This window comes from Amycolatopsis lurida (assembly GCF_900105055.1).
GTDB classification, from domain to species: Bacteria; Actinomycetota; Actinomycetes; order Mycobacteriales; family Pseudonocardiaceae; genus Amycolatopsis; species Amycolatopsis lurida.
Genome location: NZ_FNTA01000004.1, coordinates 6,714,863 through 6,772,533 on the forward strand (window position 1 = coordinate 6,714,863; position 57,671 = coordinate 6,772,533).

General features: G+C 69.6%; 51 protein-coding genes (2 of these 51 running past the window's edge). 22 read left to right on the top strand and 29 right to left on the bottom strand.

The window, feature by feature from the left end; all coding sequences use genetic code 11:
* Window positions 1–254, bottom strand: the 5' portion of a protein-coding gene (locus BLW75_RS36905) for a MarR family winged helix-turn-helix transcriptional regulator (protein ID WP_034311200.1). The gene continues 133 nt to the left of window position 1, outside the view; 254 of the gene's 387 nt are visible here — the first part of the coding sequence; the start codon lies at window positions 252–254; the stop codon falls past the left edge of the window.
* An 86-nt stretch (window positions 255–340) separates the two neighbouring features.
* On the opposite strand from BLW75_RS36905, the gene BLW75_RS36910 reads away from it, so the two are divergent.
* A complete protein-coding gene (locus BLW75_RS36910) occupies window positions 341–1,798 on the top strand; it encodes an MFS transporter (RefSeq protein ID WP_034310992.1) in 1,458 nt (485 codons plus the stop codon).
* A gap of 52 nt (window positions 1,799–1,850) precedes the next feature.
* Here the strand turns inward: BLW75_RS36910 and BLW75_RS36915 are convergent, their stop codons facing one another.
* On the bottom strand, window positions 1,851–3,101 hold the full coding sequence (locus BLW75_RS36915) for a cytochrome P450 (protein WP_034310994.1): 1,251 nt from the start codon (window positions 3,099–3,101) through the stop codon (window positions 1,851–1,853).
* Between the two features lie 48 nt (window positions 3,102–3,149).
* On the opposite strand from BLW75_RS36915, the gene BLW75_RS36920 reads away from it, so the two are divergent.
* Entirely contained in the window at window positions 3,150–3,881 is a 732-nt protein-coding gene (locus tag BLW75_RS36920) for an alpha/beta fold hydrolase (RefSeq protein ID WP_034310997.1), read from the top strand.
* On the opposite strand, the gene pdxR is transcribed toward BLW75_RS36920, so the two are convergent.
* From pdxR to BLW75_RS36940, 3 genes are all read right to left on the bottom strand, one after another.
* Window positions 3,878–5,314: a MocR-like pyridoxine biosynthesis transcription factor PdxR gene (gene pdxR, locus BLW75_RS36925; RefSeq protein WP_034311000.1), complete on the bottom strand. Its 1,437-nt coding sequence runs from the start codon at window positions 5,312–5,314 to the stop codon at window positions 3,878–3,880. The two genes, BLW75_RS36920 and pdxR, sit on opposite strands and share 4 nt — an antisense overlap.
* Window positions 5,315–5,326: 12 nt before the next feature.
* Window positions 5,327–8,935 (bottom strand): methionine synthase, encoded by a 3,609-nt coding sequence (gene metH, locus BLW75_RS36930; protein WP_034311003.1) that lies wholly within the window; start codon window positions 8,933–8,935, stop codon window positions 5,327–5,329.
* Window positions 8,936–9,480: 545 nt separating this feature from the next.
* Complete coding sequence (locus BLW75_RS36940) at window positions 9,481–10,158, bottom strand: peptidylprolyl isomerase (RefSeq protein ID WP_034311006.1); 678 nt, start codon at window positions 10,156–10,158, stop codon at window positions 9,481–9,483.
* 381 nt (window positions 10,159–10,539) lie between these two features.
* On the opposite strand from BLW75_RS36940, the gene BLW75_RS36945 reads away from it, so the two are divergent.
* On the top strand, window positions 10,540–11,142 hold the full coding sequence (locus BLW75_RS36945; RefSeq protein ID WP_034311008.1) for a hypothetical protein: 603 nt from the start codon (window positions 10,540–10,542) through the stop codon (window positions 11,140–11,142).
* Between the two features lie 12 nt (window positions 11,143–11,154).
* On the opposite strand, the gene BLW75_RS36950 is transcribed toward BLW75_RS36945, so the two are convergent.
* A complete protein-coding gene (locus BLW75_RS36950) occupies window positions 11,155–11,424 on the bottom strand; it encodes a DUF2631 domain-containing protein (protein WP_034311011.1) in 270 nt (89 codons plus the stop codon).
* A gap of 95 nt (window positions 11,425–11,519) precedes the next feature.
* On the opposite strand from BLW75_RS36950, the gene dxr reads away from it, so the two are divergent.
* The 6 genes from dxr to map all read left to right on the top strand — a co-directional run bounded on the left by dxr (window position 11,520) and on the right by map (window position 18,987).
* The gene (dxr, locus tag BLW75_RS36955) at window positions 11,520–12,725 is read left to right on the top strand and encodes a 1-deoxy-D-xylulose-5-phosphate reductoisomerase (protein ID WP_034311013.1); all 1,206 of its coding nucleotides are present in this window, start codon (window positions 11,520–11,522) and stop codon (window positions 12,723–12,725) included.
* 3 nt (window positions 12,726–12,728) lie between these two features.
* Window positions 12,729–13,970 (top strand): M50 family metallopeptidase, encoded by a 1,242-nt coding sequence (locus tag BLW75_RS36960; RefSeq protein ID WP_034311015.1) that lies wholly within the window; start codon window positions 12,729–12,731, stop codon window positions 13,968–13,970.
* A gap of 118 nt (window positions 13,971–14,088) precedes the next feature.
* Window positions 14,089–15,240 (top strand): flavodoxin-dependent (E)-4-hydroxy-3-methylbut-2-enyl-diphosphate synthase, encoded by a 1,152-nt coding sequence (gene ispG, locus BLW75_RS36965; protein WP_167373562.1) that lies wholly within the window; start codon window positions 14,089–14,091, stop codon window positions 15,238–15,240.
* Between the two features lie 155 nt (window positions 15,241–15,395).
* Entirely contained in the window at window positions 15,396–16,250 is an 855-nt protein-coding gene (locus BLW75_RS36970) for a GNAT family N-acetyltransferase (RefSeq protein ID WP_034311020.1), read from the top strand.
* Window positions 16,251–16,300: 50 nt separating this feature from the next.
* Window positions 16,301–18,106 (top strand): penicillin-binding transpeptidase domain-containing protein, encoded by a 1,806-nt coding sequence (locus BLW75_RS36975; RefSeq protein ID WP_034311022.1) that lies wholly within the window; start codon window positions 16,301–16,303, stop codon window positions 18,104–18,106.
* Window positions 18,107–18,129: 23 nt separating this feature from the next.
* Window positions 18,130–18,987: a type I methionyl aminopeptidase gene (gene map / locus BLW75_RS36980; protein WP_034311024.1), complete on the top strand. Its 858-nt coding sequence runs from the start codon at window positions 18,130–18,132 to the stop codon at window positions 18,985–18,987.
* 60 nt (window positions 18,988–19,047) lie between these two features.
* On the opposite strand, the gene BLW75_RS36985 is transcribed toward map, so the two are convergent.
* Complete coding sequence (locus BLW75_RS36985; protein ID WP_034311026.1) at window positions 19,048–19,737, bottom strand: FadR/GntR family transcriptional regulator; 690 nt, start codon at window positions 19,735–19,737, stop codon at window positions 19,048–19,050.
* A 48-nt stretch (window positions 19,738–19,785) separates the two neighbouring features.
* Here BLW75_RS36985 and BLW75_RS36990 point away from each other — a divergent pair, with 48 nt between their 5' ends.
* Window positions 19,786–21,033 (top strand): CynX/NimT family MFS transporter, encoded by a 1,248-nt coding sequence (locus tag BLW75_RS36990; protein ID WP_034311028.1) that lies wholly within the window; start codon window positions 19,786–19,788, stop codon window positions 21,031–21,033.
* A gap of 92 nt (window positions 21,034–21,125) precedes the next feature.
* Window positions 21,126–21,602, top strand: a complete 477-nt coding sequence (locus BLW75_RS36995; protein ID WP_091599153.1) for a hypothetical protein — start codon at window positions 21,126–21,128, stop codon at window positions 21,600–21,602.
* 8 nt (window positions 21,603–21,610) lie between these two features.
* Here BLW75_RS36995 and BLW75_RS37000 read toward each other — a convergent pair whose 3' ends face one another.
* Both BLW75_RS37000 and BLW75_RS37005 read right to left on the bottom strand, forming a co-directional pair.
* On the bottom strand, window positions 21,611–23,005 hold the full coding sequence (locus BLW75_RS37000) for a mycothione reductase (protein WP_034311033.1): 1,395 nt from the start codon (window positions 23,003–23,005) through the stop codon (window positions 21,611–21,613).
* A 76-nt stretch (window positions 23,006–23,081) separates the two neighbouring features.
* Window positions 23,082–23,846, bottom strand: coding sequence for a M15 family metallopeptidase (locus BLW75_RS37005; RefSeq protein ID WP_241783543.1), 765 nt, complete (start codon window positions 23,844–23,846; stop codon window positions 23,082–23,084).
* A 256-nt stretch (window positions 23,847–24,102) separates the two neighbouring features.
* On the opposite strand from BLW75_RS37005, the gene BLW75_RS37010 reads away from it, so the two are divergent.
* Entirely contained in the window at window positions 24,103–24,936 is an 834-nt protein-coding gene (locus tag BLW75_RS37010) for a S1 family peptidase (RefSeq protein ID WP_034311205.1), read from the top strand.
* 33 nt (window positions 24,937–24,969) lie between these two features.
* Window positions 24,970–25,452, top strand: coding sequence for a GNAT family N-acetyltransferase (locus tag BLW75_RS37015; protein WP_034311035.1), 483 nt, complete (start codon window positions 24,970–24,972; stop codon window positions 25,450–25,452).
* Here BLW75_RS37015 and BLW75_RS37020 read toward each other — a convergent pair.
* From BLW75_RS37020 to BLW75_RS37035, 4 genes are all read right to left on the bottom strand, one after another.
* On the bottom strand, window positions 25,418–26,605 hold the full coding sequence (locus BLW75_RS37020; protein ID WP_034311037.1) for an 8-amino-7-oxononanoate synthase: 1,188 nt from the start codon (window positions 26,603–26,605) through the stop codon (window positions 25,418–25,420). The genes BLW75_RS37015 and BLW75_RS37020 overlap by 35 nt on opposite strands.
* Before the next feature lie 142 nt (window positions 26,606–26,747).
* Window positions 26,748–28,256: a DEAD/DEAH box helicase gene (locus tag BLW75_RS37025; RefSeq protein ID WP_034311040.1), complete on the bottom strand. Its 1,509-nt coding sequence runs from the start codon at window positions 28,254–28,256 to the stop codon at window positions 26,748–26,750.
* Window positions 28,257–28,597: 341 nt separating this feature from the next.
* Entirely contained in the window at window positions 28,598–29,539 is a 942-nt protein-coding gene (locus tag BLW75_RS37030) for a serine protein kinase RIO (protein ID WP_034311042.1), read from the bottom strand.
* Between the two features lie 266 nt (window positions 29,540–29,805).
* The gene (locus tag BLW75_RS37035; protein WP_034311208.1) at window positions 29,806–32,631 is read right to left on the bottom strand and encodes an ATP-binding protein; all 2,826 of its coding nucleotides are present in this window, start codon (window positions 32,629–32,631) and stop codon (window positions 29,806–29,808) included.
* A gap of 310 nt (window positions 32,632–32,941) precedes the next feature.
* Here BLW75_RS37035 and BLW75_RS37040 point away from each other — a divergent pair, with 310 nt between their 5' ends.
* The 3 genes from BLW75_RS37040 to BLW75_RS37050 all read left to right on the top strand — a co-directional run bounded on the left by BLW75_RS37040 (window position 32,942) and on the right by BLW75_RS37050 (window position 37,249).
* A complete protein-coding gene (locus BLW75_RS37040) occupies window positions 32,942–34,105 on the top strand; it encodes a S8 family peptidase (protein ID WP_034311043.1) in 1,164 nt (387 codons plus the stop codon).
* Complete coding sequence (locus BLW75_RS37045; protein WP_034311045.1) at window positions 34,105–35,652, top strand: S8 family serine peptidase; 1,548 nt, start codon at window positions 34,105–34,107, stop codon at window positions 35,650–35,652. Before BLW75_RS37040 ends, BLW75_RS37045 begins: the two co-directional genes overlap by 1 nt.
* A gap of 73 nt (window positions 35,653–35,725) precedes the next feature.
* Entirely contained in the window at window positions 35,726–37,249 is a 1,524-nt protein-coding gene (locus BLW75_RS37050; protein WP_034311048.1) for a phytoene desaturase family protein, read from the top strand.
* Window positions 37,250–37,301: 52 nt separating this feature from the next.
* On the opposite strand, the gene BLW75_RS37055 is transcribed toward BLW75_RS37050, so the two are convergent.
* Together BLW75_RS37055 and yaaA are read right to left on the bottom strand one after the other, a co-directional pair.
* Window positions 37,302–38,753, bottom strand: coding sequence for a trypsin-like serine protease (locus tag BLW75_RS37055; protein ID WP_034311050.1), 1,452 nt, complete (start codon window positions 38,751–38,753; stop codon window positions 37,302–37,304).
* A gap of 87 nt (window positions 38,754–38,840) precedes the next feature.
* Complete coding sequence (yaaA, locus tag BLW75_RS37060) at window positions 38,841–39,596, bottom strand: peroxide stress protein YaaA (protein ID WP_034311210.1); 756 nt, start codon at window positions 39,594–39,596, stop codon at window positions 38,841–38,843.
* A 59-nt stretch (window positions 39,597–39,655) separates the two neighbouring features.
* On the opposite strand from yaaA, the gene BLW75_RS37065 reads away from it, so the two are divergent.
* Window positions 39,656–40,624 (top strand): GNAT family N-acetyltransferase, encoded by a 969-nt coding sequence (locus BLW75_RS37065; protein WP_034311053.1) that lies wholly within the window; start codon window positions 39,656–39,658, stop codon window positions 40,622–40,624.
* Window positions 40,625–40,698: 74 nt separating this feature from the next.
* The gene (locus BLW75_RS37070) at window positions 40,699–41,634 is read left to right on the top strand and encodes a hypothetical protein (RefSeq protein WP_034311056.1); all 936 of its coding nucleotides are present in this window, start codon (window positions 40,699–40,701) and stop codon (window positions 41,632–41,634) included.
* Window positions 41,635–41,668: 34 nt separating this feature from the next.
* Here BLW75_RS37070 and BLW75_RS37075 read toward each other — a convergent pair whose 3' ends face one another.
* Both BLW75_RS37075 and BLW75_RS37080 read right to left on the bottom strand, forming a co-directional pair.
* Complete coding sequence (locus tag BLW75_RS37075; protein WP_034311058.1) at window positions 41,669–42,583, bottom strand: 2-hydroxyacid dehydrogenase; 915 nt, start codon at window positions 42,581–42,583, stop codon at window positions 41,669–41,671.
* 28 nt (window positions 42,584–42,611) lie between these two features.
* Complete coding sequence (locus BLW75_RS37080) at window positions 42,612–42,968, bottom strand: VOC family protein (protein ID WP_034311061.1); 357 nt, start codon at window positions 42,966–42,968, stop codon at window positions 42,612–42,614.
* A gap of 126 nt (window positions 42,969–43,094) precedes the next feature.
* On the opposite strand from BLW75_RS37080, the gene BLW75_RS37085 reads away from it, so the two are divergent.
* On the top strand, window positions 43,095–44,843 hold the full coding sequence (locus tag BLW75_RS37085; RefSeq protein WP_034311063.1) for a proline--tRNA ligase: 1,749 nt from the start codon (window positions 43,095–43,097) through the stop codon (window positions 44,841–44,843).
* Entirely contained in the window at window positions 44,843–45,778 is a 936-nt protein-coding gene (locus BLW75_RS37090) for a DUF8017 domain-containing protein (protein WP_034311065.1), read from the top strand. The genes BLW75_RS37085 and BLW75_RS37090 overlap by 1 nt, the downstream gene beginning before the upstream one ends.
* On the opposite strand, the gene BLW75_RS37095 is transcribed toward BLW75_RS37090, so the two are convergent.
* The 4 genes from BLW75_RS37095 to BLW75_RS37110 all read right to left on the bottom strand — a co-directional run bounded on the left by BLW75_RS37095 (window position 45,715) and on the right by BLW75_RS37110 (window position 50,414).
* Window positions 45,715–47,889, bottom strand: coding sequence for a bifunctional lysylphosphatidylglycerol flippase/synthetase MprF (locus BLW75_RS37095; protein WP_091599156.1), 2,175 nt, complete (start codon window positions 47,887–47,889; stop codon window positions 45,715–45,717). The two genes, BLW75_RS37090 and BLW75_RS37095, sit on opposite strands and share 64 nt — an antisense overlap.
* A gap of 71 nt (window positions 47,890–47,960) precedes the next feature.
* Entirely contained in the window at window positions 47,961–48,812 is an 852-nt protein-coding gene (locus BLW75_RS37100) for a DUF8017 domain-containing protein (protein WP_034311068.1), read from the bottom strand.
* On the bottom strand, window positions 48,809–49,717 hold the full coding sequence (locus BLW75_RS37105; protein WP_034311071.1) for a DUF8017 domain-containing protein: 909 nt from the start codon (window positions 49,715–49,717) through the stop codon (window positions 48,809–48,811). Before BLW75_RS37105 ends, BLW75_RS37100 begins: the two co-directional genes overlap by 4 nt.
* A 10-nt stretch (window positions 49,718–49,727) precedes the next feature.
* Window positions 49,728–50,414: an HAD hydrolase-like protein gene (locus BLW75_RS37110; protein WP_091599159.1), complete on the bottom strand. Its 687-nt coding sequence runs from the start codon at window positions 50,412–50,414 to the stop codon at window positions 49,728–49,730.
* Window positions 50,415–50,541: 127 nt separating this feature from the next.
* On the opposite strand from BLW75_RS37110, the gene BLW75_RS37115 reads away from it, so the two are divergent.
* Window positions 50,542–51,540: a YhgE/Pip domain-containing protein gene (locus tag BLW75_RS37115; protein ID WP_034311075.1), complete on the top strand. Its 999-nt coding sequence runs from the start codon at window positions 50,542–50,544 to the stop codon at window positions 51,538–51,540.
* Here the strand turns inward: BLW75_RS37115 and BLW75_RS37120 are convergent.
* The 3 genes from BLW75_RS37120 to BLW75_RS37130 are packed head-to-tail and all read right to left on the bottom strand — an operon-like array spanning window position 51,478 to window position 53,277.
* Window positions 51,478–51,888: a secondary thiamine-phosphate synthase enzyme YjbQ gene (locus BLW75_RS37120; RefSeq protein WP_034311078.1), complete on the bottom strand. Its 411-nt coding sequence runs from the start codon at window positions 51,886–51,888 to the stop codon at window positions 51,478–51,480. The genes BLW75_RS37115 and BLW75_RS37120 overlap by 63 nt on opposite strands.
* 5 nt (window positions 51,889–51,893) lie before the next feature.
* Entirely contained in the window at window positions 51,894–52,703 is an 810-nt protein-coding gene (locus BLW75_RS37125) for a DUF3626 domain-containing protein (RefSeq protein ID WP_241783547.1), read from the bottom strand.
* Between the two features lie 10 nt (window positions 52,704–52,713).
* Window positions 52,714–53,277, bottom strand: coding sequence for a helix-turn-helix domain-containing protein (locus tag BLW75_RS37130; protein WP_034311080.1), 564 nt, complete (start codon window positions 53,275–53,277; stop codon window positions 52,714–52,716).
* Window positions 53,278–53,308: 31 nt separating this feature from the next.
* Here BLW75_RS37130 and BLW75_RS37135 point away from each other — a divergent pair, with 31 nt between their 5' ends.
* Window positions 53,309–53,839, top strand: coding sequence for a GNAT family N-acetyltransferase (locus BLW75_RS37135; protein WP_034311083.1), 531 nt, complete (start codon window positions 53,309–53,311; stop codon window positions 53,837–53,839).
* Window positions 53,840–53,930: 91 nt separating this feature from the next.
* On the opposite strand, the gene BLW75_RS37140 is transcribed toward BLW75_RS37135, so the two are convergent.
* The 5 genes in view from BLW75_RS37140 to BLW75_RS37160 are tightly spaced (at most 47 nt apart) and all read right to left on the bottom strand, a layout consistent with a single transcriptional unit that may run on beyond the window.
* On the bottom strand, window positions 53,931–54,575 hold the full coding sequence (locus BLW75_RS37140; protein ID WP_034311085.1) for a response regulator transcription factor: 645 nt from the start codon (window positions 54,573–54,575) through the stop codon (window positions 53,931–53,933).
* Between the two features lie 8 nt (window positions 54,576–54,583).
* On the bottom strand, window positions 54,584–55,846 hold the full coding sequence (locus BLW75_RS37145; protein ID WP_034311088.1) for a sensor histidine kinase: 1,263 nt from the start codon (window positions 55,844–55,846) through the stop codon (window positions 54,584–54,586).
* A 47-nt stretch (window positions 55,847–55,893) separates the two neighbouring features.
* Window positions 55,894–56,097 (bottom strand): hypothetical protein, encoded by a 204-nt coding sequence (locus tag BLW75_RS37150; RefSeq protein WP_034311216.1) that lies wholly within the window; start codon window positions 56,095–56,097, stop codon window positions 55,894–55,896.
* Window positions 56,098–56,107: 10 nt separating this feature from the next.
* A complete protein-coding gene (locus tag BLW75_RS37155) occupies window positions 56,108–57,223 on the bottom strand; it encodes a fatty acid desaturase family protein (RefSeq protein WP_034311090.1) in 1,116 nt (371 codons plus the stop codon).
* A gap of 13 nt (window positions 57,224–57,236) precedes the next feature.
* Window positions 57,237–57,671 carry the 3' end of a ferredoxin reductase gene (locus tag BLW75_RS37160; protein ID WP_034311093.1) on the bottom strand. The gene runs 657 nt beyond the window's last position, so only the last 435 of its 1,092 coding nucleotides appear in the window; its start codon lies beyond the right edge, outside the window; the stop codon is at window positions 57,237–57,239.

The window sequence follows — 57,671 nt, forward strand, 5'->3', positions numbered from 1 at the left end:
ACGAGTCCTTCGCGCTCGAGGCGGGCGACGAGTCGCGAGGTGGCGCTCTGGCTCAGGTGGACGACCTCGGTCAGATCGGCCGCGCGGCATTTGCCGACCACGCAGTTCACCAGTCGTTCCAGGGCTTCGAACTCGGTGACGCCGAGGCCGTGGCGCTCCTGGAGGCGGCACTCGAGCCGCCCGAAGACCGCCGCGTGCCGGGCGGACAGTTCATGCCACTCCCGCAACAGGTCTTGTTCGGCGACGTCGCTCACGCGGTCCAAGATAGCATGCACGTGAATTTTATGCAAAGTCATTAAATGCACTTGCATTAGATGCGCGTGCATGTACTGTACGGATCATGAGTTCTTCCGTGCAGCTGTCCACCAGCTCGACAAGGTGGGACGCGCGCCTCTGGGGTGTCCTGGTCACTGTGTCCGTCGTCGTGGGCCTCGACGCGCTCGACGTGTCGATGGTCGCCGTCGCCCTCCCGTCCATCCAGGCCGAACTCGGCCTCTCCACCGGTGCCCTGCAATGGATCATCAGCGCCTACGTGCTCGGCTACGGCGGCCTGCTGCTCCTCGGCGGGCGCACCGCCGACCTGCTCGGCAGGCGCCGCGTCTTCCTCGTCGCCGTCGCGGTCTTCGCGCTCGCCTCCCTGCTCGGCGGTCTCGTCGACGACGGCGCGCTGCTGATCGCCACCCGCTTCATCAAGGGGCTGGCCGCCGCGTTCACCGCACCGGCCGCGTTGTCCATCATCACCACGACCTTCCACGAAGGCCCCGCCCGCAACCGGGCGATCAGCATCTTCGCCGTCTTCGGCGCCAGCGGTTACTCCGCGGGCCTCGTCTTCTCCGGCCTGCTCACCGAGGTGGGCTGGCGCTGGACGTTCCTGCTGCCGGTGCCGATCGCGCTCGCCGCGCTGGTCGCCGCGATCAAGCTGATCCCGTCCTACTCGCCGCAGACCGGTGGCGGCTACGACTTCCCGGGCGCGATCACCGGTGCCGCCGGTTCGCTCCTGCTGGTCTTCGCCGTGGTCGAGGCGCCGGAAATCGGCTGGGCCGCACCGCGGACGCTGATCTCGTTCGCCCTCGCGCTCGCCCTGCTCGCCACCTTCGTGTTCATCGAGAAGCGCAGCAAGCACCCGCTGCTCCGCCTCGGCATCCTGCGTTCCGGCCCGCTGGCCCGCGCCAACCTCGGCGGCGCGACGTTCTTCGGCGCCTACATCGGTTTCCAGTTCGTCGTCATGCTGTACCTGCAGACCGTGCTGGGCTGGTCCGCGCTCCAGACCGCGCTCGGTTTCCTGCCCGCCGCGCTGATCGTGGCCTTCGGTTCGCCCAGGATCGAGCCGCTGATCGACCGGCTCGGCACCCCGCGCACGATCCTCGCCGGTGTCGTCGCCCACGTCATCGGGTACGCGCTGTTCCTGCGCATCGACGAGAGTTCCAGCTACGCCGGTTCGGTGCTGCCGAGCATGATCCTGCTGGGCATCGGCTTCATGCTGGCGTTCTCCTCGCTGAACATCCAGGCGACCAACGGCATCTCCGACGACGAGCAGGGGCTCGCCGGCGGGCTGCTGAACACGTCGATCCAGGTCGGCGGCGCGATCGGCCTCGCCGTGGTGACCGCGGTCCTGACCGGCAACTCCGGTGGTGCCACCGGACCGGCCGCGCTGCTGAACGGGCTGGCGCCCGCGCTCACCGTGGTCACCGGCATCGCCGTGATCAGTGTCCTGGTGGCGCTCTCCGGAATCGTCGGCCTGCGCAAGGCCGAAGCCCGCTCCACCGTCGCCGAACCGGAGTTCGCCGCGGCCGAATGACCAGGGGGTGATGGGCCCCTTCCCGCGCTCGGGGGCGGGAAGGGGCTCGTCGCTACCAGCGGATCGGCAGCGATTTCAGCCCGTTCTGGAAGTTCGACCGCAAGCGCACCGGTTCCCCGGCGGGTTCGACCTCGCCGAGCAGGTCCAGTACCGCTTCGAACATCGCGCGCAGCTGCACCCTGGCGAGCTGGGCGCCGAGGCAGAAATGCGGGCCGTGCCCGAAGGTCAGGTGATCGTTGGGCGTGCGGCCGATGTCGAAGCGGTCCGGATCCTCGAAAACGGTCTCGTCGCGGTTCGCGGCGGAGAACCAGACGACCACCTTCTCGCCGGCGCGGATGTCCACATCGGACAGAATGACGTCCTCGGTCGCGGTCCGGCGGAAGTGCATCACCGGACACCACCAGCGCCGCATCTCTTCCACCGCACCGGGAAGCAGGGAACGGTCGGCGAGCAGCCGCCGGTACTGATCCGGATGCGACAACAGCGCCAGCATGCCGCCGGGGATGCCGTTGCGCAACGTTTCGTTGCCCGCCACGGAAAACAGCCAGAACAGGTTCTCGAACTCGGCGATCGAGACCCGGCCACCGTCTTCCACGTGACCCATCAGGTTGCTCATCACGTCATCGCCGGGATGCCGGCGTTTGTGCTCGCCGAGCGCGGTGGCGTACGCGTAGAGATCCGGCATCCCCGCGCGGGTACGCGGATCGGGCATCGACCCGTCCGGCCCCGGAACCGGCCGGACCGCCAGCGCCGCCCGCGCGAGATCGGTGACCTCGTCCGCCTCGACGGTCGCGCTCACCGCGTAGTCGGCGTCCTGATAGCCGATCACGCGATTGCTCCAGTCGTACATCAGCCGCCGGTCCTGTTCGGGTATCCCGAAGACCTCGGCGAGTGTCAGTAGCGGGAGATCGGCGGCGACCGCGGCGAAGTCGCACTCGCCGTCCGCGCGGACCCCGGCGATCAGTTCCCGCGCCCAGCCCTGGATCCGCTCGGTCAGCCTGCCGACCGCGCGCGGCGTGAACGCCTTGGTGAGCAGGCCCCGCAGCCGGGCGTGCTCGGGCGGATCCATGTTGAGCATCATCCGGCGGACGTACCCGAGGTCCTGCTCGGTCGCCGGGTCCCGGATCTGCGTCCCGCCCAGCCGCGACGAGAACAGCTTCGGGTTCTTCAGCACGTGTTTGACGTCGGAATGCCGCAGCACGGCCCAGAAATCGTCGACGCGCACGACCGGTGACCCCCGGCGCAGCGACGCGAGGTGCTCGTACGGCACGCCCCGGGTGTATACGTCCGGATCGGTGATCACGGCGTCGACACTAGCCCGCGGAAGGGGGACTGCGGAAAGATCCGTCCGGTGGACACGCTGAAGATGCGCACCGCCGGAACCGAAGGCCCCGCCGTGCTCCTGCTGCACGGCCTCGGCGCGACAGGAGCGGTCTGGGAGGGCCTCATGGCGCAGCCGGGATATCGCTGGCTGGCGCCGGATCTGCCTGGTCACGGGGGATCGCCCCGGTTGCCGCACTACTCGTTCGGCGGACTGGCCGCGGCGGTCGCCGACGCGCTCCCGGAGCGCGGTCCGGTACTGGTGGTCGGCCATTCGCTGGGCGGTGTGGTCGGGCTCGCGCTGGCCTCCGGCTGGTTCGGGGTGAAGGTCGCCGGGTTGCTCGCGGTCGGCGTCAAGGTCGAATGGAGCGAAGCCGACCTGGCGCGGGCGGCCGCCATGGCCGCCAAGCCGCCGCGAGTGTTCCCATCCCGTGAGGACGCCGAACGCGGCTTCCTCAAGATCGCCGGCCTGGTCGGCATCGCCGACGCGGATCCCGACGGGGTGGTCGAGACCGAAGGTGGCTGGCGGTTGGCACTGGACCCTCGCGCGTTCGCCGTAGGGGCTCCGGACATGCGCGGACTGCTCGGCGCGGCACGCTGCCCGGTCGTCCTCGCGGCGGGTGAGCACGACTCCATGAGCCGCCCCGAGCAGCTTCGCGCACTCAGCTCTTTCACCGTCGAGTTCCCCGGACTGGGCCACAACGCGCACGTCGAAGACCCGTCCGCGCTCCTGCCCTTCCCCCGGCAGTTCGTCGGTCGCTAACGCCGGAGCTCGCCAAGGACCGCGATGCCCTCGGCGATGTCGCTCGCCGGGCTCGCCCCGTAACCGAGGACGAGCCCCGGATTCATCGGGCGCTGACAGTGCCACGACAGCGGCTGCACCTTCACACCCTGCTCCAGCGCGGCGGCGGCGAAATCGAGGTCGGAGAACTCCGCGTCGAAGGTGATCGTCAGGTGCAGCCCGGCGGCGGCGCCGTGCACCACGGCGTCCGGGAGATGAGTTCGGAGCGCGTCGATCATCGCGTCCCGGCGGCGGCGATGCCGTTTGCGCACGAACCGCAGCTGCCGCTCCATCTCGCCGGACTCCATCAGATGCGCGAGCACCAGCTGCGGGAGGACGGCGTTGCCCAGGTCGGCGAACCGTTTGGCCGCGACCACCTCGTCCCGGTACCGCGACGGAACCAGCATCCAGCCCACTCGGAGCGCGGGCGCGAGCCACTTCGACACGCTGCCCGCGTAGCAGACCTGCTCGGCGAGCATGGAGCGCAACGCGGGGACGGGCGGACGGTCGTAGCGGTGCTCGGCGTCGTAGTCGTCCTCGATGATCAGCCCGCCGTCCGCGGCCCAGCGCATGAGCTCGCGACGGCGTTCCCCGCCGAGCACGACACCGGTCGGGAACTGGTGCGCGGGCGTGAGCAGCACGGCGGGCGCGCCGCTGCGCACGAGCTCGGCGACGTCGACTCCCTCGTCGTCGACGCGGATCGGCGGCGTCGCCAGCCGCCGGTCGTGCAGATGCTGCCGCGCGCCCAGCGAACTCGGATCCTCGACCGCGATCTCGGAGATCCCGGTGTCGCACAGCACCTGGGCCAGCAGGCCGAGGCCCTGCGCGACACCGGCGACGATCAGCACGTCGTCGGCGTCGGCGGTGATGCCCCGGGTGCGGGCGATCCAGTGCGCGATCGCGAGCCGCAACGCGGGCGCGCCTCGCGGGTCGCCGTAGCCGAAATCCGCCGCCGAGAGGTTGTTGAGCACGGTGCGTTCGGCGCGGAGCCAGGCCGTTCGCGGGAACGCCGTCAGATCCGGCACGCCGGGGGACAGGTCGATCCTCGCCGGAGTCGACCGCAGCGAGTCGAAGACGCCGATTCCCGGCGCGGGCCGGAAGATCGTGCCCGCGGACGGGGGACCGGGCGTCGTCTGCTCCTTCGTCCGGGCCGGCGCCGCGACGACCACCGTGCCCGCGCGGCCACGTCCGGCGACATGACCGTCCTCGACGAGCCGCTGGTAGGCCTCGGTGACCACACCGCGGGAGACCCGCAGGTCCGCGGCCAGCGCCCTGGTCGCGGGCAGCCTGCTGCCGACCGGCAGGCGGCCGTCGGAGATGGCGTGCCGCAACCGCGACGCCAGCCAGTCCGACCGGCGCCCCGGTGGTGCGTCCCCGATGTCCAGCTGCAGGAAGTCCGAGCCTTCGGCAGTCACCTGATCATTGTGTCATTCGGGCTCGTAGGCGAGGTTCGGTCGCAGCCACTGCTCCATAGTGGACAGTTCTAGGCCTCGGCGGGCGGCGTAGTCCTCGACCTGGTCCTTGCCGAGCCGTCCGACGGTGAAGTACCTCGAATCGGGGTGGGCGAAGATCAGCCCGCTGACGCTCGCCGCCGGCGTCATCGCGAACGACTCGGTCAACCCCATCCCGAGCCGGTCGGAATCGAGCAGTTCGAACAGCTCCTGCTTCTCGCTGTGATCCGGGCTGGCCGGGTAACCCAGCGCCGGGCGGATGCCGCGGAACCTTTCGGCGTGCAGATCCTCCAGCTTCGGATCGGCGTCCGGCTCGAACCAGTCCCGTCGCGCCTTGAGGTGAAGGTACTCGGCGAACGCCTCGGCGAGCCGGTCCGCGAGCGCCTTCACCATGATGGCGCGGTAGTCGTCCTGCTTCGCCTCGAACTCGGCCGCGAAGTCCTCGGCACCGAGGATGGTGACCGCGAAGCCGCCGAGATGGTCGCCCGCGCCGGCCGGGGCGATGTAGTCCGCCAGGCAGCGGTTGGGCCGCGACAGCGGTTTCTTGGTCTGCTGGCGCAGCATCGGGAACTTGACGCCCGACTCGAGGATGATGTCGTCGCCCTCGGAGTGCGCCGGCCAGAACGCGTACGCGCCCTTCGCCTGGAACCGCTCCTCGGCGATGATCTGGTCCATCAGGGTGTTCGCGTCGTCGAACAGCTCCCTGGCCACCGGGTTGTTCAGGATCGCCGGGTACTTGCCCTTCAGCTCCCACGCCAGGAACAGGAAGGTCCAGTCGATCATCTCGCGCAGCTCGGTGAGCGACGGCGAGAAGTACCGGACGCCGGTGAACGCGGGCGTCGGGATGTCGTCGAAGGACACCTTCTCCGGGTTGGCCCTCGCCTCCTCGACCGTCAGCAACGGCGTCCGCTGCTTGTTCGCGTGCTGCACGCGCAGCTCTTCCTGATCCTCGCGGTTCTTCTTGTCGAGGACCTCGGCACGGTCCGCGTCGAGCAGGTCACCGACGACGCCGACGACGCGGGAGGCGTCCAGGACGTGCACGGTCGTGTGCTCGTACGCGGGCGCGATGCGGACCGCGGTGTGCTGGCGCGACGTGGTCGCGCCGCCGATCAGCAGCGGCAGCTTCAGCCCGCGCCGCTCCATCTCGGCGGCGACGTTGACCATCTCGTCCAGTGACGGCGTGATCAGGCCCGAGAGCCCGATGGCGTCGGCGCCTTCCGAGACGGCGGTGTCCAGGATGACCGAAGCCGGGACCATCACGCCGAGGTCGATCACCTCGTAGTTGTTGCAGCCCAGTACGACGCCGACGATGTTCTTGCCGATGTCGTGCACGTCGCCCTTGACCGTCGCCAGGACGACCTTTCCGTTGCCCTGGCGGGTTTCGATCCGGCCTTCGAGGCGAGCCTTCTCCTTCTCGGCCTCCATGAACGGTTCGAGGTAGGCCACCGACCGCTTCATCACGCGCGCGCTCTTGACCACCTGCGGCAGGAACATCTTTCCGGAGCCGAACAGGTCGCCGACGATCTTCATGCCGTCCATGAGGGGGCCTTCGATGACCTCCAGCGGCTTCGGCAGCTTCTGGCGCGCTTCCTCGGTGTCCTCTTCGATGTAGTCGACGATGCCGTGCACCAGCGCGTGGCTGAGCCGTGCCTCGACGGTGTTGTCGCGCCAGGAAAGGTCGACCGTGCGCTGGGTTCCCTTGCCGTTGACCGTTTCCGCGAACGTGACCAGCCTGTCGGTGGCGTCCTCGCGGCGGTCGAAGAGCACGTCCTCGACCAGCTCCAGCAGGTCCTTGGGGATGTCTTCGTAGACCGCGAGCTGCCCGGCGTTGACGATGCCCATGTCCAGCCCGGCGCGCACCGCGTGCAGCAGGAAGGCCGAGTGCATCGCCTCGCGCACGACGTTGTTGCCGCGGAAGGAGAAGGAGAGGTTCGAGATACCACCGCTGATGTGCACGCCGGGGCAGCGTTCCTTGATCCGCGGCAGCGCGTCGATGAACGCCTTGGCGTACCCGTTGTGCTCGGAGATGCCGGTCGCGACCGCGAGCACGTTCGGGTCGAAGATGATGTCCTCGGCGACGAAACCCGCCTGCTGGGTCAGCAGATCGTAGGCGCGGGCGCAGATCTCGACCTTCCGGTCGGCGGTGTCGGCCTGGCCCTGTTCGTCGAAGGCCATCACGACCACGCCCGCGCCGTAGTCGCGGATGCGCCGGGCCTGCTGGAGGAACTGCTCCTCGCCCTCCTTGAGGCTGATGGAGTTGACGACTCCCTTGCCCTGCACGCACTTCAGCCCGGCTTCGAGGACCGTCCAGCGCGAGCTGTCGATCATGATCGGCAGCCGGGCGACCTCGGGTTCGGTGGCGATGAGGTTCAGGAACGTCGTCATCGCCTTTTCGCTGTCGAGCAGGTCGGCGTCCATGTTGACGTCCAGCAGGTTCGCCCCGCCGCGGACCTGCTCCAGCGCGACGTCGACGGCGGCCTGGTGGTCGTCGGCCTCGATCAGCTTGCGGAACTTGGCGGATCCGGTGACGTTGGTCCGCTCGCCGATCATGACGAACCCGGTGTCCTTGCCGATTTCGAACGGCTCGAGCCCGCTGAACCGGGTGTGCGGCTTCGGCGCCGGGACGTTCCGCGGCGTCATCCCGCGGACGGCGTCCGCGATCTCCTTGATGTGCGCGGGGGTCGTACCGCAGCAGCCGCCGACGACGTTGACCATGCCGGCCGTGGCGAAGTCGCCGAGCAGCCCGCCGGTCTCTTCGGGCGTCTGGTCGTACCCGCCGAACGCGTTCGGCAGGCCGGCGTTGGGGTGACAGGCGGTGTACGTGCCCGCGAGACGGGAGAGTTCGGCGATATGCGGGCGCATCTCCTCCGCGCCCAGCGAACAGTTGACGCCGACGAGCAGCGGATCCGCGTGCTCGATGGAGCTCCAGAACGCTTCGACCGTCTGCCCGGACAGCGTCCGGCCGCTGAGGTCGACGATCGTCACCGAGATCCACAGCGGCAGATGCGGTGCGACGTCGCGCGCGGCGGCGATCGCGGCCTTGCAGTTGAGCGTGTCGAAGATCGTCTCGACGAGCAGCAGGTCCACGCCGCCCTCGGCGAGCGCCTTGATCTGGTCGGCGTACGCGGCGTACACCTCGTCGAAGGTGACCGCGCGGAACGCGGGGTCCTCGACCTTGGGTGACAGCGACAACGTGACGTTCAGCGGCCCGACCGATCCGGCGACGAACTTCCCGCCCGCCGCGTCCGCCGCCTCGCGGGCGATCTGGGCGCCGCGGAGGTTCATCTCGTACGCGAGGTGCTCGAGCCCGTAGTCCGCCTGGCCGATGGTGGTGGCGGTGAACGTGTTCGTCGTGGTGATGTCCGCGCCGGCGTCCAGATACTGGCGGTGGATGTCGAGTACGACGTCCGGCCTGGTGATGTTCAGCAGGTCGGGGTCGCCAGTGATGTCACGGGGGTGGTCCTGGAACCGCTCGGTGCGGTAGTCCTCGGGCTTGAGGCCGGCGTTCTGGAGCATCGACCCCCACGCCCCGTCAAGCACGACGATGCGCTCATCCAGCAGCTTTCGCAGGGCGGTCGTTTTCATCCAGCGCTCCTCCCATGTCGTGGGAGGCGCCCTTGCGGTGAAGTCCGGGGCCGAGCGTGGCGGACCCGGCGGTCCGTTGCAGCGCCTCTCGACCTTGGCGTCCAGACTACCGGATCAGGACAAGCGCACTTCGCCTGAATTGCTCTCCCGCTGGCCGGCGCGGGTTCGGCATTCCCGCATTGTGGGATAGGGCGTGGTCACGATCCTGCGGCCGACGTCGATCGCGGGTGAGCATCCGGGACGTGAGGCTTCCGTTGGCAGGGGCGGATTCCGGCAGGAGGCCGATGTTCTTTCGCGGTGAGGCGAACCGCGGCGCGATCACGCGTTCATGCTGAACGTGACGCCGACTCGTCCTTCCGGAACGTCGCCGTGGTCGGGGATCCACTGGCCGGCGGGTGAAGCTGACCGGCAGCCGCGGAAGGCCGCCAAGGCCACGGAACAGGCGGCGTCGATCAAATCCCCATGCCGCCGCTGAAGTGCTCGGACCGCTTTCTCCGTCCGCCGCCTGCCGAACCAGGTCACGAATGTCTCGTTCCCTGAACGGCTCAGAAACCGACGGTCGCCTTCTGGATCTTCACCGGCTTCGCGGGCAGCCCGTCGGCAGGGCCGTTGGGATCCGTCGGGATGATGCCGTTCGCCACGATCCGGTCGAGAACCTCCATGCCCCGCACGACCTTGCCCATCACCGAGTAGTTCTTCGGGATGTTCGCGAACGAGTGCACGATGAAGAACTCGCTGCCGTTGGTGCCGGGGCCTTGGTTGCCCATGGCGATGGTGCCGCGTTCGTAGGTCTCGGTGCCGTCGACCTCGTCCGGGAACTTGTAGCCCGGCCCGCCCTTCTCGGCTTCGTAGATGTCGCCGCACTGAAGGACGCCGAGGCGCGACGAGTTCGTCAGGCGCCAGCACTGGCTGCGGTCGTAAAAGCGCTGCAGCGCCAGGTTGGCCAGATTGTGGACAGCGCACGGTGCGGCGCCCGCGCGGTTCAGCCGGACGGTCACCGGGCCGTAGTTGAAGCGGAAGGTGACGTCGACGGTGCCGCGGGTCAGCGCGAAGGGGAGCGGGCGCAGCACTGGCCGGGCCGCGGGGTTTTCGGGCGTCGGCGTGAACTCGCAGCGCACGATCGGCAAGGACGCCGAAGACGCGGGCGCGGCGGTGGCCACGCCGGGCAGCACGACGGCGGCGAGAGCGGAAATGACAGCGGTGACACCCCAGCGCAGCTTCATGTGGGGGAACCTAACCCAAAAGGGTGGTCGTGGGGTAGCGCTTCACAGGAGCGCGCTCTCCTGCTTCGGTCGAGCGACCGCGAGTTCGGTCCGTGAAGGCCTCCTTGCCTGAAGGTAGTGAAGGAGGCCTTCACTACCTCGGTGATCACCACAGCCATCTCAGGTGGATCAGCGGCTCTAGGGGCGCCGCGCGAAGGTCCTTGCTCGGCTGAGGAACTCGACTGCCGGCTCCATGAAGTCCTTTCCTTGCGCCTGACGCAAGGAAAGGTGCCTTCATGTACGTCGGGCGGGTGAGGGTGGCGGCGAGACATCGGTCCAGGTGGTCGTGAGTGGCGATTCGGGTTAGAACACGAATCGCCACTCACGACCACCTGGAGCCGCATGTTCACCGCCGCGTACCTCGTCCTTTCCCTCGTCCTGCTTCCACCCACCGAGATCCGGCCAGACCAGGTCGAACACGTCTCCTTGCCGTGCGTCCAGACGGGCGCGTCCGCCGACGACGCGGACACGGCGGGAGCGCTCAATCAGCAACTCGCCACCAAGATGCGCGGCTACATGAACCCCTACAACACTTCGTGCGCCAGAGTGATCGTCGAGACGGTCCAGAGATCGGGGCTCAACGATCGCGCGGCGGCCATCGCGATCGCCACGGTGATCGTCGAATCGAGTATCGCCAACCTCGACGGCGGCCTCGGCGACTCGGTCGGGCTCTTCCAGCAGCGCGCGAGCTGGGGGAGTTTCGAACAGCGGACCGACCCGGTCTGGGCGACCGGCAGGTTCCTCGCCGTGATGCGGCAGTTCTATCCGAACGACTCGTGGAACAACGTCGCCATCGGGGAGGTCGCCGCGGTCGTCCAGCGGCCTGCGGCGAAGTACCGGCATCGCTACGGGGTCGAGGCCGGCGACGCGGTCAAGATCGTCAACGAGCTGTGGACCCAGAACGGCAAATGGCCCCCGTCCTCGAAGGAGAGCGGGGGCCGATGAGCCGTGCGGGAGCTACTTGCGCCAGGCCGTGCGCTGCTTGCGGATGTCCAGCACGAGGCCGAACACGAGCAGCAGGGAGAGGCCGATCAGCCACAGGTTCTCGGTCCAGCCGTGGTGGTTGCCGTACAGCATCACCAGCAGGATGATCGCGCTCAGCCAGCCCGCGATCCGCGTCGCCTTCGGGAAGGAACCGTGCCAGCCCCACTCGGCCGACGGCTCGTCGCGGGGGTCAACGGTGTCGACGCCCACCCGGCCGCGCTTTTCGACCGCCTTGCTCGCCACGATCAACTCCTCAAAACCCGATGGTTCGCTTGCCCGCGAATGATCCCACACCTGGCTGCACGCGCCCGACGGGGCCCGCGCGACAATGGCACCCGATGACTACCTCGCGAAGTGTGCTCGTGCTCGGTTCGACCGGATCGGTCGGCGCCCAGGCCCTCGACGTCGCGGCCCGCAACCCGGAGCTGTTCCGGGTCGCCGGGATCGCCGCGGGCGGCTCCGACCCCGCCGCGCTGGCCGCGCAGGCCCTGGCGCACCAGGTCGACGCCGTGGCGATCAGCAGGCCGACGGCCGTGGAAGACCTGCAGCTCGCGCTGTACGCCGAGGCACAGAAGCGCGGCTACAACCGCGGCGACTTCAAGCTGCCGCGGATTTTCGCCGGGGCCGACGCGGTCGTCGAGATGATCGACGCCACCCCGGTCGACGTCGTGCTCAACGCGCTCCCCGGCTCACAGGGGCTCCCGCCGACCCTGCGCGCGCTCGCCACCGGCGCCACGCTCGCGCTGGCCAACAAGGAATCGCTGATCGCGGGCGGGCCGCTCGTGCTGGCCGCGGCCGAACCCGGCCAGCTGGTCCCGGTCGATTCCGAGCACTCCGCGATCGCGCAGGCCCTGCGCGCCGGCCGCGAGTCCGAGGTCGCCCGGCTGGTGCTCACCGCGTCGGGCGGGCCGTTCCGCGGCCGCAAACGCGAGGAACTCGCCGACGTCACCGTCGAGCAGGCGATGGCGCATCCGACCTGGTCGATGGGCCCGCTCATCACGATCAACTCGTCCACTTTGGTCAACAAGGGGCTGGAGCTGATCGAGGCGAAGCTCCTGTTCGACATCGAGACCGACCGCATCGACGTGGTCGTCCACCCGCAGTCGATCATCCACTCGATGGTGACCTTCGTCGACGGCTCGACGATCGCCCAGGCCAGCCCGCCCGACATGCGGCTGCCGATCGCGCTGGCCCTGCACTGGCCGGATCGCGTCCCCGGCGCCGCGGCCGCGTGCGTCTGGGACAAGCCCGCGAGCTGGACCTTCGAGCCGCTGGACAACGAGGCGTTCCCGGCCGTCGAGCTGGCGAGGCACGCCGGAACCGTCGGTGGCTGCGTCCCGGCGGTCTACAACGCGGCGAACGAGGAACTGGTGGCCGCTTTCCTGGCACAGAACACCGGCTTCACCTCGATTGTGGACACTATTGCCCAGGTGGTGGAAGCCGCCGACGAATGGCGTCGTGAACCTCGCGACGTTGATGACGTACTAGCTGCCGAGCGCTGGGCTCGCGCGCGTGCCGGTGCGCTGATCGGTAAGGGGAAGTAGCGCGTGGTCTTCATTCTCGGGATCGTGCTGTTCGCGCTGGGCATCTGCCTGTCCGTCGCGCTGCACGAGGCCGGCCACATGTGGGCGGCCAAGGCCTTCGGCATGAAGGTCCGGCGCTACTTCATCGGCTTCGGGCCGACGATCTTCTCCTTCCGTCGCGGTGAGACCGAGTACGGCATGAAGTGGATCCCGCTCGGCGGGTTCTGCGACATCGCCGGCATGACCGCGCTCGACGAGGTCACTCCGGAAGAGTCGAAGCGCGCGATGTGGCGCTTCAAGACCTGGAAGCGCACCGTCGTCATGTCGGCGGGTTCGGCGATGCACTTCATCCTCGGTTTCGTCATCCTGTACCTGATGGCCGTCACCATGGGCCTGCCGAATCCCGCCGCGCAGGCCGCGCCCACCGAGGCCGTGATCAGCGCCACGTCGTGCGCTCGCCCGGCCACCACCGTGGAGCAGCTGAGCGACACGGCCTGCCCGCCCGGCGCCCCCGCCCCCGCGAAGACCGCCGGTCTCCAGGCCGGCGACAAGGTGGTCTCCGTCGCCGGCAAGCCGATCAAGACCTGGCGTGAGATGCTCGCGGCCGTCCAGGTCGCCAGTGGGCCGACGCCGTTCGTGGTCGAACGGAACGGACAGCGGCTGAACCTGACCGTCGACGTGCCGCGGGTGCAGCGGCTGGTCGCCGACGGTTCCGGCAACACCACGGTCAAGGACGTCGGCATGATCGGCGCCTCGCCGATCCAGAACACCGCGCCGCCGATGCTGAGCTACGGCCCCGTCGACGCGGTCGGGGCGACGTTCTCCTTCACCGGCACGATGTTCTCCGAGACCGCCAAACGGCTGATCGAGTTCCCGTCGCGGATCCCGGCGGTCGTGGACTCCATCTTCGGCGGCGAGCGCGACCCGAACACCCCGGTCAGCGTGGTGGGCGCCAGCCGCATCGGTGGCGAGGCCGCCGAGCGCGGTCTGTGGGAGATCTTCGTGCTCCTGCTGGCGAGCCTGAACTTCTTCATCGGTGTGTTCAACCTGCTGCCGCTGCTCCCGCTCGACGGCGGGCATATCGCGGTCGTCTGGTACGAGCGGGTCCGGGATTGGTTCCGGAAACTGCGCGGCAAGGCGGCGGGTGGTCCGGTCGACTACACGAAGCTTTCCGCGGTCACGATGGTGCTCGTCTTCATCGGCGGCGCGGTGACTCTGCTCACCGTCACCGCCGACATCGTGAACCCGGTCAAGCTGTTCCAGTGACGGGGAAGGACGGCGACGGAGCGCGCTGTCAGCACCGTTGGGCTGCCCAGGTAATACTGCTCACCGTGACGGCTGACGTCGTGTATGTCCGCCGATCGGGGTAGGTACGCTTGAAGGCGTGACTGTCGCTCTTGGTATGCCAGCGCTTCCTCCTCCCGTCCTCTCCGAGCGTCGCAAGACCCGACAGCTGCAGGTCGGGCCGGTCGGCGTCGGCAGCGAGCACCCGATCTCGGTGCAGTCGATGACCACCACGCTCACCTCCGACGTCAACGCGACCCTGCAGCAGATCGCCGAGCTGACCGCTGCGGGCTGTGACATCGTGCGCGTCGCGTGCCCGTCGGCGGACGACGCCGAGGCGCTGCCCGCTATCGCGAAGAAGTCGCAGATCCCGGTGATCGCCGACATCCACTTCCAGCCGAAGTACGTCTTCGCCGCGATCGAGGCCGGCTGCGCGGCGGTCCGGGTGAACCCGGGCAACATCCGCAAGTTCGACGACCAGGTCAAGGAGATCGCGCGGGCCGCGAAGGACCACGGCACCCCGATCCGGATCGGCGTCAACGCGGGTTCGCTGGACAAGCGGATCATGGACAAGTACGGCAAGGCGACCCCGGAGGCGCTGGCCGAGTCGGCGCTGTGGGAGGCGTCGCTGTTCGCCGAGCACGACTTCTACGACGTGAAGATCTCCGTGAAGCACAACGACCCGGTGGTCATGGTGCGCGCGTACGAGATCCTCGCCGAGCAGTGCGACTACCCGCTGCACCTCGGCGTCACCGAGGCGGGCCCGGCGTTCCAAGGAACCATCAAGTCGGCCGTGGCCTTCGGCGCGCTGCTGCGCCAGGGCATCGGCGACACCATCCGCGTTTCGCTGTCCGCGCCGCCGGTGGAAGAGGTCAAGGTCGGGATCCAGATCCTGCAGTCGCTGAACCTCAAGGAGCGCAAGCTCGAGATCGTCTCCTGCCCCTCGTGTGGCCGCGCGCAGGTGGACGTCTACACGCTCGCCGAGCAGGTCACCGCCGGCCTGGAGGGCATGGAGGTCCCGCTGCGCGTCGCGGTCATGGGCTGCGTCGTCAACGGACCGGGTGAGGCTCGCGAGGCCGACCTCGGTGTCGCTTCGGGTAACGGCAAGGGCCAGATCTTCGTCAAGGGCGAGGTCATCAAGACCGTGCCCGAACACGCGATCGTCGAGACGCTGATCGAAGAGGCGATGCGGATCGCCGAGGAGTCGGGCCAGACGATCGGCGAGGGCGAACCCACCGTAACCGTGGGCTGACTGGTCGAGACCAGTGCAGTGAAAGGCCCCTTCATCGCGAAATTCGCGATGAAGGGGCCTTTCACTGCACTCGGCGGCCCCGACCTGCCGAAGTTCTCTCAGCGTGTCGTGAAGCTTGCGTTCCGTTTACGCCGCCGATCTGGCACCCTGGAGTGGTGTTGCGGCTTGCAGGTGCACGGCTGCTCGATGATCGGGACTATCCCGCGGTCCGTGCCGCGCTCGCCACAGACCCGGTCGGCAGCTGCATGGTGAGTGCCAGGGTGGAGACGGCGGGTCTCGACCCCTGGCGGCTCGGTGGTGAGCTCTGGGCCGCGGATTCCCGCCCCGTTCGCGCGGGGAGGCTCCAGGGGCTGTGCTTCTCCGGGCCGAACTTGATCCCCTTGCGCGGCAATGCCTCCGCTTTGCGTTCCTTCGCCGATCGCGCCCTGCGGCGGCAACGGACCTGTTCGTCACTGGTCGGCCCGGCCGAGCAGGTACTGGGGCTGTGGGACGAACTCGAGCCGGAGTGGGGCCCCGCCCGCGAAGTCCGGCACGACCAGCCGCTGCTGGCTCTCGACGGGATCCCGGCCGTCGCCGCCGATCCGCTGGTCCGCGCGGTACGCCCGGAGGAACTCGACCGGTATCTCCCGGCCGCGATCGCCATGTTCGTCGAGGAGGTCGGCGTCGACCCCCGCACCGGTGACGGTGGCGCCGGGTATCGCGCCCGCGTCGCGGAGCTGATCGCCGGCGGCCGGGCGTTCGCGCGATTCGAGGACGGCGAGGTCGTCTTCAAGGCCGAAATCGGCGCGATGTCCTCGACGGTCGGCCAGATCCAAGGCGTCTGGGTGCATCCGGAACGCCGCGGCGGCGGGGTCGGCACGGCCGGGACGGCGTCGGTGGTGACCAGGCTCGTCCGCGGAATGGGCCGGACGGCGAGCCTGTACGTCAACGCCTACAACAGCCCGGCACTCGCCGCCTACCGCAAGATCGGCTTCCAGCAGGTCGGGCAGTACGCGACGGTTCTCTTCTAGGCCGTGTCGCGTCCGGCCTGGCCGGGCCGGGGCTGGCAGGATCTTCAACCATGCCTGCAGGTCGTCGTATCGCCGCCGTCGTGCTCGCGGGGATGGTGGGTCTTTCGGCCGCCGGGTGCGGGCTCTTCGCCGATTCCGGTCCCGAGGACGCCATCTCGGGCTTCCTCGGCGGGCTCTCCTCCGGTGACGTCGCCGCCGCGGCCTCCTTCACCGATTCGCCGGAGGCGGCGCGAGCGTCGCTGGAGATGGCTCGGAAGGCGCTTTCCCCCGAGTCGATCACCATCGTGGACAAGCAGGTGCGGCATTCGTCCGGGGCGGACAACGGGACCGCGACCTATCAGCTCACCTGGAAGCTGCCGCGCGGCCGGAACTGGACGTACAAGGCCGACGCGCAGGTCCATTCCACGCAGGGCGGCTGGAAGGTGCGCTGGTTGCCGACGGCGCTCCATCCGCAGCTGGCCGCGCAGCAGAGCATCGCGCTGAAGGCCGATCCGCCGGAACTCGCGCCGGTGCTGGACCGCGACGGGATGCCGTTGCTGCGCCCGCAGACGGTCGTCAGTGTGGTGCTCGACCCGGCCAAGGCGGGCGACCTGGTGGCCGTCACCGACAAACTCGGCGCGGCGCTCAACCGGTTCGAGGCGTCGGTGACCGGCCAGTCGATCCGCGACGGGGTGAAGGCGCTCAAACCCGGCTCCGGCTATCCGGTGGTGAGCCTGCGGGCGAGCAGCTACCAAGAGGTGAAGCCCGAGATCTACGATCTGCCCGGCGTCCGGTTCAGCCAGCAGGAAAGGCTGCTTCCCGACGACAAGAACTTCGGCAAGCAGGTGCTGCCCGCGGTCCGGTCGCTCGTCGAGGACCAGGTGGAGGGCTCGGCGGGCTGGCGCGTCGTCACGCTCGACACGGGCGGCGGCGAGATCATCGACCTGCATTCCGAGAACCCCAAGCCCGCGCCCGCCGTCGTCAGCACGCTCAGCGTGAAGGCGCAGGGTTCGGCGGAGCGGGCGCTCGCCCCGGTCCCGACGGCCTCCGCGCTGGTCGCGATCCAGCCGTCGACCGGTGAACTGCTGGCGGTGGCGCAGAACGCCCCGGCCGACACGCAGGGCGCGATCTCGCTCACCGGGCGGTTCCCGCCGGGGTCCACGTTCAAGATGGCGACCGCCGTCGCGGGGCTGACCGCGCGTTCGGTGCGGGCGGACAGTCCCGTCGACTGCCCGGGCACGGCGACGTTCGAAAACCGGACGGTGCCGAACGAGGGCAAGTTCGCGCTCGGCGTCGTCCCGCTGTCCACGGCGTTCGCCAAATCCTGCAACACGACGTTCGCGAAACTCGCGACCGATCTGCCGCCCGCCGCGCTGACCGACGCCGCGCGCGACCTCGGCGTCGGCGCCGACTTCGTGATCCCGGGCCTGACCACGATCACCGGTTCGGTCCCGCCGGCGAACACCGTCGCCCAGCGGGCGGAGAACGGGTTCGGGCAGGGGACCGTCGTGACGAGCCCGTTCGGGCTGGCGGTCGCCACCGCGACGGTCCAGTCCGGGAAGGTCCCGGTGCCGACGCTGGTGCGGGGGATGGCCACGACGTCGTCCGGGCTCGGCAAACCGATCAAGCCGGAGGTGCTCGACGCGCTGCGCGGGATGATGCGGGAGGTCGTCACCGACGGTACGGCGACGCTGCTCAAACCCTTGGCGGACGTCCGAGGCAAAACCGGGACGGCCCAGTTCGGCGACGGCACGCATTCGCACGGCTGGTTCGTCGGATACACCGGCGACCTGGCCTTCGCGGTGCTGACGACCGACGCGGGAACGTCCAGGCCCGCGGTCGAGGCCGCCCAGCGCTTCCTGGCGGGGCTCGGCTAGCCGTCAGGTCGTAGGCTGGGCGCATGTCCGTTCGATCCCCCTTGAAGCCCGGCGTCCAGACGCCGCGGCGAGTCGTCCCCGCCAGCATCGCCCGTCCCGAGTACGTCGACCGGCCGGCGCCGAAACGCGACACGGGCAACGGGGTCCGCACGCCCGAGGTCATCGAGGCGATGCGTGTCGCGGGCCGGATCGCGGCGCAGGCGCTCGAGGAGGGCGGCAAGGCCGTCAAACCCGGAGCGACCACCGACGACATCGACAAGGTGATCCACGAGTTCCTGCTGGACAACCACGCGTACCCGTCGACGCTGGGTTACCGCGCGTTCCCGAAGTCGTGCTGCACCTCGCTGAACGAGGTGATCTGCCACGGCATCCCGGACTCGACGGTGATCGAGGACGGCGACATCTGCAACATCGACGTCACCGCGTACATCGGCGGCGTCCACGGCGACACCAACGCGACCTTCCTGGCGGGTGACGTCTCCGAGGAGGCGCGGCTGCTGGTCGAGCGCACGCGCGAGGCGACCATGCGCGCCATCAAGGCGGTCCGCCCCGGCAGGCAGCTCAACGTGATCGGCCGCGTCATCGAGGCGTACGCGAAGCGGTTCGGCTACGGCGTCGTGCGTGACTTCACCGGCCACGGCGTCGGCCCGGCGTTCCACACCGCGCCGACCGTCCTGCATTACGAGGAGCCGTCGGTCGACACGATCATCGAGCAGGGCATGACCTTCACGATCGAGCCGATGATCACCCTCGGCACCATCGACTACGACATCTGGGCCGACGACTGGACCGTCACCACCAAGGACAAGAAGTGGACGGCCCAGTTCGAGCACACCCTCGTGGTGACCGAGGACGGCGCCGAAATCCTGACGCTGCCGTAAACACCTCGTGAGTGGTAAGGACGGTTAGAACCGTCCTTGCCACTCACGAGCTTGTGTCGGTCAGGCGTCGTCCTGCTCCACCCTGGCCAGGAGTTCGTCCAGGAAGCCGCACGCCTCGGTGGCGGCCCGGTCGGCGTCGCGGTCGGCGATGGCCTCGGCGAGGCCTTCATGCCCTATCTCCGGCAGGTACTCGCGCCCCGGCGTCACGTTCGACGTGGCGGCCACGCTGGCGGTGATCACCTCGGTGAGCCCGCGGTACATCTCGGTCAGCAGGGTGTTGTGTCCACTTTGGACGACGGCGAAGTGGAATTCCGCGTCGAGGCGGGCGAAATCCTCCCAGTGACCCTCGCGCAGCTCGGCGTTGCGGCGGTCGAGCAAGGTCTTGAGCTCGGCGACCTCCTCGTCGGTCCGCGACGCGGCCGCGAGCCGGGCGCCTTCGACTTCGAGGATGCGACGCACCTGCAGCACCTCGCGCAGTTCCGAACCGCACAACCGCCGGATGGCGCCTGAGACCTCGCTCGTCGCCCGCACGTAGGTCCCGTCGCCCTGCCGGACCTCGAGCAGCCCCGTGTGCGCGAGTGCGCGCACGGCCTCGCGGACGGTGTTGCGCCCGACGCCGAGCTGCCCTGCCAGCTCCGGTTCGGTCGGAATCCGCTGACCGATGGGCCATTCTCCCTGCGTGACGGCGTCACGCAGCTGCTCGATGACCTGATCGACCAGGCCGGCACGGCGCGTGGTGGCCAATGGCACAGCGTTGTCCCTTCATCCAATCATCCTATGTATGTGATACTAGCCGACGTGCGTGTCGACTCCCGAGAACCTGTTTCCCCGTTCGATGAAAGTCTCGAGCTCGAAGGCTCGATCGAAACGGAATGGCGGCCGGGAGTGATCACCGGCGGCGTGCTGCTCGGTGTCGCGGTGATCCTGGTGGCGCTCAACCTGCGCCCGGCCATCACCAGTGTCGGCCCCATTCTCGGCGAGATGCGCGACGACCTCGGCGCCACGGCGACCTGGGCAGGCGTGCTCACCACGCTCCCCGGCCTCTGTTTCGCCGCCGCCGGTCTCGCCGCCCCTCTGCTGGCCCGGCGGTTCGGCATCGGCGCGGCCATCGCGTCCGCCCTTTCGGTGCTGGCCGTCGGCCTCGTGTTGCGCGTGCTCGACGGACCGTACGTCGTGCTCGGGGGAACCCTGGTGGCCACGGCGGGAATCGCCCTGGCGAACGTACTGATCCCGGTCGTCATCAAGGACTCCTTCCCGGCACGTGTCGGCATGATGACCGGCGTGTACACCGCCGCTCTGCAGGGCGGGGGCGCCCTGGGGTCCGCGCTCACCCCTCCCTTGGAGAACGCGTTCGGCGGCTGGCGCCAAGGTCTCGGCGCCTGGTCCGTATTGGCGGTGCTCGCACTCCTCGTCTGGATTCTCGCAGCCCGCGGTGCGGGACGTGCGCCCGTAGCCGAGGCAGGCAAGCAGGGTAGCGGGCGATCGCTCCTGCGTAGCCCCCTTGCGTGGATGGTCACGCTTTTCTTCGGAACTCAGGCCTTTTTGGCCTACGTCGTGATGGGCTGGCTGCCGGAAGTGATGATCGACGCGGGGGTGAGCAAGGGTGAATCCGGTCTGCTGCTCGGGCTGATGTCGCTCATCGCCGTCCCGATCAGTCTCGTGGTGGCTCCGATGGCCGCGCGGCACAAGAGTCAGAGTCCGTGGATCGTCGGGCTGGGCGTCTTCGGCTTCGTCGGCATGGTCGGCATGATGGTCGCGCCGTCCGTCTCGCCCCTGCTCTGGTGCATTCTCATCGGGCTCGGGATGAGCGTCTTCTCGCTCGCGCTGACGGTGATCGCGCTGCGGGCGCGCACCGGCGAGGACACCGCGCGGCTCTCGGGCATGGCACAGGGCATCGGGTACCTGATGGCCGCCGTCGGGCCCTTCCTGTTCGGGTTGCTTCACGATCTCACCCACGCCTGGACCGTGCCCTGGATCATGATGCTCGTCGTCTTCATCGCGCAGATGACCTTCGGCGCCCTGGCCGGTCGCCGCCGCTTCGTCTGAACGCGTTCAAAAAACATCTTGACCCGCCCTGGGGCGGAGCCATAGCCTGATCGAGTTGAACCTGTTCAAAAACTCGGGTCCTGGGGGTCGGCGTGGTGGAGGGACTGGCGTACGGGGCGGCTCTGGCGTGTTTCGCCGCGGTGTGCGTCGCCGTGGCGCCGCAGCGGCCCGCGGCGGTGGCCTCGCCGCGGGAGTTCTACCGCGCCGTGGACCTGGTGTGCGTGCGGGTGTGGAGGGACAGCGGCGCCGACATCCAGCGCTACTGGCCGGATCCGGAGGGGGACGCCGCGACGGAGCTGCGCAAGTGGCAGCACCACGTCGCGACGAGGGTGGACGACGCCAAGGACGTCCTCAAGGGGGCGACGGGGGTCCGCGCGGTGCCAGGAGGGGCGGCATCCGCGCGGGAGGAGTTCTTGGCGGCGATCCGCCGGTACGTCGAGGCGGGCGAGCGGTTCTCGGGGGAGGGGGCCCGCTCGGCCGCCTTGATGGACGCCTCGGACGTGGAGAGGAACGCGGTCGGCGCGCTCGCGGCGCGGAACGGGGCCCGCGCCTGCGCCCGCGTCGTCTGAACCCGCGTTCAGTCCAGAGGCAGGTTCAGCAGCGCGTTCTCGACCAGTTCCGGCATCGCCGGGTGGATCCAGTACTGCCCGCGCGCCATGCTCTTCGCGTCGAGACCGAAGCTCATCGCCTGGATCAGCGGCTGGATCACCGAAGACGCCTGCGGCCCGATGATGTGCGCGCCCAGCAGCTGCCCGGTGGCCGGGTCGGCGAGCAGCTTCGCGAAACCGGTGGTGTCCTCCATCGCCCAGCCGTAGGCGATGCCCGCGTAGTCCTGGTGCGACGTCACGTACGACACGCCACGCTCGCGCGCCTCGCGTTCGGTCAGCCCGACCGAAGCGACCTGCGGCGAGGTGAACACCGCGTGCGGGACGAACCGGTGGTCGGCCTCGATCCGCTCGTCCGGGTGCAGCAGGTTGTGCTGCACGACGCGCTGCTCGTGGTTCGCGACGTGCTTCAGCTCGAAGACCGACGAGATGTCGCCGAGCGCGTAGATCCCGTCGACCACGGTCTGCTGGTATTCGTCGACCACCACGTGTCCGCGCTCGCCCGTGGTCACGCCGGTGGCGGCGACGTCGAGGAGGTCGGAGTTCGGGGTGCGGCCGGTCGCGACCAGGAGCACGTCGGCCTCGACGGTCTCGGCGCCTTCGGGGCCCTCCAGGTCCAAAGCCACACCCGACGCGGTCTTGCGCGCGCGGACGGTCTTCCGGTCGAGCCGGACGTCGAACCGCTGCGAGGCCAATTCGGTGAACCGGGCGCTGACGTCGTCGTCCTCGGAGCGCAGCAGCGCACCGGACCGGTTGACCACGGTCACGTTCACCCCGAACGAGGCGAAGACGTGCGCGAACTCGGCCGCGATGTACCCGCCGCCCAGGATCACGATGCTCGACGGCAGCTCGTCGAGCCGCATCACCGTGTCGGAGGTGTGGTAGCCGGTCTCGGCGAGCCCGGGGATGTCCGGGACGACCGGGCGCCCGCCCGCGGCGAGCACGAACTTGTCGGCGGTGATGGTCTCCGGCGGACGGCCGTCGGAGTAGGTGACCTGAAGTTCCTTGTGACCGGTGAAGCGGCCTTCGCCCTCGTACACGGTGACGTTCTGGTTGTCCTCGTGCTGGACGCGGTACTCGCGGCCGCCGGCGGCGATCGGGTCGATCCGCCCGAAGATCCGGTCGCGGACGTCGCGCCAGCGGACCCCGGTCAGCTCCTCGTCGACGCCGAATTTCGACGACGTCGCGGGCGTGGCCGCGACGTTGGCGGCGTGCACGAACATCTTCGTCGGGATGCAGCCCACGTTCAGGCAGGTCCCACCGAACGTGCCCTTCTCCACGATCGCCGTGTTCCAGTCCGCGAAACGCGGGTCGAGGATCGAGTTACCCGATCCGGTACCGACGATCACCAGGTCGTAGTGGGGCACGCTGTCTTCCTTTGCGGCGGGGGAGCGGGGTGGTTCCGACTCTAGCCAACTTGTCACGGCGAGCGGTTGTTCCCGGTCAGCGCCCGTTGGCGCTGAAGTGCATCCGGTCCTTCGGCGTCGTCCAGGTGCCGCCCCAGGTCCAGCCGATCGCGGAGAAGGCGGCCACGGTCGGGTCCCCGGCGGTGATCATCCCCGGCCGCCGGCCTTCGCGGTCGAGGTACGCCGACGCGAGCTCGGGCAGTACGAGGTCGCCCTTGGTGTACGGATTGCAGAAGGGGTTGACGTCGATCGCCAGCCCGTAGGCGTGCGCGGACCAGTTGGTCTGGCCGCGCGCCGGACGGCAGACAAAGGCGTTGGTGTTGTTCCCGTCACCCGTCGGGGGAGCGGTGAGTTCGGCGGGAGCGGTCACGCGCATTTCCTCGATCGGGAACTTCGCGGCGAACAACTGCCCGAATACGGTGACGACGGCGTTCGCCGCCGACGCGTTCACGAGCATTTCCCCGGTGTGCGCGCGGCCGTCGAAACCCCAGAACGAGAGCGTGAGATAGCGCAGTTCGCCCGTCGAAACGGGACAGCCCGCCTGCCAGGTGCTGCGGGCGAGCACGTCGGCGGGAACGGGATTCACCGTACCGGAGAACCGGTTCCCGGCAGGCGGCGGAAGCAGGTCGGCCGTCGGCAGGGAACGGTTCGCCAGTACGGGAGGAGTGGGGAGGATTTGCCCGAAACCGTCACGGCGTAAGGGAAGTGGCTTCGCGCCGACCTGCCAGACGGGGGCGGGCGGCGGGGTGGAGGTGTGCGGAGTCGTTGCCGCCGAAGAGGTTTCGGCGGGCGCGCTGGTCACCGCGGGAGTGGACGGCGTGGGCGGAGCCGGGCTCGAACACGAGGAGAGCAGAAGGGCCGTAGCCGCCAGAACCGTCGCCGTAGCCCGCACGAGGTCCAGGGTGACAGATGCGTTCGGTGAGCACAGGTCCACCCGTTTCAGTGACACCACATCGGGCTTTCTCCGATTAGGGTATTCGCGATCGCTCGTGTACGCGCTGGAGTCGAATGACTTCCCAGGGTTTGACCGTACGTACGCCCCGGTGAAGGGACAGAACATGCCCAAGAAGTCACGTCGCACCCTGCTGCTCGCGGTCGGAGCGGTGCTCGCGACGGCCGTGATGGTGCCGGTCGCGGTCAACAGCGCGTCGGCGGACGACAGCTCGGTGAGCGGGCCGGACCAGGCGGCACAGCCGAGGATCGTGGGCGGCGGCAAGGCTTCGGTCTCGCAGTACCCGTACGCGGTCTACCTGGCCGATCGGAGCGGCAACCAGTACTGCGGCGCGGTGATCGTCAGCTCCACGACGGTCGCGACGGCGGCGCACTGCGCTGTCGCGGTCAAACGCGCCGATGTCCGCGTAGTGGCGGGGCGGGACGACAAGCGCTCCCAGGACGGTGTGGAACTGCGCGTTTCGCGGGTCTGGGTCAGCCCCGACTACAGCGGCGAGCCCGGCAAGGGTGACGACATCGCGGTGATGACGGTCAGCGGCCAGCTTCCGTACCGGCCCGCGAAGGTCGCGGACGACGGCGACGCCGGCCTGTACGAGGAGGGCACGAAGGCGACCGTCCTCGGCTGGGGCCGGGTCGCCGAGGGCGGCGCGCGGTCGGACTACCTGCGCAGCGCGGTCGTCCCGGTGGTCAGCGACAAGACCTGCCGCACCGCGTACTCGGGCTACGACCCGAGCGACATGGTGTGCGCCGGCTACCCCGAAGGCGGCATCGACGCCTGCCAGGGCGATTCGGGTGGACCGCTCGTGGTCGGCGACACGCTGATCGGGATCGTGTCGTTCGGCGATGGCTGCGCGAAGGCGGGCAAACCCGGCGTTTACACCCGTGTCTCCCACTTCGCGAACGAGATCTCCCAGCAGAAGAGCCGGGGCCTGATCGGCTGATCGATGCCTTCTTCACGTCCGATGTGCTAACAAGTGGGCGTGAGCACCGACACCCCGATCATCGAGACCTCGTCGTTCCCGCTGTCCGTCGCCGGTGACGAGATCACCGCCGCGCAGCTGCACGGCATCCTCCGCTTGCGCGTGGACGTCTTCGTCGTCGAACAGAACTGCGCCTATCACGAGATCGACGGGCGCGACCTCCTGCCAGGGACACGGCACCTCTGGATCGGGGGTTCCGTCGCCGTCGACTCGTACCTGCGGGTGCTGCAGGACGCGGGCGGCACCTTCCGCATCGGCAGGGTGTGCACGGCCGTCCGCTCACGCGGCAAAGGTCTGGCGGGACGGCTGATGGAAACCGCGCTCGCGGGGATCGGGGACGCGCCGTGCGTCCTCGACGCGCAGACGTACGCGACGGATTTCTACGCCAAGTACGGCTTCGTGGTCGAAGGCGAAGAGTTCATGGAAGACGGGATCCCGCACCTCACGATGTGGCGCCGGGAGGCGCCGCGGCCGTGATCACGGCGACCGCGCGGTCCACGTCGGCTTCGGTGAGGTCGGCCCGCGCGGTCAGGCGCAGCCGGGTGATGCCGTCGGGCACGGACGGCGGGCGGAAGCAGCCGACCCGCACGCCCTGATCCGCGCAAGCGGCCGCCCAGGCGACGGCCGATTCCGGCGACGGCGCCTGCACCGAGATCACCGCGGCGTCCGGGAGGCTGACCCGGAATCCCGCCGATTTCAGCCGCATCGCGAGGTTTCCGGCGGCTTCGGTCACCTTGGCCGCCAGCTCGGGCTCGGCCTTCAACGCGCTGAGGGCGGCCAGCGCGGCGGCGGCACTCGCGGGCGCGAGGCCGGTGTCGAAGATGAAACTGCGCGCGGTGTCCACGAGATGCTTGATCACCCGGCGCGGTCCGAGCACCGCTCCGCCTTGTGCGCCAAGGGATTTCGACAGCGTGATCGTGGTGACGACGTCCGGTGCGCCGGAGAGCCCCGCCGCGTGGACGGCGCCGCGGCCACCCTCGCCGAGGACGCCGAAGCCGTGCGCGTCGTCGACGAGCAGTGAAGCGCCGTGCTCGCGGCAAACACCGGCGAGCTGCTCCAGCGGGGCGATATCGCCGTCGACGGAGAACACGGAATCGGTGACGACGAGCGCGCGCGGCTTGCGGCGGGTCGCGAGCGCGTGTTTGAAGGCGCTCGGGTCGCTGTGCGCGACGGCGGCGATGTCCGAGCGGGACAGGCGGCAGCCCTCGATCAGCGAGGCGTGGATGTACTTGTCCGTGACGATCGCGGAATCCGCGCCGGACAGCGCGGTGACCGCGCCGAGGTTCGCGGTGAAGCCGGACGAGAAGACCAGCGCGGCCTGTGTGCCGCAGAAGCGGGCGAGTTCGTGCTCGAGTTCGGCGTGGACCTCGGTGGTGCCGGAGACGAGCCGGGAGCCGGTGGCCCCGGCACCCCAGCGCAACGCGGCCGCGGCCGCGGCACCGGCGACGCGCTTGTCCCTGGCGAGCCCGAGATAGTCGTTACCCGCGAGATCCAGCTCCGGTTCCTGCGCCTGCCGGATGCGCAGCTTGCGCACCAGCCCGGCCTCGGCCCGCTTCTCCGCCTCCACGTCGAGCCAGTCGAAGACCTGGTCGGGCGGGAGGTTCTGGGAAGCGGGGCCGGAAGAAGTCACGTCCCGCAGTCTCCCATCCGCCGTTCGGCGCCGGGCGTGGTGGTCCCCACAGCGAACGCAAGGAACGGTCCGTTCCTTGCGAAATTCGCAAGGAACGGACCGTTCATGGCACTAGCCGCCGGAAGGACCGGCTTCAGTTACTTCAGCTGTCGTAGCTGCGACGCGGGCGGCCGTTGCCCGGACGCTGCGGCCGGCCGCTGCCGCCACCGGACTCGCCACGACGCGGGCGGCCGCGGAAGCCACCGGGACGGCCGCCTTCGCGGTGACCGTGTCCCTCGCGCGAGCCCTGGTAACCGCCGCGGTCGCCGCCACCGTAGCCACGGCCACCGCCGCGACGCGGGGACTCACGACGACGCTCGACGACCGGCTCGCCACTGGGCTGCTGCGCACCGGTGATCCGGGCGAGCTCGGCGTCGCCCGGGCGGACCGTGGTCTGCTCGGCGCGGACACCGGCGCGGTCGGTCATCCGGCGCACCATGCGGCGCTGGTCGTGGGTGACCAGCGTGACCACGACACCGGACGCCCCGGCGCGCGCGGTGCGGCCGGCGCGGTGCAGGTAGTCCTTGTGGTCGGCGGCAGGGTCGACGTGCAGCACCAGCGAGATGTCGTCGACGTGGATGCCGCGCGCGGCGACGTCCGTGGCGACGAGGACGGGCGCGTAGCCCTCCTTGAAGTCCGAGAGGACGCGGTTGCGCTGGCCCTGGGTCTTGCCGCCGTGCAGAGCGGCCGCGTGGACGCCCTTCTCGCGCAGGCGCTCGGTGAGGCGGTCCACGTGGTGCTTGGTGCGGACGAACATGATCGTGCGGCCCTCACGGGCGCCGATCTCGGTGATGATGTCCTGCTTGTCCTGGTGCGACACCTGGAACACGTGGTGGTCCATGGTGGTGACGCTCGCGGTCGACGGGGCGACCGAATGCGTGACCGGGTCGGTCAGGTACGCGCGGACCAGCCTGTCGACGTCACCGTCGAGGGTGGCCGAGAACAGCAGGCGCTGGCCGCGGGCCGGGGTCAGGTCGAGGATCTCGCGGACCTGCGGCATGAAGCCCATGTCGGCCATCTGGTCGGCCTCGTCGAGCGCGACGAAGTTGATGTCCGACAGCGACGCGGTGCCCTGGCGGACGTGGTCCGACAGCCGGCCGGGGGTGGCGATCAGCAGGTCGACGCCGCGGGAAAGCGCGTCGGCCTGGCGGGTGAAGGCCATCCCGCCGACGGCGGTGCGGCACCACAGGCCGAGCGACTTGGCCAGCGGGGTCAGCGAGTCGGCGACCTGCATGGCCAGCTCGCGGGTCGGGACCAGGATCAGCGCACGCGGGTGCTTCGGCCGGGCGCGGCCGCCGTTGAGCCGGGTCAGCATCGCGAGGCCGAAGGCCAGGGTCTTGCCGGAACCGGTCTGGGCGCGACCGAGCACGTCGCGGCCGGCGAGCGCGTCGGGGATGGTCGCCGACTGGATCGGGAAGGGGGTGGTGATACCGGCGTCGGCCAGTGCCCGCAGCAGCGGCTCGGGAAGCCCGAGCTCCGCCCAGGTGGTGGCCTTGACACTCTCGACGGCGTCGTTGTGCAGCATCGCGTCACCCGCGGGGCGGGTGCGCGGCTTGCTGCGGTGCTGACGCGCCGACGGTGAGACGTGGCCGGAGTTGAACGTGACTGTCACAAATGCCTCTCGGACGTGGCACGTCACAAGGAGGCCCGGGCTGCCCGCACGCAGGCAAGGCAAGATGGTGTGCACAGATGGGCGTTCACAGGGACGAACCCGGCACACCGCGTCTGCGTGACACCGCGCGCCAATTGGTTGATACGGATACCGCGAGCCATTCGGTTGGCTTTGGAGGCGACGGACACCACTCATCCACGCCGCCGATTGCGGTCTGTCACTACTGTACCGGACCGTTATCCGGCCGCCCAACCCGAGGGACCGATTGTGGGCAGGGTCTCCACGAAGGGTCGTTCCCGGCACCGCATGCCGGGAACGACCCTCCGTGACACTGTGGACGGTCACCGAAGACCGGCGATCTCCTTCAGCTCCTCGATCAGCTCCGGAACCGCCGTGAGCCGCTCCGGCAGCCCCCGCGAGTGGAACCACGTCGCGATGTTCCGCACGTCCCGCGCGAGGAACTCCAGCCCGCCCGGATTGGCCACGATGTCGACCACCTGCGGCAGATCGATCACCATGATCCGCTCACGGTGGACGAGCAGGTTGTACGCCGAGAGGTCGCCGTGCGCGAGCCCCTGCGACGCCAGCAGTTCCAGCATCGCCGAGGTCTGGAACCACAGTTCCCGCAACTGCTCGGGCTCCGGGCGGACCTGTGCCAGTCGCGGCGCGGCCGTCTCGCCGTCGCCGAGGAATTCCAGCAGCAACTCGGTGCCGTCGCGCTGCACCGGGTACGGCACGGGCGCGCCGACCGCCCAAAGCCTGCTCAGCGCGCCGAATTCGGCCACGGCCCACTGCTCGGCGATCAGGTTGCGGCCGAAGCTGCTGCGCGACTCCATCGCCCGCATCTCGCGCGACCGGCGCATCCGCCTGCCTTCGAGGTAACCGGCGTCGCGATGGAACAACCGGTGCTCGCCGCTGCGATACCGCTTGGCGGCGAGCACGACGCCCTCGGTGCCGGGCAGGCTGCGCCGGACGAGGTGGACGTCCGCCTCCTTGCCGGTCTTGAGGACGCCGAGTTCGGTGTCCACCGCCGCGAGTTCGGTGATCACCCAGTCCGGGCGTGGCAGCGGCCCCTGCTCCGCTTCTCCCCACGTGCTCCAGCGGTCGGCGCCGTCGGGGATGGCGGTTTCGGTGTAGGCGTCCTCACGCAGCCGGGCGAGCCGGACGCGTTCGGCTTCGGTGAGCCGTCCGCCGCGCTCGGGTGCGGGCTCGTCGTCGAAACGGGCACGACGGGAACGGCGAGGACGTTGTTCGTAGGACTCTTCGAGATCGTGCTTGCGCACTGGTGGGTTCTCCTAGATCAGGGATGCCCCACCGGGCGAGCGTCGTGGCTCCGCGCTCAGCCGCGAGGGGCGAGTGGATGGGGGCGGCCAAGGCCCCGGACAGTCATCAGCACGAGGCACCTCCCTGTCGCATCCACCGGCTCCCTGCCGGATCGCGCACGATCATTCCCGACCCCTCGGGACGACCGCAACCGATTTAATTCTCGTGAGTGTTTGGGGCCGTCTCTTAGCTACCTACGGGGATTCCGGCCGCGGGAGCCGGGCGCCTAAGCCGACCGCAGGCCCGCCAGCTCGCTCCGCGACCGCACCTTCAGCTTCCGCAGGACACTCGCGACGTGCTGTTCCACCGTGCGCCGGGACAGGAACAGCACCTCGGCGATCTCCCGGTTGGTGTGCCCGGCGGCCAGCAGGCGGGCGACGTCGCGCTCGCGGGGGGACAGCTCGTCGCCGTATCCGCGGCGGCCACGTCGCGACGGGGCGACCGCGCCGGTGGACCGGAAGGCGTGGCGGCAGCGCGCGGCGTCGCGGGTGGCGCCGAGGTGGTCGAAGGTCTCCGCGAGCGCCGCGAAGGTCTCGGCGACGTCCTCGTCGCGGGCCAGACGGCAGCGCGTGGCCCGTTCGGCGATCAGCGCCGCGTGATACGGCGCGGGAAGGGCTTCGAACCGGGTCCTGGCGTCCTCGAAGGCCTCGATCGCCTCCGCGTGCTCGCCCCGGGACGCCGCGACGAGCCCGCGGTTCGCGGCCAGCGCCGCCCGGGTCGACGGCGCGTCGAGGTCGCCGATCCGCCGTTCGAACTCGTCGGTCAGCGCTTGCGCCTCGGCGTCCCGTCCGGTGGCGCAGTACGCGTCGACGGCGGCCATCAGCAGATCGGCACCCCAGGCCCAGACACCCTTGGCGCGCAAGAGTTCCAGTCCCTTTTCGGCCTGCGCGACGGCGGCCTCGCCGAGATCCTGCGCGAGCAGCATGCCCGCCATCCCGGCGTGCGCGGCGATCGCGACCGGGGTGAACGCGTTCTCCGGCTGGTCCGCCGCGGTGCCGGCGAACCGGGCGGCGGCCTCGTCCCATTCGCCGCGGGCGGCGGCGAGCAGCCCGAGGACCAGGCACAGCTCACTGGTCACGGGCAGGAGGTCCCGGTACTCGTCGATCAGCGCGCAGGCCCGTTCGGCCAGGCCGTCCCAGTTCCCGGTGAGCCAATCGGTGTGGACGGCCGTCGCGCGGGCGGTGCTGACGACGTACGGCGCCCCGCAGTCGGCGGCCAGCTGCATTCCGCTGTGCAACAGGCTTCTCGCCCGCCGATGGTGGCCGGTCCAGGCGCAGGCGTCGGCGCTGTTGCAGTGCAGCCGCGCCAGATGCCGCTGTTCGTCGGCGGAACCGACGCTGGTGGGCGCCCGGTCCAGCATGTCCCAGCCGCGCGCGTCCCCGATGTGCAGCCGCGACGCCACGTTGTTGGCCAGCAGGATGATCTGCAGCCGCCGGTCGGTCGCCTGCTCGATGAGCCCGTCCACCCGGTCCATCCAGCGCCGGTGCTCCCGCAGCGGGGTCGCGCCGACCCACGGCTGCGCGAGCACGCCCATCCCGCGTCCGGCCAGGTCGGGCCGGTCGGCGAGGTCGTTGACGGCGATCTCGATCTCGGTCCTCGCGGCCTCCAGACCGCCCGCCTGGCGCACCAGCAGGAGCCCGAGCCCCAGCCGGACCTCGCCGCTCAGGCGGCCGGACAGCCTGCCGTCGGTGAGCAGCCGCTCCAGCGCCGGGACGACCTCGGTCTGCGCGAGGCCGTTGCACGCCACCGAACTGAACTTGACCGCCAGTCTGTCCACATCGGACGGTTGCAGGCCGGGTTCGTCGAGCAGGGTGCGGAGCAGATCCGTCGCGGTCGCGAGATCACCGACCGCCGACGCCTGATCCGCGGCCGCTTCGCCGTACTTCAGGGCGCCCGCCCGGTCACCCGCCTTGCGGCAGTGCTCGGCCAGCCGCACCAGGGATTGCGGGAGGCGGTCGCGCAGCAGCCGCGCTGCCCGCCGGTGCAGTTCCTGGCGATCGGGGCCGGGGATGGTGCGGTACGCGGCCTGCTGGGCGAAGGCGTGCCGGAAGCCGTACGTGCCCTCACCGGTCTCCACCAGGACGTTGCGTTCCAGCGCGAGGACGAGCGCGCGGCGGGCGCGTTCGGGGGTGAGCGCGGCCGCGGCGGCCAGCAGGTCCGAAGTGGACGGCGTGGCGAGGACCGCGGCGGCTTCGGCGATCCGCCGGGCGGCCGGCGGCAGCGCGACGAGGAGTTCGACCGTGGCTTCCCGCAGCAGCGCAGGGACTTCGACCGTGTCGAGCAGGTGCCGCGCGGTCGCGCCGTCGGCGTGCACCGCGCCCTCGACGCCGCCGATCGCGCGCACGATCTCCTCGACCACGAACGGGATCCCCGCGGTCCGCTCGTGCAACCGTGCGGCGAACTCGGCGGACACGTTCGCTTCGCCGAGCAGTGCCGACACCATCGCTTGGACGCCGTCGCGGTCCAAGGGCCGGAGTGTCACGAGCGCGTGCGCGGTGCCGGGCGCCGGGCGGTAGGCGCTGCCGAGCGGGATGCCGCCGGGCGTCTCTTCACGCCGATAGGTGAGCAGGAGGGTCAGGCCCGTTGGCGGATCGGTCATCAGGAACCGCAGCAGGCGGCGGGATCCGTCGTCCGCCCAATGGAGGTCTTCGATGAGAAGGACATGCGGGCCCAGCGAGCCGAGCAGCTCCCGGACGGCGCGGAAGAGCCGGTGTCGTTCGGCCCTCGGATCGCCGAGCCGGGGCGGCGGCTCCGGAAGGAAGGCCGCGAGTTCCGGCAGATAGGGCGCGAGGACACCGGTCACGGGGTTGAGGTCACGCGACGGCCGGACGTCCTTCAGCGCGTCGAAGACCACGCCGTAGGGGAAAGGCTCTCGCAGCGGCTGGCAGGTTCCGGTGAGGACCGGACGCCCGCCCAGTTCGGGGCAGGCCAGCAGTTCGGCGGCGAGCCGGGTCTTGCCCACCCCCGCTTCGCCTTCGAGCATGAGCACCGACGGCGAGCGCATCGCGCCGTCGAGGAGTTCGCGTAGTTCCGCCTCGCGGCCGACGAGCACGGGCGCGCTCGTCCTGCGTCGGCAGCCACCGATCACCATTGCCGGGTCACCCCCGCTTCACGAACCACACCGTTCGAGTGAACGCAGCTTAAGCGGCTGCTTAGTGATCACGGAACCCACTCGGACCGTCACAGAACTTTCGTAGGGACGGGGAGTTCCCCTATTAGATACGTAGTCCTACGGAGTGTTGCCTCGCTTGTTCGCGCAGGTCCCGCCACCCGAAAGTGATTCATGCGTGACTGCACGTCACGGCGTCGGCTCGGATCCCCGCCGGCGCGAACCACCTGTTCGAGTGAACGGAGCTCAGGAGATGCGTGGAGAACTTCGACGTCACCGGATCGCGGGTGCGGTGCTCGCCGGGGCCTGTGCGGCGGCCACCGTGGCCTTCGCCGGACCGGCCACGGCCGCCGAGGGGCAGATCCGCGGCGCCGGTGTGCCGGGAGCCGTCACGGACGGGTACATCGTCTCGCTCAAGAGCGGCGACGCCGGCCTCGCGGCCAAGTACGGCGGCCAGGTGAAGGCGACCTACACCGCCGCGCTGAACGGTTTCTCGGTGAAGATGACCGAGGCGCAGGCGAAACGCCTCGCGGCCGACCCGAACGTCGACTTCGTCCAGCAGGACGCGGTCGCGCATATGACCGGCACCCAGACCAACCCGACCTGGGGCCTGGACCGGATCGACCAGAAGAACCTGCCGCTGGACAAGAAGTACACCTACCCGAACACCGGATCCGGGGCGACGGTCTACGTCCTCGACACCGGTGTCGACTACCGCCAGTCCGAATTCGGCGGCCGCGCGACCAGCGGGTACGACTTCATCGACAACGACAGCGACGCCCGCGACTGCCAGGGCCACGGGACGCACGTCGCCGGTACCGTCGGCAGCGCGACCTACGGTGTCGCCAAGGGGGCCAAGATCGTCTCGGTCCGCGTGCTGAACTGCCAGGGCAGCGGCCAGTACTCGCAGATCATCAGCGGGATCGACTGGGTCGTGAAGAACGCCAAGGGCCCGTCGGTGCTCACCATGAGCCTCGGTGGCCCGGCCGACTCCGGGGTCGACGCCGCCGTGCGCCGCGCCGTTTCCGCGGGCATCACCAACACGGTGGCCTCCGGCAATTCCAACACCGACGCCTGCGGCACCAGCCCGGCCCGGGTTCGTGAAGCCATCACCGTCAACGCCACCCAGAGCGACGACCGCCGGTCGACGTTCTCGAACTACGGCAGCTGCACCGACATCTTCGCGCCGGGGACCAGCATCACCTCCCTGCGCAACGGTGGCGGCACCCAGCAGATGAGCGGTACCTCGATGGCGACGCCGCATGTCGCCGGCGCGGCCGCGATCTACCTGACCTCGAACCCGTCGGCCACCCCGGCCGCCGTCGCCTCCGGTCTCGCCAACGCCGCCACCAGCGGTGTCGTCAAGAGCCCGGGCACCGGTTCCACCAACAAGCTGCTGAACGTGGCGGGTCTCTGATGTGGCGCGGCGTGCGGGCCGGTGTGGTGGCCGTCGCGGCCACCGCGCTGGCCGCGCTCGCCGCGGGCAACGCCCTCGCCGCGGAGGCGGAAGGCGTTGTCGTGCAGGCGAAGCAGCACTACGGCGATCAGTACATCGTAGAGCTTCACGAGGTCGGCACCCTGGCGGTCGAGCAGTCCTCGGCCGCGCTGACCGGCCGCTATGGCGGCGAAGTCCGGTCGGCGTACAAGAACGTGATGCGCGGGTTCTCGGTCAAGGGCATGTCCGAGCGGCAGGCCCGGCGGCTCGCGGCCGACCCGGCGGTCAAGGCGGTCTACCAGGACGGCACCGCACGCGCCGTAGGCACGCAGACCAACCCGACCTGGGGTCTCGACCGGGTCGACCAGAAGAACCTGCCTCTGGACAAGAGTTTCACGTACCCGAACACGGGTGAGGGCGTCACCGCGTACGACCTCGACACCGGGATCAACCCGGAGAACCCGGAGTACGAGGGGCGCGCGTCCGTCGGCAAGGACTTCTTCGGCGGCAACGGGAAGGACTGCAACGGGCACGGCAGTCACACCGCGGGCACCATCGGCAGCAAGACCTACGGCGTGGCGAAGAAGGTCAAGCTCGTCGGGCTGAAGGTGCTGGGCAACGACTGTTCGGGCAACGGGCCCGACTCCGGCATCATCGACGCGGCCGAATGGATCACCGCGAACGGCACCAAACCGGCGGTGGCGAACCTGAGCCTCCGGATGGATCAGGCAGGCGTCGGCGACGACGTCATCAAGAAGTCCATCGCGGCCGGTTTCGTCTACGCGGTGGCGGCGGGCAACGAGAACCAGAACGCCTGCAACGTCAGCCCCGCCCGGGTCCCCGAGGCGATCACGGTCGGCGCCTCGGATCAGAGCGACAACAAATCCTCGTTCTCCAACCACAGTTCGTGCGTGGACATCTTCGCCCCTGGCAGCAACATCACGTCGCTGTCCACGTCCAACGGTGGTTCGGCGAACATGAGCGGGACGTCGATGGCCACGCCGCACGTGGCCGGGGCGGCGGCGCTGTACCTCGCCGCGAATTCCGGTGCCACCGCGCAGCAGACGCGGGACGCGCTGGTGAACAACGCCTCCGACGGCGTGCTCAAGGGACTGCCGTCCGGCACGGTCAACAAATTGCTGAACGTGTCGTTCATCGGCGGCGGTGGCCCCACACCGACGTGCGGGGTCAAGTCCACCACGACACCGGTGTCCATTCCGGACGCGGGTGACGCGGTGACCAGTTCGGTGACGCAGGAAGGCTGCGACGGGAAGGCGTCGGCGACGCTGCCGGTCAAGGTCGACATCGCGCACACTTACACCGGTGACCTGGCGATCGACCTGATCGGGCCGAGCGGTGCGGTGTTCGGCCTCAAGCAGGCGGGAGGGATCGGCGAGGCGACCGGCGTGCACACGTCGTACACGGTGAACGCCTCGTCCGAACCGGCGAACGGGACCTGGAAACTGCGGGTCCGTGACGTCTACCGGTTCGACAGCGGGACGATCGAAGGTTTCTCCATCACCTTCTGAGTCCTTGCGAACGGCGGTGCGCCGCGGTCACGATGGCCGCGGCGCATCGTCGTTTTCGCTGGGAGGCTTTCGCATGGAGTCCTACGACGCCGTGATCGTCGGTGGCGGGCACAACGGCCTGGTGGCGGCGGCCTACCTGGCCAGGGCCGGCCGCTCGGTGCTGGTGCTGGAAAGGCGGGACGAGGTCGGCGGGGCTGCGGTCTCCTTCCGTGCCTTTCCCGGCGTCGACGTCCGGCTGTCGCGGTACTCGTATCTGGTGAGCCTGCTGCCGCGCAAGATCATCGCGGACCTCGGGCTCGGGCTGGATCTCCGGCGGCGGCGGATGTCTTCGTACACGCCCGTCGGCGACGGTGGTCTCCTTGTCGACACGGGCGACGACGGACGTACGGCGGCGTCGTTCTCCGCCCTCACCGGGTCCACAAAGGACTTCGAGGCGTGGCGGCGGTTCTACGCGATGACGTCCCAGGTCGCGAAACGGACTTTCCCCACCCTGACCGAACCGCTGGTGTCCAGGGAGGAACTGCGTTCGGGGATCGAGCCGGAGGCGTGGGACGCGCTGTTCGAACGGCCGATCTCGGAAACGCTCACCCGGATGTTCGGCGACGACACCGTCCGGGGCGTCGTCCTGACCGACGCGCTGATCGGTACTTTCGCCGGAGCCGGTGATTTCCGGCAGAACCTGTGCCTGCTCTACCACGTGATCGGCAATGAGACCGGCGACTGGGACGTGCCGGTGGGCGGGATGGGCGCGGTGACCGGGGCGCTCGCGTCGGCCGCGTCTTCCGCCGGGGCACGGCTGACGACCGGTGCCGAAGTGGTGTCGATCGACCCCGGTGGCTCAGTGCGTTACCGGCTCGGCGACGACGAGTTCGTGGTGCGCGGCGGGCACGTGCTGTCGAACGTCGCGCCGCGGACGCTCGCGCGGTTGCTGGGGGAGGAGCCGCCGGAGGCGCCGGAAGGCGCGCAGCTCAAGGTGAACATGGTGCTTTCGAGGCTGCCGCGGCTGCGCGATTCGAGGGTCGATCCGCGCGAGGCGTTCGGTGGGACGTTCCATGTCAACGAGGGCTACGAGCAGTTGGCGACGGCCTACGCCGAGGCCGAGGCGGGCCGGATCCCGTCGCTGCCGCCGTGCGAGATCTACTGCCACTCGCTGACCGACCCGTCGATCCTCGGCCCGGCCGAACAGGCCACCGGGGTGCAGACGCTGACACTGTTCGGCCTGCACATGCCCGCGCGGCTGTTCGCGGGGCGGAACGACACCGCGCGCGAGGAGGCGTTGCGGGCGACCTTGTTCTCTTTGGACAGTGTGCTGGCCGAACCGATCGAGGATTGCGTGCTGCGTTCGCCGGACGGCGGATTGTGCATCGAGGCGAAGACGCCGCTGGATCTCGAAGCCGAGCTGGGGTTGCCGGCGGGACACATCTTCCATCGCGATCTGTCGTGGCCTTATGCGGCGGATGCCGCCCAGGTGGGGCGCTGGGGTGTCGAGACCGCGCACGAGCGGGTGCTGCTTTGCGGTGCCGGGGCCGTCCGGGGCGGCGGAGTCTCGGGCATCCCCGGCCACAACGCCGCGATGGCGGTGCTTTCCAGCGCGTGAAGGCCCCCTTCCCTCGGCTCAGCCGAGGGAAGGGGGCCTTCACGCGCATTCGCTACTGGACGGTGAGGGTGTAGGTCGCCGTGGCGGTCTTGCCCGCCGAGTCCGTCGCGGTGACGGTCACCGGGTACGTGCCCCGTTGGAACGGCGCGGCCACCTGCATGGTCGAACTGCCACCGCTCGAGATCGTCGTCGGGTTGAAGAACGGTGCGAACGGCAGCCCCTGCCCGGACGCCGACAACGTGATCGTGCCCGTGCCACCGGTGGCGGAAACCTTGACGTTGCTGAAGAAACCGGGCTGTGAGGTCCCGCTGGCGGGGCTCAGGCCCACCTTGAGCTCACCCGGTTGCGGCGCGCCGTCGCCGACGGTCAGCGTCAGGTTCGTGGTGGCGGTGTCGGTGGTGCCCTTGCCCGAGATCGTGACGGCGTAGTCCTTTTCGGCCGTCCCGGCGGGAACCTCGATGCTCACCTTCGCCGACTCGCCCGAGTTGATCGTCGCGGGCTGGAACGTGGCCGTCGCGCCCTCGGGAAGTCCCGAAGCGCCGAGGTCGACCTTCTCCGCGCCGTTCTTGCCGGGCTTGCTGGTCACCGTGGCCGAAACGTACTTGCCCGGCTCGACCTTGAGGGCCGACGGCGTCACGCCGAGCGAGAACTTCTCCGGGTTCTGCGGCTCGCCGATCTGCTGCTTGACCCAGTCACCCATTTCGTTGTTGAGCCTGCCGTACACGCTGTACCACTTGAAATCGCTACGGCTCCAGGAAGCGACCCCGACGACCTTGCCGTCCACGATCAGCGGGCCGCCGCTGTCACCCGGCAGGATCGTGACGCGGCCGTCGCTGTAGCCGCTGCAGATCATCGTGGCGTCTTTGAAGCCCGCGCCGACGCCGCTGCAGTTGCTGCCCTGCACGATCGGCAGCGTGAACTTGTGCAGTTCGACGTTGCGGGTGTCGTCGTTGTGGTCCTTCTTGCCGTAGCCGAGCCCGAGCCCCGACTTGCCCGGCTTGTGCAGCTCCGTGTCGGCCGAGGTCGCGACCTTCGCGTACTGGCCACCCGGCACCGGGATGTCGGCGTCGGTGGTGACCACCGCGACGTCGTACCCCTGGTCGAAGTTGACGTACTTCGGGTGCTTCTCGTAGCTGACGACGCCGATCCGCGTCCCGCCACCGGCGTTGAGGTCGTCCAGTCCGTACAGGAAGGACTTCTCGCCCGCCGCGTCCTTGCAGTGCGCGGCGATCAGGATCTTGCGTGGCGCGACGACCGATCCGGTGCAGGTCTGGCCTTGCGGGCGAGTTCCGCCTTCGCGGAGACCCGCGATGATGAAGGGGTGGTCCTTGACCGAGGCGGGGGTGCCGCCGATGGAGTTCGTGTGCAGTCCACCGGGGACGACCGCTTGATCCGTCGGGGTGACGGCGGGCAGGTTCGCGGCGGCCGCCGGAGCGGGCAGGAGGACCGAGAGGCAGCCGAGGGTGGCGGTGGCGATCCCCAGTAGCCGTTGTCTTCTGTTCACGGTGGTTCCTTTCCAGGTGGCTGGAAATCACTTTCCGCATGTGCACCTGGCGGAACAACCGAGGAAGGAGCCCGTAGGGGTACGGAACTAATGTGTCCCGTCGCCGGTGAGCAGCTCGATACTGTGCTCACCGGTGCGCTCGACGTCGAGGCCCGCCTTCGTCAGTACCCGCATCAGCTGCTCCACAGTGGACGGTTCGCTGCGCGACTTCACCAGCTCCGCGGCCAGCCGTCCCTTGTACGCCTTGTTGAAGTGGCTCACCGTGGTCCGGTCGCCCTTCGCGTCCTCGGTCACGACGCGCACGGTCACCGCGTCCGGGCGGAGCTTCGCCAGCGCCGAGTAGGTTCCGGACCGCAGGTCGACGACGAGCCCCTCGACGGCTTGGAGCGCCGGTTCGAGGACCGGTTTCCACACGCTGCGGACGGTGCCGAGCGACGGCAGCGTGTTCCCGCCCGAAAGCCGGTACGCGGGGATCGGGTCGGTCGCCGCGACCACCCCGAACAGCGCCGAAGCGACGGCGAGGCGCTTCTCGGCCTTCGCCAGCGTCGCCTTGGTGAAGGACTTCACGTCGAGCGCGTCGTAGAGGACTCCGGTGTAGCGGCGCAGCGCGGGCATCGTGGGCGAGGTCCACAGCTCGGCGTTGCGGGCGACCTCGTCGGCCTGCCGCGGCGTGATGCCGAGCGCGGCGACGCTGGCCGGGACGTCGACGGCCAGTTCGGTCAGCGCGTCGGCCAGCTTCGCCCGGGTCGGGTTCAGCTCCGGGAACGACAGCGCGTCGAGGTCCAGCGGCTCGCCGGTGCCGCCGGCGGCCTTGGTCTCGGAAGGAGGGAGGAGCACGAGCACCACGGAAGCGTAACTAAATGGAGTGCGTCACCCCGAGGCGCGGGCTTAGCCTCGTCCGCATGAGCTTGATCTGGCGCCCGCTGACCATGGACGACATGCCGCGACTGGCCGAGACCTTCGCCGAGGCGGAGCGTGTCGAGCCGATCGAGGAGCACTACAGCGCGGAAGATCTCGCCGAAGAGATCGGTACGCCGACCGTCGACCTGCCGACGGCGTCCACCAGCGCCTGGGACGGCGACACCCTGGTCGCTTACGGTCTGCTCCGGAAGCGTGACGCGGCGGATCCGGTGCACATGATGCGAGTCGAGACGCTCGTCCACCCCGCGTACCGCGACGACGCGATCGCCGCGCGTCTCACCGGCTGGTTCGAGGAGGCGGGCAAGGAGCTTCACGCGAAATCCCACCCGGACGTACCGCTGGAACTGCACGCCGCGGCCAACACCAAGCAGCGCTGGCTCTCCGAGGTACTCGTGGACGCCGGGTACGAGCACGCCCGATGGTTCGTCGACATGCGGGCGGACCTCGGCTCGATCCCGCCGGCCAAGCCGCTGCCCGAAGAGTTCCCGCTCGTCGCGTACGAGCAGAAGTACGAGGCGCTCACGCTGCGTTCCCGTAACGAGACCTTCGCCGACCACTGGGGAAGCACGGAGCAGTCCCCGGAGGCCTGGCGGCATCTGATCGTCGGTGCGAAGGACTTCCAGCCGCACCTGTCGTTCCTGCTGCTGAGCCCGGACAGGGACCGGGTGGTCGCGATGGTGCTGAGCGCCCACTTCGCCTCCGATACGGCGGCCACCGGTGTGAAGGATCTGTACGTCAGCCACGTCGCGACCGACGCGGGCCTTCGCGGGCGCGGGATCGCGGGCGCGCTGCTCGGGCACACGCTCGCCCAGGCCAAGGCCGACGGTTTCCAGCGGGCTTCGCTCAACGTCGACCAGGACAACACCCATCGTGCCCTCGGCGTCTACGAGCGTGTCGGGTTCAGCGAGTTCCAGCGCTGGGCCGGGTACGTGAAGCCCGTTCCGACCTGACCGGTTGTCACCCGAAAGGGCGGATTTCGGTACAGTCGATCTTCTCGGATGAGATCGCTGGGGGTGGTAGGGCGTTGCCGGTTTCCGCACGCCTCGGCTGGCACGACCTGCCGTCGGCGACGCGTGACGCCGTGGAGCGTGAACTCGGGTCGGCGGTCCGTCGTTCGTTGTGGCAGACCCCGGAGTTCGACGGTGGTGTCGCCGCGCGGCTCGAACTCGAGCGCGATCATCGCTGGGTCTTCCTGAAGGCGATCCCGGTGGGCAGTCCGCGCGCGGGCGGCTACCGGACGGAGGCCGCCATCGCGCGACGGCTTCCCCCGGAGGCGCCCACGCCGAAGCTTCTGTCCTTTGTGGATGGCGAGTGGCTGGTGCTCGCGTTCGCCGACTTCGACGGCACCAGGCCGAACCTGCGCCCGGGATCGCCGGACCTCTCCGCGGTACTGGCCACCTTCGGCGCGCTCGGGCGCACGCTCACGCCGTGCCCGCTGCCCGACGTCCCGGACGCTCTCGACGATCTCGGCCCGCTCCTGCGCGGCTGGCACGAACTGGCGAAGGAGCCGCCGGACGACCTCGACGGCTGGGCCGTCCGCAACCTCGACCGGCTCGTCCAGCTGGAGACGTCCTGGCATCCCTGGTCGGCCGGGGACACGTTGCTGCACAACGACATCCAGCCCGAGTACCTGGTGCGAACCGGCCCGGGCCGGGTGCTGGTCACCAATTGGCGTTACCCGGCGCGGGGCGCGGGCTGGCTCGACCTGGTCGCGCTCGTCCCGTACCTGCTCGACGCCGGGCACGAGCCCGCCGACGTCGACCGCCTGCTCCGGCGGCGCCCCGTGCTGGCCGGTGTCCCGGTCTGGGCGGTCACCGCGTTCGGTGTCGCGCTGGCCGGGCATGCCGAACGAGCGTCCCGGCTACCGGAGCCGCCCGCGACTACGGGGGTCCGCGCGGCGCAGCGTCGTCTCGCCGCGGCGATGCGTGACTGGCTCGCTTACCGGACGCACTGGCAGTAGCGCCTCGCCCGGCTCGTGAGTGGCTAGGACGGTTCTAACCGTCCTTACCCCTCACGAGGTTCAGCGGCTCCTGACCGGCGGCGTACCGGCGCAACTGCTCGGCGACCAAGCGCTTCGCGCGCGGGTAGAACGACGCCGACCCACCCGCGATATGCGGCGTGATGATCACTCCCGGCGCGGTCCACAGAGGATGCCCGGCGGGAAGCGGTTCCGGATCGACGACGTCCAGCGCGGCGCGCAGCCGCCCGGAGACGGCCTCGGCCGTGAGCGCGTCGGTATCGATCGCCGAGCCTCGCCCGACGTTCACCACCAGGGCGCCGTCCGGCAGCGCCGCGAGCTCCGCGGCACCCACCAGGCCCATGGTCGCAGGCGTTTCGGGCAGGATCAGGACCACGATGTCGGCGGACGGCAGCAGTTCCGCCAGTTCGCCCACGCCGTGCACACGCTCCGCGGGCCGGGCCGTGCTCGCCACCCTGGTCACGATCGCTTCGGCCGCGACCAGCTGCCGCTCGATGGCCTGGCCGATCGAGCCGTGGCCGACCAGCAGCACCCGGCTGTCGGCCAGCGACCGCGTGTGCTCGCGCTCCCACGACGCCGTCGCCTGCTGTGCGAACCAGCGCGGCAGATCCCGCTGCGACGCGTGGATCAGCGCCAGCGCGTGCTCGGCCACGCTGAGGTCGTGCAGGCCGCGACCGTTGGCGAGCCGCGCCCCCGCCGGCACCAGCGGGATCAGCTTCTCCACTCCGGCCGACAACGACTGCACGAGCTTCAGCGACGGAAGCCGCGAGAGCAGCTTCATCGGCTCGGCGCCGGTGTCGTACGGCAGCACGTAGACCTCGACGTCATCGAGGCCCTCGTCCGGCAGCGGCCCCCAGCCGTCGTAAAGCCGCGCGCTCAGGCCCTCGGGCAGCTCGATGTCGGACCAGGGCAGGATGGCTCGCTCCGTCATGCCGCCATTCTGACCATCGCGGCCTGCCTCAGCCCTCGTGGGTGGCCACGCAGAATTCGTTGCCGACGGGATCGGCCAGCACCGTCCAGGTGAAGCCCGGCATCTCGTGCCTGTCCAGCTTCTTCGCACCCAATCCGATCAGACGCTCCACCTCCTTCTCCATGTCGTCGGTACCGAAGTCCATGTGGACCCGGTTCTTGCCCACCCGCTCCTCAGGCACACGCTGGAAGGCGAACACCGGCCCGTTCTCCTTCTTGGCGCGCAGGATCAGGAACTCGCCGTCGTGGTCCTGATCCACCTCGACCTCGAGCGCCTTCGTCCAGAACGCCGCGAGCCCGCGCGGATCCGCGCAGTCGATCGTGATCATGCCCAGCTCGATACCCATGGCGGCACGCTAGCGGCACCCACCGACAAAACCGGGCGCGCGCGATAACCGGTTGAACCGGCCCGGGGCGGGGTGACTACGCTGCGCAGAACGTCTCAGCACGTAATTCCAGCGAGGAGCCCAGAAGTGATCACCAGGATGTCGTCGTTGTTCCTTCGCACCCTGCGTGAGGATCCGGCGGACGCCGAGGTACCGAGCCACCGGCTCCTGGTACGCGCCGGCTACGTCCGCCGGGTGGCCCCGGGCGGCTACTCCTGGCTGCCGCTGGGCCTGCGGGTGCTGCGCCGTATCGAGAACGTCGTCCGCGAAGAGATGAACGCCATCGGCGCGCAGGAGATCCAGTTCCCCGCGCTGCTGCCGAAGGAGCCTTACGAGGCCACCGGCCGTTGGACCGAGTACGGCGACGCGTTGTTCCGCCTCAAGGACCGCAAGGGCGCCGACTATCTGCTCGGCCCGACGCACGAAGAGCTCTTCGCGCTCACCGTGAAGGGTGAATACAGCTCGTACAAGGACTACCCGGTCGTCCTGTACCAAATCCAGACGAAGTACCGCGACGAGGCGCGCCCCCGCGCCGGCATCCTGCGCGGCCGCGAGTTCGTCATGAAGGACTCCTACTCCTTCGACCTCGACGACGAGGGCCTGACCAAGTCATACGAGCTGCACCGCCAGGCCTACACGAAGCTGTTCGACCGCCTCGGCATCGAGTACGTCGTCGTGAAGGCGACCTCCGGCGCGATGGGCGGCTCGGCCTCCGAGGAATTCCTCGCCGTCGCCGAGACGGGTGAGGACACCTACGTCCGCAGCACCGAATCGGGTTATGCGGCCAACGTCGAAGCGGTCACCACGCCCGCTCCCGAAGCCAAGCCGATCGAGGGACTGCCCGAGGCGAAGGTCCACCACACGCCGGACACCCCGACCATCGAGTCGCTGGTCTCGTTCCTGAACAACGCCGGCCTCGGCCGCACCTTCACCGCCGCGGACACGCTCAAGAACGTCCTGGTGAAGACCCGCCAGCCGGGCGCGAAGGAGTGGGAGCTGCTGGCCATCGGCCTCCCCGGCGACCGCGAGGTCGACACCAAGCGTCTCGAAGCGTCGCTCGAGCCCGCCGAGTTCGAGCTGCTCGAAGAGGCCGACTTCGCCAAGAACCCCTTCCTCGTCAAGGGCTACATCGGCCCGAAGGCGCTGAAGGACAACGGCGTCCGCTACCTGCTCGACCCGCGTGTCGTCGACGGCACCGCCTGGGTCACCGGCGCCGACGAGCGCGATCACCACGTGGTCGACCTGGTCGCGGGCCGCGACTTCACCGGTGACGGCACCATCGAGGCCGCCGAGGTCCGCGAGGGCGACGCGTCACCCGACGGCAAGGGCACCCTGGTCGCCGCGCGCGGTATCGAGATCGGGCACATCTTCCAGCTGGGCCGCAAGTACGCGGACGCGTTCGAGCTCGACGCGCTGGGCCCCGACTCCAAGCCCATCCGCATCACCATGGGTTCCTACGGCGTCGGCGTCTCGCGGCTGGTCGGCGTGCTCGCCGAGCAGAACCACGACGACCTCGGCATCGTCTGGCCGCGCGAGGTCTCGCCGTTCGACGTGCACGTCGTCATCGCGGGCAAGGACGAGACGGTCGCCGCGGGCGCGGAGAAGCTCGCCGCCGAACTGGACGCCGCCGGCCTCGAGGTCGTCCTCGACGACCGCAAGGCCACCCCCGGCGTGAAGTTCGCGGACGCCGAACTCGTCGGTGTGCCGACGATCCTCGTCGTCGGGCGCGGCCTGGCGAACGGTGTCGTCGAGGTCAAGGACCGCCGCACCGGTGACCGTGAAGAGATCGCCGTCGACGCGGTCGTGGAGCACCTGGTCAAACTCGTCCGCTCGTAATGGGCCTTTTCGGCAAGAAGCGCCGGGATTCCCCGGGCTACGAGGACAACGCGGCGCTGGACGGGTTCGGGGGCTATCAGCCTTCGGACTCGTCCGGCTACACGCCTGCGCCCGAGACACCGGCTCCAGTCGAGCCGGAGCCGCAGAAGCCCGCGAAGCAGCCGATGTCGCGGAGCGGGCGAAGGGCCATGTACGGCTTCTTCGCGACGATCGGTGTCATCGCGGTCGCCGCTCTCTCGAACACCAGCGACCGGTCTTCGGACAGCAGCGCGCCGACCACCCGGGCCCCGGTCGTCTACACGCCTTCGCCTCGGGTCGTCGCGCCGCCGGTGACCGAAGGCTGGCAGTCGGTCGCCGGGAAGGACGGCGTGTACGCCTACGACGTCCCGCCGAACTGGACGCCGAAACCCGGCACGATCCACGGCTGGGAGAAGGGCACCCAGGTCCCGGGCATCACCATGGTCGCCAGTGCGTTCGTCGGCGAGGGCTACTGCCCGCAGGAGAAGCGAAGCAGGCTCGGCGGCGCCGGCGTGGCGAACGTGAAGGTCTCCGATCCCGCCACCGCGGCGCGGAAGGCGGTCGACGATCTCGCCGTCAGCGCCTACAACCCGGAGAACGGCCCGCTGACCGCCAAGATCACCCCGGAACCGCCCCAGCCGACCGAGTTCACCCTCGCCACCGGCAAGAAGGTCCCTGCCAGCATCGTCCTCGCGGAGGTCGTCACCCCGCCGGGCCCGTGTGGCGCGCAGCGCGCCCTGGTCGGAGTGATCGCGCCGGAGCTGGGCGACGCCTCGGCGGCCCTGGCCGTCTATTCGGGCCAGGACGCGCCGGGCGGTGCTGATCGGGAGCTGATCCTGAAGATCCTCAAGACCTACCGGGGTGTCCCGGAGGCCGACCGCAAGACCATCACGCCGCCGCCGTCGACGGTGCGCTGAGGCTTCTTGCCCGACCGCGCGAGCTTCGCCAGCCGCAGCAGCCCGGTGTTCGGCAGGTACGCCCGGCCGAGCGCGATCCCGATCCGCGGCAGATCCGCCTCGTCGCGGAACGCGAGGTACAGCGGCACGTGGCGCGGCTGGAACTTCGCCTTGAACGCGTGCAGCGAACGGAAGCCGTAGAACGGCTCCATCATCGTGCCGAGCGCGTCCAGCACCCGCTCGACGGCGTGCGCGGGTTCGCCGGAGCTCGCCAGCGGGGCGCCGGACAGCGAGACGAACTTCGCGCCTTCCTCGCGGAAGGCCAGGCACGACGACGCGATCAGGAACTCCATCGACGGGCGGAACCCGTCGGCGCGTTTGCGCATGACGTCGAGTGTCCAGCCGCCGATCGCGCCCGCGCCGGTGTACACCGGCAGCCACGACGTCACACCGTGGACCACGCCGTCGGCGTCCACCGCGAGACCCACGCGGGTCTCGGGATCCATCGCCTCGTCGACGCCGCCGAGGGTGAAGCCCATCTCCGGCATGCCCTTGTCGCTGATCCACTCCTCGGAGATCGCGCGGACCTGCGAGATCACCGCGCGCGGCTGGTCGGCGAGCCGGACGAGCCGGAACTCGATGCCGTCCTTCTTGGCCCGGTTGAGCGCGGTCCGCACGTCCTGCCAGCGCTTGCCGCGGAACTCGAGGGTTTCCAGTTCGATCAGGGTGTCCTCGGCGACCTGGACCTGCTTCCAGCCGAGCTCTTCGGTCTTGGCGGTGGTTTCGCCGGTGGCGGAGAACAGGCACGGCACGAGACCGGTGTTCTCGCACATCGTGATGAACTCGGCGATCGTCCGGTCGGCGGCGCCGTCCGGGGCGATCGGGTCGCCGAGCGCGATGGCGACCCCGGCGTGCCGCCGGTAGGCGAGGTAGGACTTGCCGTCCGCGGCCACGAAGTACGAGTTCTGCGGCCAGGTCGTCATCCACGAAAGGGTGCTTCCGCCATGGCGGCTGAGCAGCGTGCGGGCCAGCGCGGGGTTGCCCATCCGGCCGAGACGGCGGCACTTCCGCCGCGACGGCACGCGGAAGGCGCCGCGCGAAGAGACCAGCAGGGCGAATTCGACCGTCCAGAGCAGGTTGTCCACGAAGAACAGCGGCGGATCCACCACGCCGGCGTCCTCGCCGAAGATCTCCGCCAGCGTGAGCACCCCGCCGTAGACCATCACCTGCAGGATGACGAAGGAGGTCAGGATCATCGCGCACCACCAGGCGACCTGGCTGCCCTTGCGCAGGCCGTTCATGATCGGCACCACGATCAGGCACAGGACGACGACTTCCCAGGTGGACAGCGAAAGCTCTTCGGACGAACCGAAGGGACCGTTGCCCGGTACGAAGGACATCACCAGTTCGGCGACCGTCAGCACCAGCAGGCCCGCCATGACGTAGAACCGCCACTCGCGCAGGCTCGGCCTCCGCTCGCGTGAGGAATCCTTGGCACCGAGGAACTTCCGGCCGAACGGCAGGGCGAGGACGAGGGCGAAGAAGTGCACGAGGTCGGCGAGTGTGCCGACGAAGATGATCGCGACCCCGGCGTAGACGCACAGCCCGGCGCGCAACCGCAGGCGCCACGGCGGGCGCAGGGTCGCACTGGCGACCGCGACCGCGGCGAGAGCGCCGCCGGAGAACCCGACGTCGAGGCTGCCCGCGATCCGCTCCGCCCATTCCCAGCCGGAGTTGCGGCTCAGCGCCAGGAACTGGACCGCCACCAGCACGCTGACGAACTGGCCGCCGATGGCGACGGCCATCGCCCGCCGGGTGCCGAGCCGCCATTCCGCGAACCCGGCGAACAACGCGAAGCTGAGCACCATCGGCAGGTAGTACAGCGGGACGACCGCGAACAGCGGTCCGGTGAACAAGGTCCACCACCGGCCTGATTCGAGCGACGGCAGCCCATACGCGATGTACGGGTACGCCGCGCGGTCCTCGGCGGCCGACCAGAGCGCGCCCGTGGCCAAGGCGAGCGCGAGCATGGTCAGCGTGACGAGGCTGGTGAAAGGCAGCCGGTGCCTCAGCACCGTGATGATCTTGCGCGTCCGGCCCGGCGCGGCCGTCCCGCTTCCCCCTTTTGGCATGGAACTCAAATTAGGCCCGGGAGGTGCTCGGACACATCCGGCACGGGACCCATTTTTCCCTTAGGGGAGTGCTACTCGCGACGGATGCTCTCACCCATCTTGAGGACGACACCGCTGGCTATCGCGCCGGGGATCTCCTGGTCCGCCAGTATCAGGAGGACGTGGTAGCGGCCTGACCCGGGCAGCGCGCTCAGCGGGAGGGCGATCGCGGTGATCGCGACCGACGGGGCGGGGCACGGTCCGCCAGGGGCGGGGACGACGGTGGTGGTCACGGCGGTGGCGGTCGTCCCGCCGTCGAGGACCGGCACCGGCCCGGTTTCGCCGACCTCCGTTTTCGGGGAACGCCCGTACGCCGCTTCGGCCCAGCGCAGCGTCGTTTCCTCGGCGGCCTGGCCGAGATCGCCGACTTCGCCCTCGTCGATGGTGGTGAATCCCGCCGTCGCGCGGGCCGAGAGATCGGTGCTGGGGCAGAACGCGCGGCGGAACCGCGCGACCCCTTGCAGGGTGACGAGGTCCCCGGCCGGGGTCTCGTAGCCGATGGCGACGTCGGGCGCTTCGAGTTTCCAGTCGGGCGGGACGTCGTAGACGAACGGGTGATCGTCGGACACCACCGGTTGCCAGCCCGCGATCACGGGCCGGATCCGCGTGGCGGGTGCCGGATCGGGCAGGACGAGGTCATGGGCGGACGGCGGTGGAGCCGCGGTCTTGGCCTGGTAGGTGGCCGTCGTGCCGACGACGATGACGGCGGCCAGCCCGAGGACACCCAGCGTCGGCCTGAGGCGGAGGCGACGGCGCGGCGGGACGGCGTCCCGGACGACCGGAAGAGGCCTCGTCCGCTCGGCTTCGGTTTCGAGTGGCTGCCCGGTGAGCGGATCGACGAACCACGGCCGAGGTTCGTCGCTCCGCCCACCGGGGCCGGTCATTGCTGCGGCCTCAAACTCGCGAGGATCATTTGCGCGTCCGCTTCGGGCAGGGCGTCCGGGGTGCCCTGGTCGAGGACCATCACGAAGCAGATGGTCTGTTCACCGACCTTGAAGGCCGCTGAAGTGACCTTCACGCTCGGAGCCCGGCAACCTTCCCCTTCGCTCGGGGTGAACGAGGCGGTGGAGCTGAGCGCTGGGATCGTGCCGCCGGCGATGGTGATCTGCTTGAGTTCGGGCAGCGGCACGTCGGCCTTGCCGGTGGCGGACTGGATCCAGAGCCGGACGGCGCCTCTGGCGGCGTTCTCGACGGGGATCTGGTCCGCGGTGGCGAAGCCGACCAGCCCGCGGTGCGAACCGCTGATGTCGGGGCAAGCGCCGAGCCTGTACCTCATCGCTTCGTGGATCACCATCTTCATGTCGCGCTCGGTGTTCCCGGTGACATAGCCCGGCGAGGTCTCCCAGCCCGACGGGGGCAGGTCGTAGGCGGTTTTGTCCTTCACTGACAGGATCCCCTGCCAGCCGGGCGTCGTCGAGGGGACTTTGTTGTCCTTCGGGGCACCACTGCTCGAGGAAGGCGGCTTCGACGCCGAAGACGGCGGCGGCACCGGCGCGGAGGAAGGCGGCCCAGCCTGGGGCTGCGGCTCTTCGCCGTCACGCAGGACGAAGAACAGCGTGGCGCCCACGGCGATCACCAGGACCAGCGCGCCGAGGCCGATCCACAGCCCCTTGTTGCCCTTCTTCGGCGGCTCCGGCGCGAAACCCTGGTACGGCTGCTGCGGGAACTGCTGGTAACCCTGGTACGGCTGCTGGGCGTATTGGGGTGGGTAGCCCTGCTGCGGGGGTTGCTGCTGGTAGGGCTGTTGCGGTTGCTGCTCCGGCCAGCCGTTGCCGCCTGGGTATGCCATGAAAGCGAGCTTAGTTAACGTCCCCGAGCACGGCCGCACGCACCGCGGCCAGGTCGGACAGGTCTCCGAGCACGGTGTGCGCGCCCGCGTCGGCCAGTTCCTCCGCGCTGAACTGCCCGGTCGCGACGGCCACCGCGACGGCGCCGTTGTCGAGCGCGGCCCGCACGTCGTCCGGGGTGTCGCCGATGACGACGACCGACGCCGGCGCGAACTCGGTGCCGTGTTTCGCCGAAGCGTGGCCGACGGCGGCGGGCACCAGATCGGGGCGGTGCGCCGAGAGCGAGCCGTAGCCGCCTATCTCGAAGTCCACGTGCTCGTGCAGGTCGAACGCGGTCAGCTTGTGCACGGAGATCTCCGGCAGATTCCCGGTGACCAGTGTCTGGACGATGCCGCCATGCGACGCGAAGGCGTTCAGCGCGTTCTTCGCGCCCGGGAGCGCCCGGCCGCTCGAAGCCAACGTCGGAGCGTGGCTTTCGGAGACCGCGATCAGCGCGAGCCAGAGCTTGCGCACGTTCTCCTCGGTGGGCTCGACGCCGTGCGAGGTCAGGATGTCCGCGCTGATGGCGCGTTCGGTGCGGCCGCCGAAATTCGGCATCGCCCTGAGCTCGATGCCGGCGACCTCGGCGAGCGCGGTCGTGTACCAGGCGGCGCCGACGCCGCGCAGGTCCACGAGGGTCTGGTCGATGTCCCACAGCACGAGCCGGTGCGGAGTAGTCACGTGATCGACGGTACCGGTGAGCTAATTCAACGTCTGTTGACTTCTGCGGGCAAGGAGCTTACCTTGGCAGTTAATTCAACGGATGACGAATAAATGGAGGACGGTCATGTCGAACCGTCGCCCCGCCGGGGCCTTCGCTTTACTTGCCGCGGTGGCCGGTGCACTGGTCGCCGTCGTGCTCGGCTTTCTCACCTTCGGCGCGCAGGCCACCGTCGCACCCGACGGGCTGCCCATCGCCGTCGCCGCACCCCCAGGCCCGTTCGAGGCGGCCGCGAAGGGGATCGCGTCCCATGGCGGAGACCAGGTCTCGTGGCGGGTGACCTCACCCGAGGAGGGCCGGAAACTGTTGGAGGACAAGGAGGTCTACGGCGTTCTCGAATTGCCGTCGACGGTCGTGGTCTCCGGCGCGGTGAACCCGTCCGGAACGCAGATCGCGCAACAGGCACTGACCGGTGCCGCGCTGGCGATGGGCGGGACACCGAAGGTCGAAACGCTGCATCCCGCGAGTGCGGCGGGCCGGGTGGCGCCGCTCGCGCTGAGCGCGCTGGCATGGGTCGGCTGCCTGGCCGCGGGCGCCGTGCTGATCCTCGCCGGACGGCGGATCGGCCGGAACGCGGGAGCCGCCGCGCGGTTCACGCAGATCGTTTCGGCGGGCGTGCTGGTCACCGGTGTGCTGGCCGGATTCCTGAAGCTGTGGGACTCCGCGCTCCCGCTCGGCTGGGACGTCCTCGGCTTCCTTTTCCTGGCCTCGACCGGGTTCGCCGCGCTGCAGACCGGGTTGCTGCGGCTGCTCGGCGTACGGGCGATGGCGATCCTCGGCCCGCTGTACCTGGTCGCGCCCGCCGTCGCGGGTCAGGTGCCGGAGCTGCTGAACCCGGCGTACCGCGCGGTGCTGTGGTCCTGGACGCCGTTCCGCTTCGTCGCGGAAGGGCTCCGGAGCCTGCTGCAGGGCGTGCCCGGCGCGCCGGACGTCGCGACCGGGGCGTGGGTGCTCGCCGGACTGCTCGCGGCGGGGCTGGTGCTCGCGCTGTGGCCGGGCCGCTCAACCTTCCAGAAGGCTGAAGCGGACACGCCGGACCGGGTTGTCCAGGTTGGTGTCCACTAGGCAGACCGACTGCCAGGTGCCCAGCGTCATCACCCCGCCGAGCACCGGGATCGTCGCGAACGGCGGCAGCAGCGCGGGCAGGACGTGGTCACGGCCGTGACCGGGACTGCCGTGCTGGTGCCGCCAGCGGCCGTCGCGGGGGAGCAGTTCGTCGATTGCGGTGAGCAGGTCTTCGTCGCTGCCGGCGCCGGTTTCGAGGATCGCCAGCCCGGACGTCGCGTGCGGGACGAAGACGTGCAGGATCCCGTCCTCGGCGTCCGCGTCGCGCAGGAAGGCCTCGGCGTCCTTGGTCAGGTCGTGCACCACGGCCACGCTGCCGGTGCGCACCTCGATCTCCGTGGAATACATGCTCTTCACGGTAGTGCCCCGAAGCGGGCGACGTAGTGCCAGACGCGTTTGAGGGCCTGCTGGTCGACGTCGCGAGCTTCGCCGAGGACTCGCGGGTCGAGGTAGCCGTCTTCGGCCAGTGCCAGGCCGAGTTCGACGAATTCGGGACCGCGGTACGCAGGATGGCGGGCGAGTTCTTCGGTGGACAGGCGGAAACCGGGATGCCATTCGACCGGGCAGCCGAGTCTCGACGCGGCCTTCTCCACGTCGGTGCCACGGTGGCTCGGGTCGAGAACGAGGGCTTCGACGTCCTTCGTGAGATCGATCGGCCCGTGCACGTGTGCCTCGATGTAGTCGTCGAGAAGGTCGGTGTCGTCTCGGGTCGCCAGCTCGATCAGTGCGGAAACCCTGGTGCCGCAGCCGAAATCCGCCGGGTTCAGCACGCTGTCCGGGTAGCAGAACGTCGTCCGCGCGACCGTGTGCGCGGCCATCCGGAAATGGGCGGAGCCGAATCTCGGCGCGCCGCCGACCGCGCGGCGGCGGAAGTTCAAGGCGCCGTACTTGGGCCGTTCGGCGGCGGGAGCGTCGTCGTAGGCGCCGCCGAACATCCGGCTCTCCCAATGCCAGCGGTCTCCGCCGGGACGCGCGGTGAGCCCTCCGTTGCTCGTCCCGGTTTCGAACTGGTTGCGGTAGAACCCGTCTTCGGCCATCGCCGCCAGCAGCGGGCGGCCGTCCACTGTGGACCTGTCCGGATGGAAGTGCAGGGTCACCGGCAGCCCGGCCGCATGCCCGCCGCGTGCTTTCGCCGCGACGTACGCGAGTGCCCGCCGATTCACCAGCCGATTATCAGGCGTTCCGCCGGGCGAGGGCGACCAGATATCGGACCGGCTCGCCGGTCGGGTTGACGTAGGCGCACGGCTTGGGGGTGCCGAGCTGGAGGCAGTCACCGGCGTCGAGTTCGTGCTCGACGTCGCCCTCGCGGAAGCGCAGGTGCCCGTCGAGCACCCAGATCTGGTGATGGGTCAGCGCGTAGGTGTGCGCGGGGAAGGCGACCTCGGCGCCCGCGGGCAGCACGACCTCGACCAGTTCCAGCGGCCCGCCGAGTGTGGGCGAGACCGCGCGCCGCACGTACCCGGTGTCGGGGTCGGTCCAGGTCGGCTGCTCGGCGGCGCGCACGAGCCGCCGGTCGCCGTGTTCGGCGCGCGCGATCAGCTCGGACAACGTCATCCCGAGCGCGGCGGAAAGCCTGCTGAGCAGGACCGCCGTCGGCTGCGCCTCGCCTCGTTCGATCTTGCCGATCATCGCCCTGGACACGCCCGAGGACTCGGCGAGGGCGTTGGCCGAGAGGTTCTGGTCGAGCCTCGCGGACTGGAGCGTCGCGGCGAGCGACGCGGACAAGGGATCCGACATGCTGCTCACTATAGTGGCAACCTCGGCTACTATGGTAACCATGGTGATCAGGGAAGCGACGGAAGCCGACGCGACGGCGTGCGCGGAGATCTACGCGCCGTATGTCACCGACACGGTGATCTCGTTCGAGACCGAGCCGCCCAAGCCGGATGAGATGGCCGAGCGCATCGCCAAGGCGCAGCGATCGCACGCATGGCTTGTCCTCGAAGACGACGAAGGCCGTGTCGCCGGCTACGCCTACGGAGGCCCCTTCAGTGGGCGGCCTTCCTATCGCTGGTCGTGCGAGGTCAGTATCTATCTGGAGCTCGGCCGACGGCGGACCGGTGGCGGGCGCGCGCTCTATCAGGCGCTGCTGGACAAGCTGGCGTCGCGCGGCTTCCGGAACTTCTGCGCGGGAATGGTGCTGCCGAACGACGCGAGCGCCGGCCTGCATCGCGCGCTGGGCTTCGAGCCGGTGGGGACCTACCGGCGGATCGGGTACAAACACGGAGCGTGGCGGGACGTCGCGTGGGTGCAGTTGTGCCTGCCGGAGGTGGACGGGGTCCCGGTGGAGCCGCGATAGTGCGGGCCGAAGGGGACTTTCCCCGCATGCGATGCAGCGAAAGCGTCCTTCACCGCATGAGACGCGGGGAAGGGCCCCTTCAGCCCTCTTCTCAAGACTCCAGATACCGCAGCACGGCGAGAACCCGCCGGTTGTCCCCTTCGGACTGGGGCAGCGCCAGCTTGCCGAAGATGCTCGACACGTACTTTTCCACCGAGCCCGCCGAAAGGAACAGCGCCGCCGCGATGGCCGAGTTCGACCGTCCTTCGGCCATCAGTCCCAGCACCTCACGCTCCCGCGGGGTCAGTCCGGCGAGCGCGTCCGTCTTCCGCGTGGCGGTGAACAGCTGGCTGACCACCTCCGGGTCGAGCACGGTCTCGCCGTCGGCCACCCGCTGGAGGGCGTCGAGGAAGTCCGACACCTCCGCGACCCGGTCCTTCAGCAGATATCCGACACCGCCCGCGCGATCCGCCAGGAGTTCCGTCGCGTACTGGGTCTCGACGTACTGCGAGAACAGCAGGATCGCGCATCCCGGCAGTTCCGCGCGCAGCGCGATGGACGCGCGCAGCCCTTCGTCGGTGTGCGTCGGCGGCATCCTGATATCCACAATGGACACATCGGGGCGGTGTTCGCGCACCGCCGCGCACAGGCTGTCCCCGTCGGCGACGGCCGCGACGACCTCGTGCCCCCGAAGGTTCAGCAGTTCGACGAGCCCCGCCCGGAGGATGGCCGAATCCTCCGCGATCACGACGCGCACGCCGCCCCCTATTTCCGTATCGGTATTTCCGCGCTGATCACCGTAGGCCCTCCCGGAGGGCTGTCGATGTCGAGCCCGCCGTCCACCGTCGCGAGCCGCTCGGCGATCCCGGCGAGCCCTCCGCCGCGTACCGGCCGGGCCCCGCCTTCGCCACCGTCGCGCACCACGAGCCGCAGGTCTTCGCCGACGATACCCACGTCGACCTCGATCGCGGAGGAAGTGTGTTTGGCGGCATTCGTCAGCAGCTCGGCCACGGTGAAGTAGGCGATGGTCTCGATCGACGGCGAAGGCCGGTCCGGCAGGTCCACGGTGATCCGCGCGTCGATGCCCGAGCCCGCGGCCAAAGTGGACAGAGCGACGTCGAGGCCCGCGTCGAGCGCGGCGGGATGGATACCGCGGGCGAGGTCGCGCAGTTCGACCAGAGCCTGTTTCGCGTTGGCGTGCGCGGCCGTGACCAGGGCGGTGACCTGCTCGAGGTCACCGCCGCCGGCGAGCTCGTCCTTCGCGATGCCGAGCTTCATCGCCAGCGCGACCAGCTGGGCCTGCGCGCCGTCGTGCAGGTCGCGCTCGATCCGGCGCAGCCGCCGCGTCGCGTCGTCGACCGCGGTCGCGCGGCTGCGTTCGAGGTCGCGGACGCGTTTGGAGAGGTCCTCGGCGCCCAGGACCCCGCGCACCAGCAGGCGGTCGAATTCGGCGAGGCCGTGGACCAGCCACGGCATCGACAGGAGCACGGCCAGCCCGGTGAGGGCGAGCGGAAGGGTGAGGGGCCAGGTGTCGACGCGGAGGTCGAACGTCGGCATGGCCTCGCCGTTCAGGGTGAACCAGAACAGCGGATAGGTCAGCGTGCTCACGGCGTACACGAACAGGCTGGCGACCAGGAAGAACTCGATCAACGACAGGGGCAGCCGGATCAGCAGATAGGCGATCGACCGCCAGCCGAGCGGATCCCCGAGCCGCCCTTTGACGCCGTTCCAGAGCCCTGGCCGTGGTTCGCGCCGGGCAGGCGGGGTGACCGTCGTCCCGAGAAGGACACGCGCCAGGCCGATGTGGGCGACGCCGATCAGTCGCGCACCCGCCAGGACGCCGATCAGCACCGGCAGCCCGATCGTGAGCAGGCTCAGGCCGGCGCCGAGCAACAGTCCGACGACGACGAGCACCACGGACGCCAGGGTCAGCGGCGCGCCGATGATCACCCAGGCCAGCTCGGCCCGGTACGCGCGGCTCAGCTGTGCGCCGAGGACGCGTCGAGGCAGAGCGAGGCGGGTGATCACGGCTTCAGCGTGCCGCGGCCACCAGCCTCGTGCCCATCCAGGTTTCCCTAGTCTTCGTCGCGGCTCTCGTCCGCCTGCGCCCGCTGGGACGCCTCGCGCATCTCGATGACGTCCGTCAGCCAGTCGCCGGTTTCGCGGGCGATGTCCCGGATCGCGCCGGTGATGATCGTCGCGATGTTGCCGATATGCGTGGCCGCGGACTCGGTGACCTCTTGGACCACGTCCTTGGTGCTTTCGAACTGACCGACCATGTCAGACACCTTAAGCCGCTCGGAGGGTCTTGTCGCTCTCCACGGTAGCCGGTGTGCGGGGCTCGCCGTTCCACGGAAGGGCCAGTTTCACGATCTTCTTGGCCACCGAGAACAGCTGCTTGTGCAGGGGGCCGGTGTTGTACGGCAGGCCGTACTTCTCGCAGATCGCCCGCACCTCGCCCGCGATCTCCGGGTAGCGGCGCGCCGGGATGTCCGGGAACAGATGGTGCTCGATCTGGTGCGAGAGGTTCCCGGTCATGATGTGGAAGAGCTTGCCGCCGGTGATGTTCGCCGAGCCGAGGATCTGCCGCAGGTACCACTGGCCCCGCGACTCGTTCTCGGTCTCCTCCTCGGTGAAGCTCTCGACGTCGGCGGGGAAGTGCCCGCAGAAGATGATCGAGAACGCCCACAGGTTGCGGGTCAGGTTCGCGGTGGCGTTGCCGAGGAAGGTCAGCGGCGCGAGCGGACCGGTCAGCAGCGGGAACAGCACGTAGTCCTTGCCGACCTGGCGACCGGCCTTCTTGAGCATCTTCAGGCCGACCTCCTTGTTGTCCGACCACTTGCGCTCGCCCTTGACGACGCGGTCGAACTCGAGGTCGTGCAGCATGACTCCCCACTGGAAGAACAGCGCGAGCAGCGTCGCGTACACCGGGTTGCCCAGGTAGTACGGGTGCCATTTCTGCGCGGTGTCCATGCGCAGGACGCCGTAACCGATGTCGCGGTCCTTGTCGAGGATGTTGGTGTACGTGTGGTGGATGTAGTTGTGGGAGTGGCGCCAGTTCTCCGACGGCGCGACGGTGTCCCATTCGAACTTCTGCGAGCTCAGTGCCGGGTCGCGCGTCCAGTCGTACTGGCCGTGCATGACGTTGTGGCCGATCTCCATGTTGTCGAGGATCTTCGCCACCGAGAGCGCGGTCACCCCGGCGACCCACGCCGGCGGGAAGAACCCGGCGAACAGCAGCCCGCGGCCGGCGACCTCGAGCGCGCGCTGGGTCTTGATGACGTTGTGGATGTAGTCGACGTCGGCCTGGCCGAGATCGGCGACGATCCGCTGCCGGATCTCGTCCAGTTCGCGGCCGAACTCCTCGACCTGGGCGGGGGTGAGCTTGTCCTGCAAGCCGGTCATCCCGGGCTCCTTTCTAAGCGTTGATCTCGACGTCCCCGACCGGGACGGAGATGCAGAGCTGGATCTCTTCGTTCTCTTCGCTGGAGGTCTCGCCGGTCTTGGCGTTGCGCACACAGCCGGAGGTCTTGATCTGGGTGCAGGAGAAGCAGATGCCCATCCGGCAGCCGTGTTCCGGGCTGAGCCCCGCCTCTTCGGCCTGCTCCAGCAACGGTTTCCCGGAGTTGGCGAATTCGCGGCCGCTGCGCGCGAACCGCACCTGCCCTTCGGCGTTTTCGGTGTCGAAGGTGAGCGCCGGCGGCGTGAACTCCTCGGTGTGCAGATGTGCGCCGAGACCGTCGGCCTCGAAGGCTTCGCGGACCGAATCCATCAAGGGCTTCGGACCGCACAGGAAGGTTTCGGCGTCGGGGTACCACGGCGCGGCCTCGGCGAGGTGCTCCTTCGAGAAGAA

Coding starts and splice junctions, on each gene's coding strand:
- BLW75_RS36910 (WP_034310992.1), top strand. CDS start 341: ATGAGTTCTTCCGTGCAGCTGTCCACCAGCTCGACAAGGTGGGACGCG.
- metH (WP_034311003.1), bottom strand. CDS start 8,935: ATGAAAACGACCGCCCTGCGAAAGCTGCTGGATGAGCGCATCGTCGTG.
- BLW75_RS36940 (WP_034311006.1), bottom strand. CDS start 10,158: ATGAAGCTGCGCTGGGGTGTCACCGCTGTCATTTCCGCTCTCGCCGCC.
- BLW75_RS36945 (WP_034311008.1), top strand. CDS start 10,540: ATGTTCACCGCCGCGTACCTCGTCCTTTCCCTCGTCCTGCTTCCACCC.
- dxr (WP_034311013.1), top strand. CDS start 11,520: ATGACTACCTCGCGAAGTGTGCTCGTGCTCGGTTCGACCGGATCGGTC.
- BLW75_RS36975 (WP_034311022.1), top strand. CDS start 16,301: ATGCCTGCAGGTCGTCGTATCGCCGCCGTCGTGCTCGCGGGGATGGTG.
- map (WP_034311024.1), top strand. CDS start 18,130: ATGTCCGTTCGATCCCCCTTGAAGCCCGGCGTCCAGACGCCGCGGCGA.
- BLW75_RS37010 (WP_034311205.1), top strand. CDS start 24,103: ATGCCCAAGAAGTCACGTCGCACCCTGCTGCTCGCGGTCGGAGCGGTG.
- BLW75_RS37040 (WP_034311043.1), top strand. CDS start 32,942: ATGCGTGGAGAACTTCGACGTCACCGGATCGCGGGTGCGGTGCTCGCC.
- BLW75_RS37045 (WP_034311045.1), top strand. CDS start 34,105: ATGTGGCGCGGCGTGCGGGCCGGTGTGGTGGCCGTCGCGGCCACCGCG.
- BLW75_RS37050 (WP_034311048.1), top strand. CDS start 35,726: ATGGAGTCCTACGACGCCGTGATCGTCGGTGGCGGGCACAACGGCCTG.
- BLW75_RS37065 (WP_034311053.1), top strand. CDS start 39,656: ATGAGCTTGATCTGGCGCCCGCTGACCATGGACGACATGCCGCGACTG.
- BLW75_RS37075 (WP_034311058.1), bottom strand. CDS start 42,583: ATGACGGAGCGAGCCATCCTGCCCTGGTCCGACATCGAGCTGCCCGAG.
- BLW75_RS37080 (WP_034311061.1), bottom strand. CDS start 42,968: ATGGGTATCGAGCTGGGCATGATCACGATCGACTGCGCGGATCCGCGC.
- BLW75_RS37090 (WP_034311065.1), top strand. CDS start 44,843: ATGGGCCTTTTCGGCAAGAAGCGCCGGGATTCCCCGGGCTACGAGGAC.
- BLW75_RS37095 (WP_091599156.1), bottom strand. CDS start 47,889: ATGCCAAAAGGGGGAAGCGGGACGGCCGCGCCGGGCCGGACGCGCAAG.
- BLW75_RS37100 (WP_034311068.1), bottom strand. CDS start 48,812: ATGACCGGCCCCGGTGGGCGGAGCGACGAACCTCGGCCGTGGTTCGTC.
- BLW75_RS37105 (WP_034311071.1), bottom strand. CDS start 49,717: ATGGCATACCCAGGCGGCAACGGCTGGCCGGAGCAGCAACCGCAACAG.
- BLW75_RS37115 (WP_034311075.1), top strand. CDS start 50,542: ATGTCGAACCGTCGCCCCGCCGGGGCCTTCGCTTTACTTGCCGCGGTG.
- BLW75_RS37120 (WP_034311078.1), bottom strand. CDS start 51,888: ATGTATTCCACGGAGATCGAGGTGCGCACCGGCAGCGTGGCCGTGGTG.
- BLW75_RS37130 (WP_034311080.1), bottom strand. CDS start 53,277: ATGTCGGATCCCTTGTCCGCGTCGCTCGCCGCGACGCTCCAGTCCGCG.
- BLW75_RS37135 (WP_034311083.1), top strand. CDS start 53,309: ATGGTAACCATGGTGATCAGGGAAGCGACGGAAGCCGACGCGACGGCG.
- BLW75_RS37150 (WP_034311216.1), bottom strand. CDS start 56,097: ATGGTCGGTCAGTTCGAAAGCACCAAGGACGTGGTCCAAGAGGTCACC.
- BLW75_RS37155 (WP_034311090.1), bottom strand. CDS start 57,223: ATGACCGGCTTGCAGGACAAGCTCACCCCCGCCCAGGTCGAGGAGTTC.